The following is a 57,671-nucleotide window of genomic DNA, read 5'->3' as shown; positions in this document are numbered from 1 at the left end:
CACCTTTTTTAGTATAATAAATCGTTACATTTTCACTTGCTAACTGAGTTAAATCTCGGTCACCCGTAATAATAATTGTCTTAATATTTTTCTCATCCGCTTCACGAGATAATGTACCGATAATATCATCTGCTTCATAATTTTCTAATTCATAATGTTTAATATGATAACTTTCCACAAGTTGTCGGATATATGGTAATTGGCTTCTTAATTCATCCGGCGTCTTCTCACGACCACCTTTATATTCACTGTACATATTATTTCTGAAAGTTGTTTTTCCAGCATCAAAAGCAACCATAAAATGAGTTGGCTCTTCTTCTTTGATTATTTTATCTAAAATCATTGTAAAACCATATATAGCATTCGTATAAACGCCAGCTTTATTTGTTAATAAAGGCAAAGCAAAAAATGCCCTAAATGATAAACTATTACCATCAATCAGTACCAATTTTTCCACGATAAGATACCTCCATCTTTATATTGATTATATTTTATCATATCTCACTATATAATAAGATTGTTTCGCATAAATAAAACGTTATCATAGTGTAATGATATAAATAGTCAAACCGATATTTAATTTTTTACAAAAAAAAGCGAAATACACAATGTATTTCGCATAATCATCAAAATGAAGGGGTCTATGTTTATTCTATCTCGTCATGATTAATTCAATATGAATAAATTGTAAAGATTATATAAAGATTACTTATTAAAGAGTTTTACAATAAAGTTAGATCCTTTTCCAACTTCTGATTCTACTTTGATTTGTCCATTATGTGCTTCTACAATATGTTTAGTAATGGATAAACCAAGTCCTGTTCCTCCTGAATCTCTACTACGCGCTTTATCAACACGATAAAATCTTTCAAAAATTCGTTTTTGTTCATCTTTAGATATTCCTATACCATTATCTTTCACAGAAATAATTTGACCATCTTCTACTTCTTTAATCGTTATAATAACTTCACTAGATTTCGGTGAATAACTAATGGCGTTCGTTAATAAATTAATCAATACTTGTGTTAATTTATCTTTATCTCCGTATCCATATACTTCTTTATCGATATGATTTGTAATGTGAATGTCTTTTTTAGAAGCAACATTTGATACTGTGTTAATCGAATGTTCGCCAATTTCTGTTAATGATATTTGTTCTTTCGGTATCTCGCTATTTTGTTCGATTTTTGATAACTCGAGTAAATCTTGAACAAGTGATTGAATTCGATTAGATTCTTCTAACATGATTTTTAGGAACATATCTAACGATTCAGGATTATTTTTTGCACCATCTAATAATGTTTCTGCAAATCCTTTTATCGATGTGATTGGTGTTCTTAATTCATGAGATACATTTGCCACAAAATCTTTTCTCATATGTTCTAATTTCTTCAACTTCGTTATATCATGCATAACGACAACTAAACCTAATAGATTTCGTTTTTTTCGAGATAATACTGGAATTGCAGATACTTCAAAAAACTTATTATGAACATCATTGATATACATTTCAATTTGTTCAAACATAGGTTTTTCTAATTTTAAAGCTTCGTTCATCATCTGTATGATCTCAACATTAGGCATTACTTCTTTAAATAACTGCCCTTCAGCATGACTATTTCTGTCAAACAAGTCATGATAAGTCTTATTCGCTATTACAATAACACCTTCTCTATCTAACATTAATATTGCACTTGGAATATTTTCTAAAGTCGTTTCCAATCGATTACGTTGCAATTTCTGTTCATTATTTAAATTATCTAATGTTCTAGCAAGTTCATTCGTATTAACAAAAAGTTCTTTCGTTTCTTTCACATTACTTTCTGGCACTCTAACACGATATTTTCCAGAAGCCAATAATTTAGTAGCATATGTCACTTCTTTAATAGGATGTATATAAGAAGTGTTAATATATCGAACGACAAAATAGATTAAAGGTAATGTAAAACATAAGACTAATAATAAATATTTCCAAATATCTTTTTGAATAATCTCTATCGTATCTGTATGTTTAGCAATGACAACTGTATAATCACCATATGTTCTTGCATACATCACTTCAGATTCTGACTTATCTACTGCAAAATATTCATCAAAGGTCTTTGCATCAGATATAGCTTGCTTTTTATTTTGATTAAATATATTTGTATCTTTTTCACTTGATCGATATAACACACGTCCATCTTTTTGCAGTAAAATATCTTGATCAAACACACTCAAAATATCTTTAATATTTTCTGGATTATTTTTTGCAATATCGTATACTTTTTTGGATTCAGTCTTTAATAATTTTTGCTGTTGTTTAGAAATTAAATCGTAACTAGAATTATGAAGGAAAAACCCTAATATAAGAAAACTTACAACAGTAACAGTTGTAAGTATAATTAGTAATTTATTATAGAACTTAATCATTATTCTTTGGTCTTTCTAACTTATAGCCTAAACCTCTCACCGTTTTAATGAATTGAGGTTGCTTAGGGTTTTCTTCAAGTTTATCCCTCAAATGACTAATGTGTACGTCTACTATTCTAGAATCTCCAGCAAATTCATAATTCCAAACAGAATTCAACATATGTTCTCTAGTTATCACACGACCCTGTCTTTCAATAAGGTAAAGTAAAAGTTCGAATTCTTTTGGTGTCAATTCTAATAATTCATCATTTCTATACACTTCAAAGAAGTCAGGTCTAATTCTAATTGCACCTAAAATAATATCTTCATCTTCATCTAAGTTTTTATTTTCAACTTGCCCAACACGTCTTAATATAGCTTTAACACGTGCTACAACTTCACGAGGTGAAAATGGTTTAGTCATATAATCATCTGCACCTAATTCTAGACCTAACACTCTATCAAATTCATCGTCTTTAGCTGTAAGCATAAGAATTGGAACTTGGTTTTTATCTGATCGAATCGTTTTACAAACTTCAATTCCATCTTTCTCAGGTAACATTACATCTAATACTACTAAATCTGGTTTCTCTTCATTTACTTTCTCTAACGCTTGAACTCCATCATAAGCTACAATTACTTGGTAACCAGCTTGTTCTATATTATATTTAAGCAATGTAACGATAGATTGCTCATCGTCTACTACCAATACTTTTTGTGACATTCAAGGTCCTCCTTAAGCGATTTAATATAATTATAACTTAAATTATTAAAAAAATAATGGTTATTTAGAGAACTTTACAAAAAGTTAACACTATCTAAATAAAAGAGACGCATTCAAAGCAGAATGCGCCTTTCAACTGTTATTTTATTGTAAAATATTCTTTACTGTTTCAACAGACTGAGCAGATTCATCAAGTAATTGCTTTTCTTCATCAGTTAAGTCTAACTCGATGATTTTTTCAATACCATTAGATCCTAATACAGTTGGTACACCTAAATAAATGTCTTGATAACCATATTCACCTTCTAAATAAGCAATTGAAGGTAATACTCTCTTTTGATCTTTTAATATTGCTTCTGTCATTTCAATTAAAGCTGCTCCTGGTGCATAGTATGCCGAACCATTACCAAGTAAGTTAACGATCTCAGCTCCACCTTTTCTTGTTCTATCAACAATTTCAGCAATTTTTTCTTCAGATAATAACTTTTCTAAAGGTACGCCACCAGCTGCTGAGTATCTAATAAGTGGAACCATTGTATCTCCATGACCACCTAATACAAATCCTGTTACATCTTTAACAGAAAGATCTAATGCTTCAGCAACAAATGTTCTAAATCTAGCAGTATCTAATACGCCAGATTGACCAATCACGCGCTCTTTCGGAAATCCTGATTCTTTATACACTGTATAAGTCATTGCATCAACTGGATTTGTTAAGACTAAGATAACGCAATTAGGTGAATATTTAACAATTTCTTTTGTTACGGATTTCATAACATTTTGATTTGTTTGTACTAAATCATCACGTGACATTCCAGGCTTTCTTGCAATACCCGCTGTAATAATGACAACATCTGAATCTTTTGTATCTTCATAATTAGCAGTACCTGTTACTTTTGAATCAAAACCTAATACCGGTGCACTTTCTGCAATATCTAACGCTTTACCTTTTGTTGGGTTTTCAGATTGAGGCATATCAACAAGTACAATATCACCTAACTCTTTTTGAGCTGCAATAAATGCAGCTGTAGCGCCAGTAAATCCTGCTCCAATGATTGAAATTTTCTTTCTTGCCATATTGTTCATCTCCTTATAATAAAAGGAAGGTTAATAAATAACCTTCCTCAAATAACATCCTATTATGGTAAATTTTTAATTAATTCATCAGCGAATTCTGAAGATTTAACTTCAGTTGCGCCATCCATTAAACGAGCAAAGTCATATGTTACTACTTTAGAAGCAATTGTAGCTTCAACAGATTGTGTTACTTTGTCAGCAGCTTCTTGCCAACCCAAGTGTTCTAACATTAATACACCACTTAATAATACTGATGAAGGGTTAACTTTATCTAAACCAGCATATTTAGGAGCTGTACCGTGTGTCGCTTCGAAAATTGCATGTCCTGTTTCGTAGTTAATGTTTGCACCAGGTGCAATACCAATACCACCAACTTGAGCTGCTAATGCATCTGAAATATAGTCACCGTTTAAGTTCATTGTAGCTACTACATCAAATTCAGCAGGACGTGTTAAAATTTGTTGTAAGAAGATATCAGCGATAGAGTCTTTAATAATTAATTTACCTTCAGCCTCTGCATCTGATTGTGCTTTATTAGCAGCATCTTTACCTTCTTCTTCAACAATTTTATCATATTGTTGCCAAGTGAAAACGCGATCTCCGAATTCACGTTCAGCTAAATCGTAACCCCATTTTTTGAATGCACCTTCAGTGAATTTCATGATGTTACCTTTATGAACTAATGTAACATTTCTACGATTATTATCGAACGCATAGTTAATTGCTGCTCTTACTAATCTTTCAGTACCTTCTTTAGAAACTGGTTTAATACCGATACCTGAAGTTTCAGGGAATCTGATATTTTTAGCACCCATTTCATTTTGTAAGAAGTCTATAACTTTTTTAGCTTCATCTGAACCTTCTTGGAATTCAATACCAGCATAAATATCTTCAGTATTTTCACGGAAAATAACCATATCTGTATCTTCAGGACGTTTAACTGGTGAAGGAACACCTTTAAACCAACGTACTGGACGTAGACAAGTGAATAAATCTAACTCTTGACGTAAAGCAACGTTTAATGAACGAATACCGCCACCAATTGGTGTAGTTAATGGACCTTTAATTGCTATTAAATATTCTTTAATCGTTTCTAAAGTTTCATTTGGTAACCATTCACCAGTTTCATCGAATGCTTTTTGACCTGCTAATACTTCTTTCCATTCGATTTGTTTTTCGCCATTGTATGCTTTTTCTACAGCTGCATCTAATACTCTACTTGCTGCATTCCAGATATCTGGTCCGATTCCATCACCGATAATAAATGGGATGATTGGATTATTTGGAACATTTAAAACGCCTTGATTTGTTGTAATTTTTTCTGCTGTCATTATATGATTCCTCCATCTAAATTTGTTAGTTATATTATATTAATTAAATTAACGGTTTTCAATTGGTTCATATTTACGATCACGTTCACCAGTATATTCAGCTCTTGGTCTCATAATTCTATTTGTTCTGTATTGTTCAAGAATATGAGCTGTCCAACCTGACATACGGCTAATTGCGAAAATTGGTGTGAATAAATCGTGATCAATACCCATGCTGTGATATACAGTTGCACTGTAGAAGTCAACGTTAGGTAATAATCCTTTTTCTTCTTTCATAATTTCAGCAATTCTTAAAGAAATTTCAAACAGTTCTTTTTGACCTGTTTCGTCTGTAATACGACGACTCATTTCTTTTAAGTACTTCGCTCTCGGATCACCATTTTTATATACTCTGTGTCCGAAGCCCATAATTTTTTCTTTATTTGCGATTTTATCTTTAATGTAATCATCTGTTTTGTCGACAGTACCAATTTCAGTTAACATTTTCATAACTTGTTCGTTAGCACCACCATGTAATGGACCTTTCAATGCGCCAGCTGCTGCTGTCACACCTGAATACATATCAGATAAAGTCGAAACTGTTACACGTGCTGTAAATGTTGAAGCATTAAATTCATGGTCAGCGTGTAAAATTAACGCTTTGTTAAAACCTTCTACCTCAACATCAGTTGGAACTTCACCTCTTAACATATATAGGAAGTTTGCTGCATATGTTAAATCTTTTTTAGGTTTTACAACTTCTTTACCTTGTCTTACGCGAGAGAATGCTGCTACTAAAGATGCAACTTTCGCTTGAATTCTAATTGCACGTTCATAGTTCATTTCTTCATCAAATTTTTCAGCGTCTGGATCGAAATGTGCTAAATATGATAATGAAGTACGTAATCCAGTCATTGGATGAACTTTATCAGTCGCATAATCTTCGAAATGTGTATACATTCTAGGGTTTAAAGTCATATATCCTAGTAGTTTCTCATTTAGTTCTGCTAATTCCTCTTTGTTTGGTAATCTTAAATTCCATAGTAAAAACATGACTTCTTCAAATAAAGCATTTTCAGTTAGATCATCTATTTCATAACCTGCATAAGTTAATTGATTATCTATGATTGAACTAATTTGAGTTTCAGAAGCAATGATGCCCTCTAACCCTTTTGCTACTTGTGCCATAATAATATCCCCCTTACTAAATAATTGCCCATATATGTAATGGCTTTCATCTATCATTATATATAATTTCTTACGATTTGTGAATGCGAAGGACTTTTAAACTTTAAATTCTTTAGTAATTTTAGATGAATAAAAATAAACAGTTGTAATTTTATATTTTTTATAATATTGCTATAGTAAATAAAATATATCTCAAAAACGTGAACACATAAGGATTTACGAGTTAGTAATACCCTATCATTTTAATCAGAATAGGTCATTTCATCGTTCATCCATTCATTTTTATTATTATATATGATAAAAATAATAAATCATGATAACAGGTATCAAACAGTTGTTAAACATTCATTTTTTAATTGCTATTTTCTTACAGTAAGCGCATAATAATAACATAAAAGTTTGTATATGAAAGAGGGATAAAGTTTATATGGCTAACAATTTACAAAGGGAATTAAGCAATAGGCATGTACAACTTATTGCGATAGGTGGTGCTATAGGTACAGGCTTATTCTTAGGTGCTGGCGAAACAATTAGTTCAGCAGGCCCTTCAATACTGCTGACCTATATTATTATTGGTTTAATTTTATTTCTGTTTATGAGAGCTCTAGGGGAAATATTACTCTCAAACACAGATTTTCATTCTTTTGCAGATGTCACGCATACATATATCGGACCATTCGCAGGATATATAACAGGATGGACTTACTGGTTCTGTTGGATTGTCACTGGTATGGCTGAAGTAACTGCAGTAGCAAAATACATAAGTTTTTGGTTTCCTGACATACCAACATGGATTACAGCATTATTTACAATACTCATATTAATGACAATGAATTTAATGACTGCTAAACTATTTGGTGAATTAGAGTTCTGGTTCTCTATTATTAAAATTACAACGATCGTAGCATTAATCGTTGTCGGTATTATCATGATCGTAATGGCATATGAAACACCATACGGTACAGCTTCATTAACACATATTTGGGACCATGATGGTATTTTCCCAAATGGTATGAATGGTTTCTTCTTATCATTCCAAATGGCAGCTTTCTCATTTGTAGGTATTGAATTAATCGGTGTTACTGCTGGTGAAACGAAAGATCCACATAAGACAATACCAAGAGCGATTAACAGTGTACCAATTAGAATTATGCTTTTCTATGTAGGTTCACTTATTATCATCATGTCTATTACACCTTGGGACAAAATCGACCCTGCCGAAAGTCCATTCGTAAAATTATTTGGACTGATTGGTATTCCAATCGCAGCAGCAATTATCAACTTTGTTGTTTTAACAGCTGCAGCATCATCTTGTAATAGTGGTATTTTCTCAAATAGTAGAATGCTTTATGGTTTATCACAAAATGGACAAGCAAACAAAAGTTTCGGTCAAACAAACAAAACTGGTGTCCCTTATAAAGCAACACTATTTAGTTGTTTCTTATTAATGATTTCAGTACTTTTAAACTACGTGATTAAAGATGCTGGTGAAGTATTTAAATATGTAACATCTGTATCAACCGTACTTTTCTTAGTAGTATGGTCATTAATTGTTGTTGCTTATATTAGATATCGTAAAATATCACCAGAATTAAACAAAGCATCTAATTTCAAATTACCTGGTGGTGTCCCGGTAGCATGGATTACATTAATATTCTTTATTTTCGTATTCGTGTTATTAATGACAAATAAAGTCACATTAATCGCTATATTAATTACACCAATTTGGTTTATCATTTTGACAATCATGTACTTTAATCAAAAACGTAAAGTATTTAAATAAAGTAAATAAAAACATCTCATTTACTAAATAAATCAGTAAATGAGATGTTTTTTTTGCCCCTTTTTAGTTTACTTGTTTATATATTATAACGACCCCAGTATTTGCACCTTTGGACTAAACTGCTTATAACAGTATATGCGCATTCATAAATAAAAAAAGAGACTAGGAAATCATATCCCAGTCTCTTTTTTATTTATTATAATACGTTAGCATATCCTTCGAACACTTTGTGTTGTTTTGGATCTAATGTGATTAATGTACCATCTGCTATTTTTTCGCGAGCGCCTTCAACACCAACGATTGTTGCAACGCCTAAGTTAAGACCTACAACTGCTGCGTGTGAAGTTAATCCGCCTTCTTCTGTTACAATTCCTTTAGCATTTTCTAAATATGGAACCATATCAGCATCTGTTGATTGTGTAACAACGATTGATTCACTTAAATCTTTACCTTTTAAGTCGTCAGCAGTATTTGCCACTACAGCTTTACCTACTGTTGAATGATGACCGATTCCTTGACCTTTAGCCAATTCATCACCTACTAAATGAATCTTCATTAAGTTAGTTGTACCTGTTTCACCTGTTGGTACACCTGCAGTAATAATGATTAAATCACCATTATCAACTAAACCTGTGTTAACAGCTGTTGAAACAGCATTATTTAATAATTCATCAGTTGTTTGTTTACCTTTTTTCACAACTGGTAATACGCCCCATACTAATGTCATATGACGTGCAGTTGTTTCATTAGGTGTAACTGCAATAATGTGTGAATGTGGTCTATATTTAGAGATTGTTTGAGCTGTAGCACCACTTTCAGTTGCTGCAACGATTGATTCTACGTTTAAGTTTAAAGCTGTATGTGCAACTGATACACCGATTGCATTAACTAAATTCGTATCGATCATTTTTGAACGATCAGATAATAATTTTTTGTAATCTTGAGCATCTTCGGCAGCTACTGCGATATTTTGCATTGTACGTACTGCTTCTTCTGGATATAATCCTGCTGCAGTTTCACCAGATAACATCACTGCATCTGTACCATCGTAAATTGCGTTCGCTACGTCACTTGCTTCTGCTCTTGTACAACGTGGGTTTCTTTGCATTGAATCTAACATTTGTGTTGCTGTAATAACTGGTTTACCTAATTTATTACATTTTTGGATTAATTGTTTTTGTACCATTGGAACTGCTTCTGGTAAAATTTCAACACCCATATCACCACGTGCAACCATTAAACCATCTGAAACTTGAAGAATTTCATCGATATTTTCAATACCTTCTTCATTTTCAATTTTAGGAATAATTTTAATAACGTTATTTTCTTTTTCTTCTAAAATTGCACGGATATCTAATACATCTGATGGACGTCTTACGAAACTAGCTGCAATAAAGTCTACACCTTCTTCGATACCGAAGCGGATATCACTAGCGTCTTTATCAGTAATACCAGGAAGGTTTACTTTAACACCCGGTAAGTTAACACCTTTTTTATTTTTTAATTCGCCAGTGTTTTGGACGTCACAGTGAACTTCACCTTTAGCGATATCTACTGATTTAACTGTAAGTTCAATTAAACCATCATCAAGTAAAATTGTTGATCCGACTTCTACATCTTCAGCTAATTTTTCGTAAGTAACTGAGAACGCTTCTTTAGTACCTTCTACTTCAGTTGTTTTAACTGTTACTTCACTACCTTTAGTAAGCTCAATTAAACCATCTTTCATGTTATGTGTTCTAATTTCAGGACCTTTAGTATCTAATAAGATACCAATATTTTTATTTAATTTAGAACTTACTTTTCTAATTGTATCTATACGACCTTTATGTTCTTCATGACTTCCATGTGAAAAGTTTAATCTAGCAACGTTCATGCCTGCAAGCATTAATTTTTCTAACATTTCTTCTGATTCTGATGCTGGACCTATCGTACATACAATTTTTGTCTTTCTCATATTAAAATGACCTCCGTAGTTTTTCTTTTTTTATATAGATAATTGATGTGCTAAATTATACATTTTATTGTCGATGTTATGTTCTGCTTGGAATATTTCATCAAAATGAGTACATGTAAGTTCATTTTGTTGAATTCCAACTGCTTTAGCACTATCACCTTGCATAAGTAATTCAACTGCATAGCCGCCTAAACGAGAAGCAAGCACTCTATCCATTCCAGTAGGTGTACCACCTCTTTGAATGTGGCCTAAACATGAAACTCTTGTATCAATGTTAATAAATTTCTTCAATTCTTCCCCACATTGATTACCAGTCATGACACCTTCAGCACAAATAATAATAGAATGTTTTTTCCCTCTATCCATACCATGTTGAATTTTTTCAGCTATTTCTTCAATGTCCGATTTAACTTCTGGTATTAAAATTGTTTCTGCTCCAGCAGCTAAACCTGACCAAAGTGCTAAATCTCCAGCATCTCTCCCCATTACTTCAATAATAAAAGTACGTTCATGACTTGATGCTGTATCTCTTATTTTATCAACAGCATCAATGATTGTGTTAAGCGCTGTATCAAAACCAATTGTAAAGTCTGTACCATTAATATCGTTATCGATAGTACCGGGAACACCGATTGTTTTAAGATTTTTAGCTTCTTCACTTAATCTTTGTGCACCTCTATAACTTCCATCTCCACCGATAACAACTAATCCTTCTATGCCTCTTTTTTCAAGGTTTTCAATTGCTTTTGCACGCACTTCTTTTTCTTTAAATTCTGGACATCTAGCAGAATAAAGGAATGTACCACCTCTTTGAATCATGTCCCCAACTGAACCTAATTCAAGTTTTTTGATATTATCATTTATTAAGCCTAAGTAACCTTGGTAAACACCATAAACTTCAATATCATGATAAATAGCTTTACGAACAACTGCACGAATTGCTGCGTTCATCCCTGGTGAATCTCCACCGCTCGTTAAAACCGCAATTTTTTTCATAAATATACAGACCTCTCTTGTTATATGTTTGTTAATTTAAAAATAACACAAATATTGGCTTGATTCCATTAAAACTACTGTTATTTAAATATGTAAACGTCTTCTTAAAAAAAGATTCCAACTTTTGTAATTTTTCAAAAGTTGGAATCGCTTAATTTTAATTCAATTATGCACATATACATAAATTTATAAAAAGAAATGATATCCGTATAAATCATTTTCTTTTCAATTGTTATATCTTAATCGATATAACTTCCTATATTACGATACTTTTTAAAACGATCTTCAACTAAACTTTCTGCATTTAATGTTCTTAAGTCTGAAAGATGTTTTTCAATTGATGTCTTTATAAGTGAAGCTTGTGATTCTAGATGTTTATGAGCGCCACCAAATGGTTCTTTAACAACTTCATCTACAACATCTAAATCAAATAAGTCAGGTGCTGTAATTTTCATTGTTTCGGCTGCCATTTGAGCAAGCCCAGAATCTTTCCATAATAATGCTGCTGCACCTTCCGGAGATATAACAGAATAAGTACTATTTTCTAACATAAGTAGACGATTGGTTACACCTAACCCAAGCGCACCACCGCTTCCGCCTTCACCGATGACAATAGAAATAACAGGTACTGTTAAAGATGCCATTTCGACTAAGTTTTTAGCAATAGATTCACTCTGTCCACGTTCTTCTGCAGCTTTACCAGGATATGCACCTTTCGTATCAATGAACGTAATAATCGGTCTATTAAACTTCTCAGCCTGCTTCATTAAACGCAATGCTTTACGATATCCCTCTGGATGTGCCATCCCAAAGTTTCTAAAAATATTATCTTTAGTGTCTTTACCTCTTTGGTGCCCTATAACTGTCACTGGTAACCCATTAAAGTAAGCCAATCCACCTATTAAAGCTGGGTCATCACGGAAAGTTCGATCACCGTGAAGTTCGATAAAATCATCAAATATGTAAGGGATATAATCTAAAGTTGTAGGTCTTTCTTGTAATCTCGCAACTTGTACTCTATCCCAAGGCTTTAAATTATTATAAATGTGTTCAGTTTCTTTTGTTAAAGTGGCTTCCAACATTTCTATTTCATCTGTTAAGTCTACATCATGTTTTTCTTGATAAGATTGTAGAGATGCTATTTTTTCTTTAATTTCTACTAAAGGTTTTTCAAATTCAAGCATTGTCTTTCACCTCGTTATGATGCATCTTGAGCACAGTACTTAAAGTTTTATACATATCTTTTCGATGTACAACTTTATCTAATTGGCCATGTTCTAATAAAAATTCCGCCGTTTGGAAATCGTCAGGTAGTTTTTCACTAATCGTTTGTTCAATGATTCTTCTACCAGCAAATCCAATCAAAGCTTTCGGTTCTGCAAAGTTTAAATCACCTACAGAAGCAAAGCTCGCTGAAACGCCGCCAGTTGTAGGGTGTGTCATATATGAAATGAATAGTAAGCCTTTATCACTATGACGTTTAATGGATACACTTGTCTTTGCCATTTGCATTAGTGAGATGATTCCTTCTTGCATTCTTGCACCACCACTCGCTGTGAACAATACAAATGGTAAATTATGATCTGCACAATAATCTACAATTCTACAAATTTTCTCTCCAACTACTGCACCCATACTTCCCATTCTAAATCTTGAATCCATAACACAGATACCATAAGGAATACCGTCAATTGACGTTACACCTGTAACGACTGCATCATTTAAACCAGTGCTTTTTCTATCTTTTTCTAATTTTTCTTCATATCCAGGAAATTCTAATGGGTTTGAAGCAGTCATACCGACATCAAACTCTTTAAATGCATCTTCATCACTCACAGCTCTAATTCTATCGTGAGCAGTTAATGCAATATGATGATCACAGTTAAAACAGACATTTAAGTTTTGCACGAGCTCTTTCGTATACATGATTTTTTTACATTTAGGGCATTTTGTCATGATACCTTCAGGCACGTCATTATCTTTACTGTTTTGAACAGTTACATATTTTTTCTTTTTCTGGCTACGATTGAACAAGTCTTTAAACATGTCACTATCCCCCTGATTTTATTTACAATTGTCTCTTTCAAATCTATCACTATATTGAGAGAGTAGCTTCCAAATCATATACATAATTTGATTATTATTATTTGAAACAAGTTCTTCTTTTGAATTTGTTTCAATGTTATTGTGTTCTTCACAGAAATTTTCAATCATCCATTTTAATTCATTAATTTCATCTAATTGTGATTCGTTATGAATTAAGAACCTTCCGATTAAATCAAAAAGTTGGTGTTGGTACATATCACTTAAGAATGTACCTTCACCTCTTCTAGTATGTATCACTCCTAAAAGTTCTAATGCTCTTAGGGCTTCTCTGATACTTGAACGTCCAACATTTAACGTTTCACTTAAAAATCTTTCGGAAGGCAGTTTTTCACCCACTTGAATATTTTTTTCAACAATAATTGACTGAATTTGTTCGACAATCTTGATTAATCCTTTTTGCTTTTCTTTATCCAACGTGAGTCTCCTTCCAAAATTATGACAAGTCTGCTAATTCATATGTTCTACGTTCTATTTCATCAACATCAACTTCAATACGTGCTACACCTGATTCCATACCAGCTTTTGCTACAGCTTTCGCTACGTATGGTGCAACTCTTGGATCGAAAGGTCCAGGAATGACATAATCAGCATTTAATTCATCCTCTGAAACAAGATTAGCAATTGCTTCTACTGCTGCTTGTTTCATTTCTTCATTTATATGAGTTGCACGAATATCTAATGCACCTCTAAAAATACCAGGAAATGCTAATACATTATTAATTTGGTTAGGGAAATCAGAACGCCCTGTACCAATAACTTTAGCACCCGCTTCTTTTGCTACATCTGGCATAATTTCAGGAACTGGATTAGCCATAGCAAAGATAATTGGGTCTTCAGCCATTGTTTCAACTAATTCTTTTGTTAATGCGCCTTCAACAGATACACCTACGAATACATCCGCATCTTTAATAACATCTGATAATTGACCTTCTGTTTTATCTTTGTTTGTCCATTTCGCAACAAAGTCTTTAGTAGGATTCATACCATAAGGACGGTCTTCATAAATCGCACCTCTAGAATCACACATAATCATATTTCTTACACCATAACTGTATAATAATTTAATAATTGCAATACCAGCTGCACCTGCACCATTTAAAACAACTTTTATATCGGATAATTTTCTGTCAGTAATTTTCAATGCATTAATCAAACCAGCAACAGTTACGATAGCCGTACCATGCTGATCATCATGAAAGACAGGTATTTTAGTTTCTTTTTTTAGGCGTTCTTCAATTTCAAAGCATCGAGGCGCTGAAATATCTTCTAAGTTAACACCACCATAGTTAGGTTCTAATAGTTTAACAGTATTCACAATTTCATCAACGTCTGTCGTATTCAGTGCAATTGGCACACCATCTACACCAGCAAAACTTTTGAACAAAACCGCTTTCCCTTCCATAACAGGAATACTTGCTTCAGGACCTATATCACCTAAACCTAATACAGCTGTACCATCTGTAATAACAGCTACTGCATTTGATTTCATTGTATAGTCATATACTTTTCTGACGTCTTCATGTATATCTTTACACGGTTCTGCGACACCTGGAGAATAAGCAAGACTTAATTCCTCTTTATTAGTAACTTTAACTTTGGCATAAACGCCTAATTTACCTTGTTTTTCTTTATGCATATATAGTGCATCATCTCTTAATGACAAAATAATCATCCCTTCATTGTATGTATCTATCCCTTTATTATACATTAAATTTCTATAATTAAATTAAAAAATTCTTCATAGTGGTCAGACCACCATGAAGAATACTATATCATAAATTATTTAATTAATAAAGACTATAAAAGGCGTACATTCTCATAACCTATTTTATGAATAAATTCTTCAAAATTACCATGATTTAAGTTTAAATAGCCAAGCATTTTTGAACTATAATCTTCATCATTAAAATACGTTACTTTAATATAACGATCGTGGTCTTTTGTAATCCACTCTGCTAAATCTTCTACATTTCTTACGACGACTTCTTTTGTCGTATTAAATTTATGTTGTTTAAATGCTTCTAATGTATCTATTTGATTAATAATAATTTGTGTCTTACCGTTTCTTTTTTCGAATTTGCCATTGATAATTACTGGGACATTAATGATATCAGTTGTTTCAATTTGTTTATATGCATCAGGGAATATAACCCCTTCAACTTCATTTAGCCCATCTATTAAATTGACGAAAGCCATATTTTGACCTTTTTTAGTTCTAATTTTCCTTAGTGAGGCAATCATTACGAGCATCGGCACTTTATTATGGTCTATTCTTAATGGATAAATAGATAAATATTGATGTTGATTGAATAATGAAATGATTGGATGTTCAGTTGCATAGAACCCTAAGTATTCTTTTTCATATTCACTTTTCATAAGATTAGGCATTTCTTCAATTTCTTTAAATTCTTTCTTTACGTTTAAACCTAATTCTTTCAATAAATTATTAGAATCTCCAACAGACTCGCTACTTTCATAAACATCGTCAATAGACTGTAACAATGTCGCTCTAGTCTGACCAAAATCATCTAAAGCTCCAGCATATATAAGTGCTTGTATCATTTTCTTACTTTTCGCTTTACTAGGTAATCGATGTACAAGATCAAACATATCTTTATATGTTCCATTTGCTTTTCTTTCATCAACGATCACTTTTACGCTTTGATAACCAACACCTTTAATTGCACCAAGTGACGTATATATACCTTTTTTAGTTGCTTTATAGAACCATTCACTATGATTAATGGACGGTGGATATATTTTTACACCAATTCTTTTAAGTTCCGTTACCATTTGTTCTGTCTTAACTTCATTACCAACTACATTAGAAAGAATCGCAGCATAAAAATATGTCGGATAATGGACTTTCAAATAAGTCATGATATACGCGATTTTACTATATGCTACAGCATGTGCTTTTGGATAACCATAGTCTGCAAACTTCAGTATTAAATCAAATATTTTTACAGCTGTTGATTCCTCGTAACCTCTTTCTAAGCTTCCATTCACAAAATGTTTTCTTTCATTTTCTAACACTGCTCTATTTTTCTTACTCATCGCACGTCTCAAAATATCCGCTTCACCATATGAGAATCCTGCGAACTTACTCGCAATCTGCATAATCTGTTCTTGATAAATAATAACGCCATAAGTTGATTTCAATATCTCTTTTAAGTCTGGATGTAAATATTCTATCTCTGCATTTTGTCTACGTCTTTTAATATATGTTGGTATTTCTTCCATTGGTCCAGGTCTATATAGCGATGTAACTGCTACAATATCGAGAAAATGGTCAGGCTTTAACCTCTTTAATACACTTCTAACACCTTGAGATTCGAGCTGAAAAATACCTGTTGTTTCACCTTTAGACAATAGTTGAAAGACTTTAGAGTCATCAAAAGATATTTTTTCGATATCTACAATTTGATTTTCTTGATATTTCACTTGATTGACCACTTGTTGAATAATCGATAAATTTCTTAAACCAAGAAAGTCGATTTTTAATAGACCGATCTTTTCAGTTTCTGTCATTGTCCATTGCGTTAAAACACCCGTATCACCCATCATTGTTGGTACAAATTGGTGTAATGACTGATCATTAATAATGATACCTGCTGCATGGGTCGATGTATGCCTCGGTAAACCTTCTAATTGTTTACTTAGTTGAAACCATTTTTCATGCAAATGATTCTGGTTAACAAATTGTTTAAACGCATCATCTTCAAATGCTTCGTCTAATGTAATACCTAATTTATGCGGAATTAATTTTGAAATGTAATTGAGTGTAGCATCATCAAACTGCAATATTCTACCTACATCTCTTGCTACTGCTCTCGCTTGAAGATGTCCATAAGTTACAATCCCAGCAACACGATTATCACCATATTTTTCTTGAACATATTGAATCACTTTATCGCGCTTAGTATCTTGAAAGTCGATATCAATATCCGGCATCGTCACACGTTCTGGGTTTAAAAATCTTTCAAATAACAAATCAAATTCAATCGGATCAATAGTTGTAATATTTAAAATAAAACTAACAAGAGACCCGCCAGATGAACCACGTCCTGGTCCAACTAATACATTTTGCTCTTTCGCATAATTAATTAAGTCACTAACGATTAGGAAATAATCTGAATATCCCATTTTTACAATAATATCGTATTCGTATTTAAGTCTTTTTTCATATACTTCATTAAACTGTGGATACTTAGATTTATTCCTCATTAATAATTCCCAAAGATATTCATCACTTGATTGATTATCAGGCGTTTTATATTTTGGTAATAAATCTTGATGATACTCAATTTCAACATGACATTTTTGAGCTATTTCGTCTGTGTTTTGTATGTACGTTTCATCTATATTAATTTGCGATATATCTTCTTTAGTTAAAAAATGATGATTTAAGTTTTGTTGAAAATCACTCATCGTTAATTTTTCATTATTTTTAATTGCATGAAGTGCAATTAAACTATCACCATCATCTTCATTCAAATAAAGTGCAGACTTCATAAAAACTTTCTTATGATCCATTTCAATCATAGAATCATGTGAAATATATTTATCATCTTCCTCAATTGTTATAGCTTGGAATAAATAATAGTTAGCTTCATTGATTTGTTTACCAATGATTATAAGTCCTTCTGAATAAGCATTCACCCATTCAATGGGTGCTGAAAATCTTTCTTTTATGGAAATAGCAGAAGATAACTTAATTAAATTATGATAGCCTGTTATATTTTTAGCTAAGACCACACATTCAACTTGATTGAGTTGGTCATCTAAATAAATGGTTAATCCGAAGATTGGTTTTATATCTTCTTTTATACATGCATCATAAAATTGTAAAGCACCGTGCAGAACATTTAAATCTGTAAGAGCAAGCGCTTGATAATTTTCATTTTTAGCTTTTTGAACAACATCTGGTATTCTGACACTTGAATTGAGCAAATCATATGATGAATGAATATTTAAATGACTTACCATGCGCTCACCTCCTATATTTCAGATTTAATATCTGCTGCTAATGCATCAAACTCTTCCCAGCTATATACAGATGCACCCGAGGCATTTGGGTGTCCTCCACCGTTATATTGAGCTGCGATATGATTAATTTTTATACCTTTTGAACGAATTCTACATCTTATTTCTTTTCCTTCATCGACAGCAAATACCCACGCTTTTAATCCTTTAATATCAGAAACGGTATTCACGAATAATGAAGCTTCGTTAGGTTGTAAGTTGAATTGTTCAAGTATATCTTTCGTAATCTTAATTGAACAGAATCCTTCACCATCATATTTGAAATTCTGAAGTATATATCCTTGGAAGTGAAGTAAAGCTGGGTCTCTTTCACTCAGTTGGTTAAGTAATTTAGTACGTTCGAATTCTTTCGTCATTAACTCAGCTGCAACTTCCATTGTATGTGTTGACGTATTATCAAATAAGAATCTACCCGTGTCACCAACAATGCCTAGATATAAGACTCTACTTGCTTTCTCACTTACGTTAGAACCATTTAAATTCCATGATTTATTTAAATCAAAGATTATTTCACTTGTAGATGACGCCTCAGTATTCACAAAATTAATATCACCATATGAATCTACTGGTGGATGATGATCAATCTTAATTAATTCGGCACCTGTATTAAAGCGACTATCATCTATACGTGGCGCGTTTGCTGTATCACAAACAATCACGAGTGCACCATTATATGTTTCATCTGCAATTTTATCCAAATCTCCAATAAATGTTAGCGTCGGTTCTGGTTGCCCGACTGCATAAATATGCTTTTCAGGAAAAGCATCTTGTAGTATATATTTCAAACCTAATTGAGATCCGTATGCATCTGGGTCTGGTCTAACATGCCTATGTATAATAATTGTTTCATATTGCTTTATTTTATTTAATATTTCTTCCATTGTTATCCTTCTTTCTTTATATTTACTTATATTTTATTAATTGATATAATTCGACTTGGTAGGAGGAATCAAACATGTCATCTGAAATTATGTCTACACTTGTTGCTTTAGCAGTAACAGTTATGATTATTGCTTTAATATTCGCTATTTTAAATTTAGCACGTTCATTTAGAACGAAACGTGACGTTAGAAAAGCGTATCATAAAGCACGTTCAAGATTTTACTTTGGTATATTTATGATCGCATTTGCAGCAGACCAAGTATTGTTATTTCCAACATTAGTCACTTATATTATTGTTTTAGTATTATTATTCTTTGGTATTTTAAACGTGTCTTATGGCTATAGAGCAAGTAAATACTTTAAAGGTAACTTACCGATTGAGAACAAAGCTTGGGAAGAATTCGAACAAAAAAAACATCAATAATATTTTAAAAAGCGTTGTATAACATAACGCTTTTTATTTTTCGAGAATTTGACACATTAGTAATGCTTTCGCAACAGTCGCACTACCGCTCACCATCGTAACTTCGAATTTAGCAAATATTCTACCGATATCTAATGTTGTAATCTTCACTTCTACATCGTCATCGATTTGAACAGTTTTCAAATAATAAATGTCTATATGTTCAATCATGATTTCTGATTTTTTCATTTTTCTTATTTCATAACGTAACGCTTCTTCAATAACTGCAATATAAACAGATTTCGTTAACATACCGAATTGATTGGTTAATTGTGGAGATATATTCACCACAACATTACCGTTGTCCATTGTGATTTGTTTTGCAATTTGGTCATGAATCGTTTCACCTATTTGTGGTTGTCTACTCATTAATTGCATCGTCTTCAATACATCTTCACGAGAAATGATACCGATTAATACTTTAGAGGTAGATACAACAGGCAACAATTCAATCCCTTCCCAAATCATAAGATGGGCACAAGTTGCGATGGTCGTATTTAAATGTGCAATAATAGGTGATTTAGTCATCAACGTTCTAATACTTTTATCTTGTTCTTCGTTAACAATATCTTTACTCGTTAAAATTCCTACAACTTTCATTTCACTATCAACAACTGGAAAACGCGTATGAGATGTTTGTTGAGATAATTCGTTCCAATCTCGCACTTTTTGTTTATCATCTAAATAAGAAGTTGATTCAATGGGGATCATAATATCTTCAACCATTAAAATTTCTTTTTTAATCATTTGATCATATATAGCTCTGTTAATAATATTGGCAACTAAAAATGTATCATAATTTGATAAAATAATCGGAAGTTCGTGTTCATCAGCATAATTTATAATATCTTCATTCGCTTCAAAACCACCCGTAATTAACACGGCAGAACCTCTTTTTAAAGCTTCCATTTGTACATCTGATCTATTACCAACTATCAGCAATGTATTTTTAGTTAAATATTTAACGACATCATTTAATTCCATTGCGCCAATTGCAAATTTTGATAAAGTTTTATATAAGCCTTGTTTACCGCCCAATACTTGACCATCCACAATTTTAACAATTTCATTAAATGTTAAATTTTCAATTTGTTCTCTAGATTTTCTTTCAATTCTAACTGTCCCTACTCTATCAATAGATGCTACAAGCCCTTGATTATCCGCTTCTTTAATTGCACGGTAAGCTGTACCTTCAGAGACATTTAAATCTTTCGCTATCTGTCTGACAGAGATTTTATGTCCAACAGATAACGATTCAATATACTTAATAATTTGCTCATGTTTCGTCATGTTTATACCCTCTATCAAATTTTATGAATTACTTTCTATTATACATTTTTAATGTATTAAATGATATCTTAAAAATTAAATAAAAGATTGAAACAACGCTCATTAAATTAAATCTTTTATACAGATTTACTTCTTAAACTTAAAAGCTGAGACGATAAAATCATCTCAGCTTTCTTAACTTACTTTCATATACATTTATAATTCTACTGTTTCACCAGGTTTTAAAATGTGCACTTCTGATTCTGTTACAGCTTTTTCAAAATCTTTAGGGTCTTGTTTAATAAAGTCAAATGTATCGTAATGAATAGGTACTACCTTTTTCGGCTTGATAAATTCATTAACTGCATAACTAGCATCATCAATGCCCATTGTAAAGTTATCGCCTATCGGAATAAAGCATAAATCCACTGGGTGTCTATCTGCGATTAATTTCATATCGCTGAATAAGCCTGTGTCACCAGTATGATAAATTGTACCCGCTTCAGTTTCTAATACAATTCCTGCAGGCATACCTAAATAGACGATTTCTCCATTTTCTTCTGTAAAGCTATTACTATGAAAGGCTTGCACATATTTTACTTTTCCAAAATTAAATTCAATATTTCCACCAATATTCATTGGATGTAAGTTTTCTAATCCGTGTTTATTAGATAAATAATCAATCGCTTCAGGTAACGCTATAACTGTTGCACCTGTTCTTTTTGCAATGCTAACAGTATCACCTAAATGATCGCCATGACCATGAGTTAATATAATATAATCTGCTTCTACTTCATCTGTCGTCAAATCTGATAATGGATTCCCTGTTATAAACGGATCCACAATCACTTTATGTCCTTTACTTTCAAAATAGATTACTGATTGTCCATGAAATGATACTTTCATGAATCTCCCTCCTCACATTGTCTTTTCCGTATATTATATACCCTAAATTTGAATTTATGAATCAAGAAGTCTAAAATAATGATGTAAGAAAGAGATTTGGGAGGAAGAATAATGGAACATAATGAAATTGCAAAATTTTTAAAAGATAAAGATGCAGATGCAGCATGGATTACAACGCCTTTGAACATCTTTTATTTAACAGGTTATTTATCTGAACCACATGAACGTCTATTTAGCTTATTAGTCACTAAAGATGGTGAAGAAACACTATTTTGTCCAAAAATGGAAGTTGAAGAAGCTAAAAATGCAGGTTTCACTGGAAACATCGTTGGATACTTAGATACAGAATCACCATTCGATTTGATTGAACAACAATCTTATAAAACTTTTGCGATAGAATCAGAGCATTTATCAGTTAAAAGACTTCGTGAAATTGAAAAAGCATTTAATGTAGAAACAATTGTTGATATTGATCAAGTATTAAAAGATATTAGAAATGTAAAAACTAATGACGAGATTGAGTTGTTACAAGAAGCGGCTAAATATGCAGATTTAGCTATTCAAGCTGGCGTTGATAAGTTAGAAGTTGGCGTTTCTGAAATTGAAGTATTAAATCATATTGAAACAACTATGAAACAACATGGTATTTCTAAGATGAGCTTTGATACTATGGTATTATTCGGCGATCATGCAGCAGCTCCTCATGGTACACCAGGAGAAAGAACTTTAAAAGAAAATGAATATGTACTATTTGACCTAGGTGTCATTTATAAGGGTTATTGTTCAGATATTACAAGAACTGTTCCATTCGGCACACCTTCTGATAAGGCACAAGAAATATACAACGTCGTACTTGATGCTAACAAACAAGCAATTGAAATGATTAAACCAGGTGCTAAAATTGCTGACTGCGATAAAGTAGCTAGAGATATTATTAGCAATGCTGGTTATGGTGAATACTTCCCGCATAGACTTGGTCACGGACTTGGATTAAGCGTCCATGAATTCCCAGACATTTCTAGTGCAAATACGGATGAATTCAAACCAGGCATGGTATTAACAGTTGAACCTGGAATTTACGTTCCTGGTGTCGCTGGCGTTAGAATTGAAGACGATATCGTTGTAACTGAAGATGGACATCGCATACTAACAGGCTACCAAAAATGATTAAAGAAGCTTGTGTAGAAACAATTTCGCAAATTGAACAAGCGATTAAAAATGGTGCAAATCGAATTGAACTTTGCGATAACCTTTCAGTTGGCGGCACAACACCAAGTTATGGAATGGTAAAGATTGCAGTAGAACTATGTCATCAACATAACGTTGAAGTCGCTGTCATGATTAGACCTCGCGGTGGAGATTTTAACTATAATTATTTCGAATATGAAATCATGCGACAAGATATATTACAATTGAAAGATTTGAAAGTTGATGCATTTGTATTTGGTTGTTTAGATGAACACGGTCATCTTGACGAATGGAAGATGAAATCATTAAAAGAAACATGTGGTATCATACCTGCCGTTTGTCATATGGCATTTGATTCAATTAATCCATATCATCAATTAAAATCATTAGATTGGTTAATTAAGCACCAATTCAGTCGCATACTAACACATGGCGGACCAAGTGATAGTGTGATATTTGATAACATTAACCATTTAGGTAAATTATTGATTCACTCAAAAGGCAATATTACAATCATGCCAGGTGGCGGACTTAATAAAGATAACTTATCACAATTAATAGAAGACATACCATTCGATGAAGTACACGGTACAAAGATTGTATAATAAGAAAAACCTGAGACGAAATTCGTCTCAGGTTTTTTGGTGGAGTTGACTTGTTTTTTAGTTTGGCGGGCGCTTAGTTACACTTCGTCCGACTTTTGTTACTAACGGCGTCCTTAGTTACACTTCACTCGACTTTTGTTACTAACAATGCCTTATTAGAATTTGATACACCCTATGTACCGAAAACTAAATAAATCAAGTATGTTTTTTAAAAAATATCGTACTTGATATTTTAACTTTTTTCTAGATAAAATTTCTTATTTCGCATATTTGTATTTTTAAAGTATTTATTACATACTCTTCTGACTGTATGTATTGGTATAGGATAACACCATGCTTTAGCTTCTTTAAAATCAAAAGGTTTTCTCTTTATGATAAAAAGTTCTTTTATGTTGAAATATACTAACTCCTCATACCCTAAATCTTTTCTACAGTAACAACATCTATAGTTATGCTTGTTTTTCTTAAAGGCAATAGTAAATAATTTTCTACAATTTGGGCATCTCAAACCAGATGCAACTTTATCTTCTAGAATATTAATATCTTTTTGATAAAAGGTTGAATGAATAGATTCATATTGTTTGAAAATATTTAAGATTTCTTGATTAGCTTCTTGATTATTTGTATCAATGAGTTGAGGAACTCTAGAAAGTTCTTGAGGAAGTAGTATTGCTTGATTTTGTGGTCTTTTACCGTGAAGATTGAAATGACTATTTGTAAATATAATAATGGTTTCAACTTGTCTTGGTAAATTGTGAGTATTAACGATTGATTGTATTTTATTTTCAATTTTATTTGTTTGTATGTGCGGTGACGGGTATCTTAAACTATTCGTACATTTAATATAATCTTCTTCAAAATACCAATCGCCAGTATAGTGTTTAACTTCGAAAATATAGATTTTTGTTGATGAAACAACTAAAAAATCAATTTGTATATGATTTGAGGTTCCGATTTCTAAATTATATACATACTTAACATCAACGATAGTGTCTAGTATTGCTTTAAAATACATTTCACCTTCCAATCCAGTTTGGTTAATATACAATTCTTTTCTTTGATCTAAATTCAAATTTGTCCAGCCTTCGATAGCTTCAAGATAAGAAATATATTCGGTTTTGTTCATGTAATCACCTGCTGTTAATAATAATATGTAATCAAATTATAGGTATTCTGCTCATTTTCAGCTAGTTGCATAAATTAAAAAAATGTCCAACTCAGCAATCTGAGTTAGACAATTTTTTAAATTTTATCTCAAAACTTCTTGATAAGGTGTATATTCTTTATCAAAAGCTTTTGCAACTTCTTTATATGTTAGTTTACCGTGTATTGTGTTTAAACCTTTAGCAAGTGCTTCGTTATCTTGACATGCTTTAACGTACCCTTTGTTTGCTAATTGAATTGCATATGGAGTTGTTGCATTATTTAATGCAATTGTAGATGTTCTTGGAACTGCTCCTGGCATATTAGCAACTGCATAGTGAACGACATCATGTTTAACATATGTTGGGTTATCATGTGTTGTAATTCTATCTGATGTTTCGAATGAACCTCCTTGGTCAATCGCGATGTCTACTAATACTGAACCTGGTTTCATTTTCTTAACCATTTCTTCAGTTACAAGTTTCGGTGCTTTAGCGCCTGGTATAAGTACTGACCCAATTACTAAATCACTTTCAACAACTGCTTCTTCAATATTTAAAGGTGATGACATCATCGTTTGCACGCTTGCACCAAATAAATCATCTAATTGTTGTAAACGTGTAGGATTTAAGTCAATAATCGTAACGTCTGCTCCAAGACCGACTGCCATTTTAGCAGCATTTGTTCCTGCTTGACCTCCACCGATTATTGTTACTTTCCCTCTTTTAACACCTGGTACTCCAGATAATAATATTCCAATGCCACCATGTGTTTTTTGTAGGAATTGCGCACCAATTTGAGTTGACATTCTTCCTGCTACTTCACTCATTGGCGCTAGTAATGGTAATGAACGATCGCTTAGCTGAACAGTTTCATAAGCAATTGCAGTTACTTCATTCTCTAATAATGCATTTGTTAAAGATTCTTCAGCAGCTAGATGTAAATATGTAAATAGGATTAAGTCTTTCTTGAAGAATTGGTATTCTTCTTGTAATGGTTCTTTAACTTTCATAACCATTTCTACATTCCATGCTTCTTCTTGACTTACAATTTCTGCTCCAGCTTGTTGATAATCTTCGTTAGTAAATTGTGAACCTAACCCTGCCTCAGTTTCTACTTTAACAACATGATTTTGTGCAACTAAACTTGCCACGCCACTAGGTGTTAATGCCACCCTATTTTCATTATTTTTAATCTCTCTTGGTACTCCAATAATCATTTTTCATTCCTCCTTGCTTTTATCATAACGCCACTAATTTGAAAGCGCAATCATTATTATTCATTTTTTATATTATCCTTATTTTCTAAATTTTTTTAATTTTCTTACTATAACGCAATTTTAACATACTTTATATAAAAATCGTGTAAATTCCCTATTATTTAAAAGTTTATATTGTTATTTTTTCAGAAAATTATGATATAATTAAATAAAAGAACTAGGAGGCGGTTTCTATGTTAAGTTACAAAAATATTTTAATTGCAGTAGATGGATCAACTGAATCAGAATGGGCTTATAATAAAGCTGTAGCCGTTGCTAAACGTAATGATGCTAAATTAACAATTGTTAATGTTGTAGATTCAAGATCATATGCAAGTGTTGAAGCCTATGATACTCAAATAGTAAATAAAGCAACAAGTTTTGCTGAAAGTTTATTATCTGGATATAAAGAATTCGCTGAGAATAATGGTGTTCATAATGTAGCGACTAAACTTGAATTCGGATCTCCAAAAACAGTTATTCCTAAAAAATTAGCAGTAGAATTTGACGTAGATTTAATCATGTGTGGTACTTCAGGATTAAATGCAGTAGAACGATTTATCGTTGGCTCTGTATCAGAATCAATAGTGAGAAACTCACCATGTGACGTTCTAGTAGTAAGAACAGAAACAATGCCTGAAGATTTCGAACCAGTTGTAGCAACAAAAGAATTATTCGAAGAACACCACGAAGGTAAATAAATAGATATAAGAAAAGCGTTCAGTCGAAATGGCTGAACGCTTTTATATTAGTTTTGATTATTATTTTGATCTTTTAAGTTTTGGTTATTTTCTTGTTTCTGTTTTTTAGATTGTTCTTTACCGACTCTGCGTGTAACGATTCTAACTAATCGCAATAATGCTCTCTCTGGTCTCATTTATATATCCTCCTTAGAATATGCATTACTTACATATAACCGAAGAATCACTTTTTAAACATAAAAAACGAGACTGGCATCTTATTCACACATAAGTTACGCCTGTCTCGCTTTTAAATATACTTGATTATCCTAAGTTACCAAATTTCACAACGTCACGTGCGATCACAACTTCTTCGTCAGTTGGAATTACAATAACTTTTACTGGTGAATGTGGGTAGTTGATGAATGCTTCTTCTCCACGTAAACCTGTGTTTAAGCGTTGATCCCAATATACACCCATAAATTCTAATCCTTCTAATACTTTAGCACGAACTGTGTCAGAGTTTTCCCCTACACCAGCTGTAAATACAATTGCATCTAAGCCATGCATTCTTGTAGCATATGATCCCATATATTTATGGATTCTAGATGCGAATACATCTAATGCTAATTTAGCACGTTCGTTACCTTCGTTAGCGTCTTGCTCAATATCTCTTAAGTCACTTGATGAACCTGAGATACCAAGTAAACCTGATTCTTTATTAAGGATATTTAATACTTCTTCAGCATTTTTACCAGTTTTCTCCATGATATATGGAATTAAAGCTGGGTCAAGGTTACCTGAACGCGTACCCATTGTAACACCTGCTAATGGTGTGAAGCCCATTGAAGTATCAACTGATTTACCACCGTCAATTGCAGCAATAGAAGCACCATTACCGATATGACAAGAGATAATTCTTAATTGATCTAATGGACGATCTAATAATTCTGCTGCTCTTTCAGATACATATTTATGACTTGTACCATGGAAACCATATTTACGAATACCGAAATCTTTATAGAAGTTGTAAGGTAAGCTGTATAAATATGATTCTTCTGGCATTGTTTGGTGGAATGATGTATCGAATACTGCAACATGTGGGATACTTGGCAATAATTTTCTAAATGCTTTAATACCCATGATGTTTGCTGGGTTGTGTAAAGGCGCTAAATCAGTTAATGATTCGATTTTAGCTAATACATCTTCAGTAACAAGTGCTGATTCTGGGAATAATTCTCCGCCGTGAACAACACGATGTCCAGTACCTTGAATATCATTAATGTCTTCGATGATATTATGCTCTTTTAAAGCTTCAATCATGATGTTTACTGCAACTTCATGATTTTCAATATCTAATGTTCTTGTAATTTTTTCCCCGTTAACCGTAATTGTGAAAATTGAATTTTTCAACCCGATACGTTCGATTAATCCTTTTGTGATAACTTTTTCTTCAGGCATCTCAAATAATTGGAATTTTAAAGATGAGCTACCAGCATTAATTGCTATAATTTTTGTCATTTAGACTTCCTCCTGATAATACTATTCTATACTATTTAAACACTAATACAGTTATGAATCAAGCATTAATACAGTTTATAAAGAATGATTTTCTTTCATCCATTCATCTACTTCTGATAAAAACGTTTGCAATTGAGATTGTGCCTTGAAATCTGGTATATTTGCTAGCAATACTTCTACACTCTTAGTATTTCTAGGGTCTTTTTTCTGTAAAATCAATAGTGATTTACGTGATTGTTCTGTCTTGAATAATGAATTAGGAAAGTTTAAAAATGCTTGCATTTCTGTTTCTGTTGCAATATATTTTTGAAGCTGTTTCACTTCTTCGCCTTCAAAGATATTTGTTGGTACGATTAAGAATACATACCCACCCGGTCTAGTTGCTGTAACAGCTTGTTCTAATAATAAATAATGACTATAACTATGCCCTTCATCAAAGCCTAATATCATCTCTTTACTGCGTTCATCAACTGGATAATATCCTACTGGTAAATCGCCGACAATAACATCCGCTTCTTCTAAAGGTAGTGGCATAATGGCATCTTGTGGATACACATCAAATGGTATTTCTAAGAAGTTAGCTAAATGTATACTTACACGTTGTAATACAGGATCTACTTCAATCAAGTGGTGCATCAATGTCTTATCTTGATTTTGTTCGTTGATTGTTGCACTCAAATGTCCTGTACCACTTGCAATATCTACAATGTTTAATTCTGTTTTGTTTTTGTTAAATAAATTTACAAGATAGCTTAATATAAACCCAATAGAATCTGGCGTCATTTGATGATTGGGTTGAATCACTTCTTCTTTTAATAAACTTAAATAAGCAAATTGGAACGCTTTTCTTCGTTCTTGTAATGTTGATTGTTCTAAAAGATCTCTTTGGTTTGTATAAATGTCTTCCATAGCCAAACCAAGATTCTCTATATAACTTTGTCCATTCTCATCGTGGAGGTCTTTACTTTTTACATCAAGTTTTTCAAATAATACTTCCATCATATTCTTTTCTTCAGTCATAATTGCCCTCTTTCGTATAAAAAGCTGTCCACTAAATGGACAGCAGTTTATGGTTGTTAATTAGTCTAAATTTTTAAATGCTTCTAAAGCTTTGTCATAGTCAGGATGGTTTGTACCTTCACTCACTATTTCTGAATAAACAACTTTATTATCTTTGTCCAAAACAAATACTGAACGTGCTAATAAACGAAGTTCTTTCATGATAACACCATAGTTTTCACCAAAAGATAAATCACGGTGGTCACTTAATGTAATCACATTATCTAATCCTTCAGCTGCACACCATCTTTTTTGAGCAAATGGTAAGTCGTTAGAAATTGTTAAAACAACGCCATCTTGTTCATTTGCAGCTTCTTCATTAAATTTACGTGTTTGTTGACTGCACACGCCTGTATCTAAAGAAGGTACGGCACTAATAAGTTTCTTTTTACCTTCATAGTCTTTTAATGTCTTTTCAGATAGGTCATTTGCTAATACAGTAAAATCAGGTGCTACTGAACCTACTTTAACTTCCTCACCTAATATTGTAATTGGTTCATTCTTGAATGTAACTTGCGCCATAAAAAAAGCCTCCTTATTCTTGATAAATATATTTTATCATGATTAAAGAGACTTTAAAATTCTTTTGATTATAACTTAGTTATCCAATCACATTTTGTAAGTCTTTTCTCATTTGAACATATTTGTTTTTGAGAACGACTGTTTCACCAAAATAGTCATGAATACCTTTATGCTTTTTAGTAAATGCTACTACAATATATGGAATGCCTAATAGTGCACCAGAGATAATTCGCCCGATCCATTCTCTAAATAGAACATCCTTCAATTTAAGCGGTTGAGCATCTTCTCGATAGACACTTAAACCTAAGATCATCTTGCCTAGTGTTGCTTTAAAATAATACGTCATCAACACGAAATATAAATAAAATATTAAGGCACTTGCCATATTTTCAACACTGAAGTATGGCACCCATAGATAAGAATCATTGATATCTGTAAGTGCAAATATCGGACTTAACACAATACCTTTAAATCCTGCTAAAGCTAAGATATCGATGATATAAGCTAAAAATCGGACCCAGAATCCAGCAAATACGATGGATTTAATATCAGACATATATTTATTGACAGTACGCTCAATTTCACTTTGTTCACGTGTAGTAGCGACTTGTTCATAACTTGTTTCTGTCATTACAATCCCTCCTTATTCACCCTATAAATACATAGGTTGTGGTGATTTATTCGCTTTAATTAAGGCTTCATATTTAGTCATATCATCTAAACCTATCATAGAAGAAAGTTTACTTTTAGCAGCCATTGGGAAGTTTAAGAATCCACCTGATGTATCATATGTTACAACTTGTGCATTTTTCGATTTAATGTCACTTCTTAATGCTTTAATTGCATCATCTTCATAACCAATTTCATCAATTAAGCCATTTGATTTAGCTTGTTGTGCAGAATATATTCTACCATCAGCTAATTTCTTAACTTCTGATTCTGACATATGTCTACCATCTTTAATGACATTTACAAATTGTTTATAACTATCATCAATGATGGATTGCATGATGTCGCGTTCTTCTTTTGACATTTCTTTCATTGGATTCAAGATTTGTTTATGTTTACCAGAAGTAACAGATTCATCTTTCACACCTAAATCATTTGCAAGTTCTGAATAATTAATGCTTGAGATAATAACGCCAAGTGAACCTGTTAATGTTTGTGAACCTGCATAAATTTTGTCAGCTGGTGTTGAAATATAATATCCACCTGATGCTGCCATATTTTTCATTTGTACATAAACTTTTTTATCTTTAGCTTTAATTTCTTCTAATTTTTTATGTATTTCATCACTTTCATATGTTCCACCACCTGGTGAATTCACAACTAGAAGTACACCTTTAACTTGATCGTCTTTTTTAATTTTATCAAGTTGTTTTAAGAAGGATTCATGATTATACCCTCCTCCACTAAATAACGACTCTTGGACACCCGTATCTTGAATGGTACCATCTACTGATAATTTAACAATTTTACTACTACTATCACTACCAGATACGACAGACTCACTAATACCATCTGAATCTGTTACTGATTTTTTCCACGAATCGTCTAAAAATATGCCAACTGTGCTGACAACCATTCCACCTACAACTAAAACAGCTGCGATGATTATCGCTATAATTCGTTTAGACATAGTATCATCCTTTCTATTTTAAATATTTACATTTATAATAATAACAGACTTTAATAATAACTGTAACTTTTGGGAGGAATAAATTATGACTTCGTATAAACGTATTTATTTATTTAGTTCAAAAGACCGTGACGTATTGGCAACACGCGAAAAGATTCAGAATGAAATGGAACCACACGGATTTGAATTTGTTTCAAATTACGATGATGCAGATATTATTGCTTCAGTCGGAGGAGATGGGAGTTTCTTACAAGCTTGTAGAAAAACTAACTTTAATAAAGACAAAGTATATATTGGTATCAAAACACGACTAGACCAAAATTATTTATATGTTGATTTTAGTATTGATGACATTCCACATTTAGTAGAATCTATTGATTCTCATGAAGTAAGTGTCAGAAAATATCCTGTCCTAGAAGTAAACTTGAATAATCAAATGTCTTATATGTGTTTAAATGATTTTTACATTAAATCAAGTGTTATCAAACCGATGAAGATGGAAATATACATTGATGACGAATACTTCGAGGCATTCAACGGAGATGGTTTGTTAATATCAACACCAACAGGATCAACAGGATATAATAAATCATTAGACGGCGCAATTATTGACCCTAAAATTAGAAGCATGCAACTAACTGAAATCGCATCACTGAATAACAACAATTTTAGAACAGTGAGTAGTTCAGTAGTATTAGGTGATACAAGAACCCTTAAAATCATACTCGATAAAGAAGGAAACTACTATCCAATTATGGGACTAGATAATGAAGCATTAAGCATTCAAGAAACAGACTTTATATCACTTAGAATACAAGATAAATATATTCGAACACTGAAATTACCTCAAAATTCATTCTGGAGTAAAGTTCAAAGAAAATTCTTATAAAAATAAGTAACAATCCCATAAATTAAAACACCTTAGCGCCTATGCGCTGAGGTGTTTTTTACATAAAGTGACTACTAATATAGTCATATAGATTTTTGAGTATTAACGTGATTGTTACAACAATAAATAATACTTTGACGTATGATACGCCTTTTTTAATAGCAAACGTAACACCTAAATACGAACCGATTACCATAGATACTGCCATACTTAATCCATAGATATAATTGACATGTCCTAAAACCATAAATAACAGCAATGCACCTATGTTAGAAGCAAAATTTAAAAATTTAGCATTCCCTGCTGCGTGTAAATAATCAAGGCCGATTATTAATAAAGCAAATAGGAAAAATGATCCTGTTCCGCCTCCGAGAAATCCATCATAATATCCAATTACCGTTACACCAATAATAAACAAGATTGCTTTTTTAAGTGACAATTTCTTGTATCGATTAATGTCTCCCCAATCTTTTTTTACAATTGAGTATATGGTTACAAGTGCCAATATAATAATTGCTAATGGCTTTAAATATTCTGGTGGTAAATATGTAGCAGTAATCGCACCGAATATCGAACCTACAAAGGATAATGGAAATAACTTACCTACAATATCGAAATCTACTTTCTTTGCTCTTATAAATTTCATCGTACTCGTAAATGAACCGAATGAACTTGCTAATTTATTCGTACCTAGAGCTGTGGCTGGATCCATTCCTACTGCTAGTAATGCAGGTAAAGAAATCAATCCTCCTCCACCTACAACTGAATCGATAAACGCTGCAATTAAACCAAACAATATAATGATTAATAATATATTTAAATCAAACTCCATATGGATATCTCCTCTACTTTAATGATAACGACATCCCAACGTTCGTATTAAAGTAGTTCATCCATCCATTCTTCTTTTTGTTGATTCAAATCATCGTGCTTAGAAATTGTAAGTGTTTCTATATTTTTAACCGCTTCATCAATTAGTGGACCAAAATCAAATTTTGATTCAAAATATTCCACTTTTTCTAGTTTAGGATTTGTCTTTGGATTTTTTGGTGTAAATATCGTACAACAATCCTCAAATGGTTGAATTGATAAATCAAATGTATTAATTGCTTTCGCCTTTTTAACGATATCTTCTTTATCAAATGTAAGTAATGGACGTAATATCGGCATTGATGTTACGCTGTTAATGGCATACATACTGCCTAAAGTTTGGCTCGCTACTTGCCCTAAATTCTCACCATTTACAATAGCGTGTGCACCGATTTCATGTGCTACTTTCTCAGTAACTCTTAACATCATTCTTCTTGTACTTGTCATTGTAAAGCTTTCTTCAACGACTTTATGAATTTGCTTTTGGAGTTCTGTAAAAGGTACAATGTGCAATTTGATGTCGCCTGTTAAATGTGCAAGTTGTTTTGTTAAATCAATTACTTTTTGTTTAGCTTGTTCACTTGTATATGGCGGACTATGAAAATGAATAGCTTCAATTGTCACGCCTCGTTTCATCACTTCCATACCTGCTACTGGTGAATCTATTCCACCTGAAAGCATAAGTAACGTTTTACCACCTGTTCCTACAGGTAATCCACCAGCGCCTTCAAGTACGCGATTGTACATATAAATAGCGTCTTTACGAACTTCTACTTTTATTTTATGATCTGGTTGTTTTACATTTACTGTTATGTGATCAGTATTTTGAAGTACATGACCACCTAATTCTTGTTGCAATTGAAAAGTATCAAGTTCAAAAGTTTTATCTGCACGTTTGACGTCAATTTTGAAAGTGTCACCATCATTAAAATCATGCGCAAACTTTAAGGCAACTTCTTTCATTAAATCTAAATCTTTTTCAATTCGAACTACTGGACTTACAGAGTGTACGCCAAACACAGTTTGAATTCTGCTCATCATTTCTTCAATGTCAGAACCTTCGTGTACATCTATATACATACGGTCACGATTTGCACGTACTTTGTAACCTTGAAGTGGCATTAATCGGCTCTTGATGTTTGCTTTTAATTTATTCACAAACATATTTCTATTACCTGTTTTTAAAGTCAGTTCTCCGTATCTCACTAAAATGTGATCATAATACATATTTTATTAACTCCTTTACCTCTTTATATACTTTATCAAAGGCATCTTTAAAACGTTCTATTTCTTCATTCGTTAAATCTGGTGCAATACTTATTCTTATACTTCCTTCAATAACAAGGTTGCTTAATCCCATTGCTTTTAACGTTTCATTATGAGAACTTTTCTTTGACGAACATGCACTCGTTGTAGACAAATAAATTTCATATTTAGAAAATGCATTGACTAATACTTCACCTTTAACACCTGGAAAAGAAATATTTAATATATATGGTGCTGCATCGATTGGTGAATTAATCAAGACACCTTTATATTGTGCTACAAACGCTCTAATTTCTCTACCTCTTTGACTTAATGCTTGAGCATTATCTTCCATACGATCGTTCATTATTCTCATCGCTTTTGCTAATGCAATATTGACAGGTGCATTAACTGTACCGCTTCTTAAACCTTGCTCTTGTCCGCCACCAAATATAATTTGTTTAATCGATTTAATTTGTTTAATCGCCAAAATACCTGAACCTTTTAATCCATGGAATTTATGTGCGCTTAAACTATAACTATCTGCTAAATTAATATCTAATGGTACTTTCCCAAAACCTTGTACACCATCTACATGAAAATGCACTTTTGGATATTCTTCTAAAATTCGACTAATTTCTTCAATCGGTTGAATTTGCCCCATTACATTATTGACATGCATACATGTTACAAGTACAACATCATCGTTAAGCAATTCTTGTAAAGATGATATATCTAATTTCCCATCCTTAGTCGTTTTAATATATTTCAAATTAAAACCTTCGTCCTCTAAGCCTCTCATCGTTTCAAGAACTGACGGATGTTCCATTTTAGTTGTTAGGATTGTATTACCAAATCTCTTTTTCGCTTTTGCCATCCCTTGAAGTGCTATATTATTCGATTCAGTAGCACCACTTGTAAATATAATATTGAATGGATCATTTAAATTTAAATATTGTTTAACATTTTCTCTTGCTTTATCAAGTAAATGAGCAATCTTTATGCCAGCAGAGTGAGGACTATTTGGATTGAAAAAATATTGTTGATTCATTTGTGTATATGTTTGAATAACATCCTCATCAGGCTTTGTCGTTGCAGCATTATCAAGATATATCATACTGTCACCTCTTTTTTTCATTATATAATAATACCACAAGTCATTTCGTATAGATATACTAATTGACTTAGAAAAAACATCCACTAACTCAGAAAAAATAAAGGCAAAGACATTTGCCATGTCTTTGCCTTTATAACGTTCTTATCGTTTATTTACATCTTCTTCTATTTTTTCACTGATACCAGGCTCAACTTTTTCAAGCGCTGCTTCTGCTATTTCAATAGCACGTTTGTATCTATTGTTAGCAAATAGTCTTTCTGCTTCATTGAGACTCTTATTCAGTTCATTATTTTCTTTTCTATATCTATTACCATATTGAATTAATGTTTCAGCATGAACAGCATTAATAAGTACATCTGTTGTTTCATCTTCAAATTTATTCATTTGAAGTACAATGTTACTCACTTTATCTTTTACATATTGTACATTAATAGGTCTTTGACTAAAGATTTTATTCACTTCACGAATTTCGTGATCAATTTCATTTTTCATAATGATAAATCTTTCAGGTACACTTGGTAAATTTGATGCTAATAAATTTCTATATATTTCTTCTTTCTTAGATTGAACACGTAATGTATTTTGTTGAGCTGTAGCTTCGTCTTCTCTAAGAGAAACTAAATGATTTTGTATTTTTTGTTGATTATCATTAATAACTTTAACATGTTCTTCTATATATAGAAGATTATCTTCAACTTCACTATAGCGTACGTTTGTTTTAGCCATTTCACCTAAAATTTCATCGTATACGCTGATTAAGTTTTGAATTTCATTCTCGTACTGTCTTACTTTATGTACATCTTCTTCAGAAATATAATAGTTCTCTTTAACATATTCAATTTCTGTTTGAAGTGTGTAGTTCATATCTTTAGCATGGAATAATTCATCTGTAATAATTTCTTTAGATTGTTCGACAGTATTTTTAGATTTTACTTCATGTTCGATTAAATCATACATATCATCTAAAGAATCATTAATTTCATTAATAATGCTTTCAGCTTTCGTTAATTCTAATCTTCCAATCAATGGTTCAACTAAATTTAATTTACCACGTAAAGTTTGTAGCGTGCCTTCCACTTTAACATGTTCTAGGTTGTAACCTTCAACTTTTAAATCTCTACATCCAAATTTCAAGTCTTGGAATTGACCTGGTAATTCTTTTTGTACATCTTTGATCAATAATGGAATTTCATTCATATCTTCTTGCATACGTTTCATATCCGTATTAAGTTGATCAATATGACCACTTGCTTTAATGTAGTGTCCATCTTCAACAAGTTCTTCATATTGTTCAATTCTAGGTAGAAAAGCTTCGATGTTTTTTTCGATTAGTTCAGCAGCATCCCCAAACTGGTGTCTATTCGCTAATACTTCTCTCTTCGTTTCTCTATAAATCTGTTTAGATTCATCGTATAGTTTGTCGCTTGTTTCCACTGTTGTCATTAATTCTGTAACACTCTGAGTTAAGCGCGTATATTTCTTTTCTATACCATCCATTATTTTGTTAGCATCTGCAATACTTTCTTCAGATTGTGAGAACTTAAATTTATCAAGTTCTGCATCAGCATCGTGAATTTTAGCATCTACAACTTTTAAATCTTCTTGTAAAACAGTTTGCCATTCTCTCTTAAATTGGTCATACTTGTCTTTAGCTTCACCATGGATATTTAATTTTTTAAGCTTAGCTAATTCATCTTGAAAAGGTAATTGCTTAATTTTTTGCTTACGCTGCTCAGTCTCAGTAATCAAATTTCGCTTTGATGTACGCAACCATAACATTATACCAATACCAATTAATATAATGATTATAACTGCAAGTGTTATATAAATTGCCATTATGTATTCTCCTCCTAAATCGTTCTCTTTATTATAACGTAAAATATATATCCAACAAACCTTTTTCTATGCAAAACATATTCAAAATCATAAAATAGTAATATAATTCAAATAAATATTGAAATGAGGAATAAAAATGTCAGAACAACAACTAGATTATTCATTACTCAACCGCCAATTAGATGGTTTATTATCAGGAGAACAAGATTTAATTGCTAATTTAAGTAATGCATCTGCGTTCATCAACCAATTCTTACCAAACATCAACTGGGTTGGGTTTTATCTTATTAAAAATAATGCCTTAAAACTTGGTCCATTTCAAGGATTACCTGCTTGTGTAGACATTGAAATTGGTAAAGGCGTTTGTGGAACAGCTGTTGCCGAAAAGCAATCACAACTTATTGAAGATGTTAATCAATTCCCTGGACATATTGCATGTGATGCTAATAGCCAATCAGAAATCGTTATACCTATATACTATAACAAAGAAATCATCGGTGTGTTAGATATAGATGCACCTGTTAAATCAAGATTTAATCAAACTGATCTTGAAGGGTTAGAATTACTTGTCAAAACACTTGAAAAGCATATCCATCTTTAAAAATATAAATTGACATGAACTAAACAAAAATGTATAATAGCTTTTGTGTGAATTAACGAAAGTAGCAGTTAAATATTGTAAGGCTCTATGTTATTCCCAAAGAAGGCGTGTTGTGTAACCGCGGCTGCAAGGTGAAGGCACACAAATATAACATATCCCTATGAGCATTTAGCATTCTTTCTTGTTTCTTCATAACAATCAAACAAGAAAAAGGAGGAACTTCAAAATGGCAAGATTTAGAGGTTCAAACTGGAAAAAATCACGTCGTTTAGGTATTTCATTAAGCGGCACAGGTAAAGAATTAGAAAAACGTCCTTACGTACCAGGACAACATGGTCCAACTCAACGTAAAAAATTATCTGAGTATGGTCTTCAATTACAAGAGAAACAAAAATTACGTTACATGTACGGAATCAACGAACGTCAATTCCGCACTATTTTCGATAAAGCTGGTAACATGAAAGGTATCCACGGTGATAACTTCATGGCGCTATTAGCTTCACGTTTAGACGCAGTTGTTTACCAATTAGGTTTAGCTCGTACTCGTCGTCAAGCACGTCAATTAGTTAACCACGGTCATATTACTGTAGATGGCGCTCGTGTTGATATCCCATCTTACACTTTAAAACCTGGTCAAACTATCAGTGTTCGTGAAAAATCACAAAAATTAAACATCGTATTAGAATCAGTTGAATTAAGTCATCACGTTCCTGATTACTTATCATTCGATGCTGACAAATTAGAAGGTACTTTCGTACGCGTTCCAGAACGTAGCGAATTATCTGCTGAAATCAATGAACAATTAATCGTTGAGTACTACTCTCGTTAATCTTTGTTCAAACAAAACCACTTTCATTTCGAAAGTGGTTTTTTATTTTTAATTTATGACTTCATCCATTCATCTAGTATATGTGCATAATCCGATATTAAACCATCAACACCCATGGCTAACATTTTTTGAGCCGTATGTTTATCATTAATCGTATATGGCAGTATCTTAAGATGCGATGCATGTGCAGCTTTTACAAATCTTCTCGTGACAATTTTATAATTCGGATTAATATAGTTTGCATACTCCCCTATTTTCTTAATTGCCCTTCTACTTATAAAACGATCTTTCTTCTTAATTAAGACACCTAATTCTATTTCAGGCCATAAAATATTTATTTTTTGAATTGCATTTCTATTAAATGATTGAATCATAATTTGATTGTTCGAAATACCATGTTGTTTGATCATAGTAATGATACCCTCTTCGATGTTCGGATAATTTTCAGGTTGTTTAATTTCTATTAGAAGCTTTATATATGTGTCTTTTATTAATTTAAGTACATCTTGAAATAACGGAATTTGCTCTCCAGAATATGCTTCCCCTTTCCATTTACCGACATCATATTTTGTTAATGCTTCGTACGTTAATTTTCTGATGATCCCTTTTTCTTGTGAAGTACGGTTCGTCGTCGGATCATGAATAACAACAAGCTTACCATCTATTGTTCTATGTATATCTATTTCAAGAACGTCTATATTGAATTCTATTGCACGTTTAAAAGAAACCATTGTATTTTCTGGTGCTAAAGATGGAACACCTCTATGTGCAACTTTTAATTTACATTTTTGATTATACACATTCATTGTCTACTCCTTTAAAATCAGTCATACTATAGATTATACCCAAATATTTTTATTTATAGAAAGGAACATGATTATGACAACACATATTTTTAATTTAAAAGGAACATGGACAAAAGGTAGAAATGCTTCTGGCCATATAACTACTGATAACTTATCTACACGCGTATCAATTCCAGAAGTAATGGATGGTCCGGAAATCGGCACAAATCCCGATGAAATGCTACTTGGTGCAGCTTCAACTTGCTATATGATTACATTGGCAGCAATGATTGAACGCTCTGAAATTGATATCGAGAGAATTGAAGTGGCTTCTAAAGGTCATGTTGATGTAGAAAATGGTGTAATCACTTATAAAAAAATAGAACATTTCCCAATTATTTATTTATCTGAAGAACCGGATGAAAATTTACAAAAAAGATTAAATAGACTTGTTCAAAAAGCAGAGGAATCTTGTATGGTAACACGTGCTTTGGCTGGCAATGTTCAAGTTGTAGCAACTGGGGAAATAAGATTTTAATAATGAAAACGTTTTAATCAGAATTTTCTATAAATTCTCTATTATTTTACTATTTTCTTTGCTACAATATAGAACATAAATTCAGTAAGGAGTGTATATATATGTATCAGCATGATTCTTTATTACTCGCACCAGGTCCTACAACTGTTCCAAGGGAGATTTTAGAAAGTATGAATCAACCTATGACAGGACATAGAACAAAGGAATTTAGTCAAATTATTCATCAAGCATCAAGAGATTTACAAACAATTTTTGGGGCTAAACACCCTGTTGCTATTCTAACTTCATCAGGAACAAGTGCTCTTGAAGCAGCTATGGTTAATGTAGCGAATCCTGAAGATGATATTGTCATTATTGTTTCAGGCGCTTTTGGGGATAGGTTTAGAAAAATCGCGTCCTCTTATCCTTTTAAGGCACATATTTTTGAAGTTGAATGGGGAAAAGGTGTCGATATAAAAGAATTTGAAACATATTTAAACTCACTTAATGTTGATGTTAAAGCTGTATTTACTCAATTCTGTGAAACGTCTACTTCTGTTAAACATCCTATTAATGCTTTAGGTAAGTTAGTTAAACAATTTAATCCTGACATCTATTTTGTAGTGGATGGCGTTAGTATTATTGGAGCAGTAGAAGTAGATATGGAACAAGACAACATCGATGTTCTCGTTTCAGGTAGTCAAAAAGCAATCATGTTACCACCTGGGGCAGCATTTGTAGCATATAATGATAGAGCTATTGAAAGGTTTAAAGAAGTGAAAACTTCAAGATTTTATTTAGATTTAAATAAATACATAACTTCTTTAAACGATGATTCAACACCTTTCACACCTGCTGTATCACTTATTAGAGGTGTACAAACTTATTGTGATTTAATACAAAAAGAAAAATTTGAAAATACAATCAAAAGACATGAAGTATGTAAATCAGCTGTTCGAGAAAGTTTAAAAGCATTAGATATTGAACTATTAGTTGAAGATGAATTTGCATCACCTACTGTAACAGCTTTTGTACCAAATAAAAATGAAGTTAAGACGATTAAAGATGAATTACTTAATAGATTCAACATTACAATTGCTGGTGGTCAACAACACCTTAAAGGCACAATATTAAGGGTTGGTCACATGGGTAAAATCTCACCAAATGACATGTTGCAATTTATTAGTGCATTAGAAATTATACTTTCAGAAATACGTGAACAATCAGTACTTGGTAAAGGTGTTTCAAAATTCCAGGAGGTAGTTAATCAATATGTTTAAAGTAATTGTAGTCGATCCAATATCAGAAGAAGGTTTAAAAAGTTTAACAGATCATGAAAAATTCGAAATAGACATTAAAACTGGCTTGAGTGAATCAGAAATCGTTAACATTATCGGTGACTATGATGCTTTAATCGTAAGAAGCCAAACTCAAATCACACCCCCAATCCTAGACGCAGCGAAAAATCTTCGCGTTGTAGCTAGAGCTGGTGTTGGTGTTGATAATATTGATATCGATCACGCAACAAAACAAGGTATTCTTGTTATTAATGCGCCTGATGGAAACACTATTTCTGCAACAGAACATTCTATGGCAATGATTCTTTCTATGGCTCGAAATATTCCAGAAGCACATCGCTCCTTACAAGAAGGTAATTGGGATAGAAAAAAATATCGTGGTACTGAATTATACAAGAAGACACTCGGCGTAATTGGTGCAGGTAGAATAGGATTAGGTGTTGCGAAACGTGCTCAAAGTTTCGGCATGAATATTCTTGCATTTGATCCTTATTTATCTAGCGATGACGCGAAACGTTTAGAAATTACAAGAGCGACCGTAGACGAAATTGCTGAACAAGCAGATTTCATTACAGTACATACCCCTCTTACACCAAAGACTAAGGGACTTGTAAATGAAGACTTTTTCAATAAAGCGAAACCTAACTTACAAATTATCAATGTTGCCAGAGGTGGTATTATCGATGAAGATGCCTTAATTAAAGCACTTGATGAAGGTAAAATCGAAAAAGCTGCACTAGATGTATTTACTGAAGAACCGGCAAATAACACACCACTTACGCAACATGAAAAAATCATCGTAACACCACATCTTGGCGCTTCAACTATCGAAGCTCAAGAAAAAGTTGCAGTATCTGTTGCAAATGAAATCATTGATATTTTTGAAAATAATAACGTCTTACACGCTGTAAACGCACCACAAATGTCTGGTGAAGTTGAAGCAGAACTAAGACCTTTTGTAGAATTAAGTAGAACAACTGGTGAAGTTGGTATCCAACTATTTGAAAAAGGTCCAAGAGAATTAAAAATTAAATATCATGGTGAAATTGCATTAGATGATACAAGTTTAATTACAAGACAACTTGTTATGGGTGTCTTACAACAAGACTTAGGTGATCATGTTAATTTAATCAATGCACTCGTATTGTTAAATGAACAAGGCGTAACGTATCAAATCGAAAAAAATAGTAAAAAATATGGTTTCAGCAACTATATTGAATTAGAATTAGTGAACAAAGACCATTCTATTAAAATCGGTTCGACTGTATTAAATGGTTATGGACCTCGTATCGTAAGAATCAATGACTATCCTGTAGATTTCAAACCAGAAAAGCATATGTTACTTATCCATCATAATGATAGACCAGGTATCGTAGGTAAAATGGGACAAATCTTAGGAGAACATGGTATCAATATTGCTTCAATGCACTTAGGTAGACATTCTATCGGTGGAGAAGCATTAATGATATTATCAATTGACGACGAAGCATCAGATGAAACAATAAATGACTTATTTGCTATTGATGGCTTCCAAAGTATTAAAAAAGTCGAACTAAATAAACAACTATAAACAATCAACCACGTGTTAGCATTCATCTAACACGTGGTTTTTATTATACATAATTAACTTACAAATGCTTTAAGTACAAGTCTTGCTCGATTATTGTTCATTTCATGAATATCATAGTATGTTAAGATATGTAACCATATATCATTAATCAATTTTTCTTCAGATGATTTACCAATACTTCTCACTTTACCTACAATCCATAAAATAAATGATGTTAAAACAGTTTGGGATACGTCTTTCATATATTGCTGATCATGAGATATATCAGATTGCTTTATATCATTAATCAGACTATAAACTTCTTTACCAACTAAAAATTCTTTAGGACTCGTATCAATCACAATCTTTAGTTCGTCGACAGTGTGTGCTTTATAAAGTGTCCCCTTTTCGTTAATTTGTCGTAATTCATTTCTAGTATTGTCATAGCTTAAATTAAGGAATTGAGCAATCTCTTTAATTAATTCTTCACTATACGAATTAGGATCTTGCTTATTGAGTTTAGAAATTTTCTTATGTGAGAATCCAGTTTGCCTCATAAAATGGTTTCTATCAGCATCATGATTTTTAAGTAAAATATCAATATACATTATTCCAACTCCCATTTGTTTTTCAAAATTTTATTCACACTTCTATTATACAATATTTGTAAGTAAATATTGTAATAAAATCTTATAAATTATTTATTTATCAAAAAAACCCACAAATCATCAAAGATTTGTGGGATGTTAAATTTATAATAATACGTTTCTAATATCTAATATATTATCTACAATATAATCAGCATGGTAATCTTCTAGCTCTGTTCTTGCTGACTGACCTTTTAATCCAGTAAGTGTGCCTATAAATGTTGCACCTGTTTTTTGTGCACTTAATAAATCAGCTAATGAATCACCTACTATATATATATCTTGCTCACTAAACACCTGTTCTTGTTCTTTAATATAAGTTAAATAGTTCTCTGGGTCATTTCCACCATTCGCTATTAAATAACTAAACGGATTTGGTTTACCGAGTGGTTTGAATTCAGGATATGTTGTTTCTGCTTTAAGAACTTCTGATGCTGTTCCTATATGGAATTCATCAAATTGCTTTAACCAACCGATTGTTTCAAATGGAACGATTGTTTCTGTTCTTGGTCTACCTGTAGCAATACCGATTTGATATCCTACTTCTTTCAAATCTTCTAGCAATTGAGTCACTTCATCCACATTTGCTAACACTACTTCTTCTTTTATATAACCATTTTTAAAAGTTGTACGTGGTGTCTTATGTTCAACTTCTTGATATAACTCAGTACCTAAGTACCATTCTTGATAAACTTCTTGCGCAACATCCCAGAACTTACTTTTCAGTTCAAAAATTGAAGCATCTTCTACATTGAGTTCTTCTTGCGCAAAAGCGATAAGATCATGATAAATATTTTCTTTACCGGAAGTCGCTTTAGATAAAAATCGGCGAGGTGTTTCTATATTGATCTCTTGGCCTACTATTTGTTGAGCATAATTTTTCAAAGTATTGTCGTCAAAGTTAACGTTACTCAAGTCTAGATTTTTAGCTTTTGCTTGCTTTAACAATTCAATTAAATGTGTACTAATCACAATAAAAAGCATATCCCAGTTAGAATTTAAACCTAAAGACTTAAGTTCATTCAGAATTTGATCATCAATAAATATGTCTTTTCTAATTTGTTTAATATCTTGTTCGTCTAATGTTTCTATGTCTACTGTTCCTTTTAAGTTTAAAAAAGCTTCACTATATAAAATTTCATAAACTGTTAAAGCAGAAACATCAAAACATCTTTCTTCACTTAAAAAAACACCGTCTACATCAAATAATACTTGTTTCATATTATGCCTCCATTTTTTGAACATTCTGATTATAATTTTAGCATAGATTATTACCGAATACAGTAGTATTACAACATAAGATAAATGAAAACGTTTTACTTTAAAATGCAAAAAATCTTACAAGCAAATGGTCGCTTGTAAGATTTTTTAATATTATTTTTGTCTAGATTTATGAGCAATATATGTTACTTCTTTTTGTAAAGTATTCGTTCTTTCTTCTAATAAAGTCATAATTTTAGCTATTTTTTCACTTTTCTTTAAATCACTTGGTAAGTCTTTTGGATCAATCGGCTCTCCAAATTTAATAAAGGACTTTTGTCTAAAACCAAAAATTGATTTAACTTGTTTAGGGCCTTCAAAAGCAGCTGGTACAATTGGTTTATTACTTAATACAGCAATCGTAGCTGCCCCTCTTTTCAATGGTGCCTCTCCTGTTTCTGCTCTATGACCAGATGGGAATATACCAACACTTTTACCTTCTTTTAATAATTTAACCGGTATTTTTAATGTACTTGGACCTGGGTTTTCTCTATCAACTGGAAATGCATTCAATGAATGAAAGAACTTATCTGACCAGTCTTTCGAAAATAATTCCTTTTTTGCCATATAATTAATTTCTGTAGGATATAAACTTAAAGCTAACATGATAACTTCTACATATCCTGTATGTGTACATGTAACGATATAAGGTTCATCAGGAACTTTTTCTTTATTGATTGCTACAATTTGTTTCCCGAATTTTTGAAAAATAGTATATAAAACAGTACTCGCAAATTTATACATTTAATGACCACTCTCTTCTTAATGATATACATATTCTATCATTGTCGTACTTGTGGAACAAGTTTTCATACAAAATATTGTAACAATTTAAAACAACCATATCATTAGCTTTTTAAAGGAATTTCTATAATAATTATTTTATGGACAGTGTTTAAGGAGGCAATACAATGGATCAAAATCAAAATGAGGATCAACAAAATATTAATAAGACAACTTCAAATGGTTACTATTACAAACAAAAGAATAAAATCCCTTGGTATCAAAGTTGTCTTATCCCATTTATTTCTGGTATTTTAGGTGCGGTGTTAATACTCGTATTATATATCGGCGGGACTAAAATAGTAGATGTATTTAGCAATTATAATGATGAAGCAAACATTACTAAAGCACCTGCTAATGAAAAAGGTGGCAATATTAAAGATAATAAATCTAGCAACAAATCAGTTTCTAAAATGATTGAAGATGTTTCACCTTCAATTGTAGGTGTTATTAACAAACAAAAAGCAAGCGGACTCGAATCATTTTTCGGTGGTAACAACTCTGAGGATTCAAACGGGTCTGGTGATTCAGAAGAAACAGGTACAGGTACAGGCGTGATTTATCAATCTAATGGTAATAGTACATACATTGTAACGAACAACCATGTTATAGAAGGTGCAAATGAAATAGAGGTTCGCCTTCATAATGATAAATCAGTGAAAGCAAAACTTGTTGGTACAGATGTTATGACAGACTTAGCAGTATTAAAAATAGAAGGCAATTATAATATTAAACCAATTAAATTCGCAGATTCATCTAAAGTTAAAGCTGGAGAAACAGTATTTGCTCTAGGTAATCCATTAGGTGTCGAATTTGCAAACAGTGTGACACAAGGTATTATTTCGTCACAAGAACGTACGATGAATGTACAAACTTCTCAAGGTGTGACAGAAGCAACAGTAATTCAAACAGATGCTGCCATAAACCCAGGTAACTCAGGTGGTGCATTAATCGACTTAAACGGTAACCTTATCGGTATTAACTCAATGAAAATTTCAAGATCTGATGTAGAAGGTATCGGTTTTGCAATACCAAGTAATGAAGTAAACAATATCATTAAAGATATTATGGATGACGGTAAAGTTACACGACCTTATATCGGTATAAGCATGATCTCAATAGATGATATACCAAACCAATACAAAAAAGAATTAAATCTCACAACAGATAAAGGTGTTTACATTTCTGAAGTAGATAAAAAAGCAGACAACGGACTTAAAAAAGATGATGTCATCACTAAAGTAGACGATAAAGATGTATCAGACGTTTCTGATATTAAAAATTATATCTATAATGAGAAAAAACCTGGTGACAAAATCACAATCAAATACATTAGAGATGGTAAAACACATACAACAAAAATCACATTAAAAGAACAAAACTAAATTATATACCGCATGGGACAATGATAGAGTCCCATGCGGTTTTTAGATAGTTGCCAAAGTATTATGCTTTAGGTGTATTTTTTATGTGCTTCCATAGTTACAATTCGACCTACTTTTGTTACTATGGGCATCCTTAGTTACAATTCGACCTACTTTTGTTACTATGGCATGCGTTGTTTACATTTCCCACGACTTTTGTTACTAACGGCATTCTTATTAACATTTCAGCCGACTTTTGTAATCATATCTACTATTACATATACATAAACTCCATATAATAAAAAAAGCATGCAACATATCGAGTTGCATGCTTTTTCCATATACATATTACAAACTAAAATCCTCTTCCTGCGCCTCCGCCAGAGAAGCCGCCTCCTCCACCGAAGCCACCTCCGGAGAACCCGCCACCAGAACTACCTGATGAACCCCCAAAGATAAATGGTCCAGTCATACCGCGTCTTGTACCTCTTCTATTTCCACCTCTTGGAGGTCTACCGCCTCCATTTTTGAAGTAAATGATGAAGAATACAATAATAAATATGATAAAGATGATAAATGGTATTTTTCCTAACCCACTACTTTGTGGCTCGTCTTCAGTAAACTTCTTACCATCGTATCCGTAACTTTTAGCTACTTCATCCCACACTGCATCATATAAATTTGTTAAACCTTGACTGTAATAGGCATTTGCTTTTTTAGTATCTTTAGTTTGAGAAGCTTTCTTTTGATAAGGCATGAATTTAGAATCAATCAATTCCCCAACTTTAGAGTCGTTGAGCACACCTTCAAGTCCATCTCCAACTGCTATATCTATACCTCTATTATTGTTCTGATTACCGTTATCCATATTTAAAAGAATAACGATACCGCGATTATGCTTTTGGTCTCCAACTTTATAGTGTCGACCCGCTTCTAATGCATAATCTTGGCGAGGTGTTTGACCTATTGATTTCATCGTCATTAACAAGATATCTGCATCTGTTCCATCTTGTAATTTTTGACCCTTTTGATTAATTTTGTCTTTATCTTGATCAGTCATTAATTTAGCATGATCTTGTACAAATACAGGCTGTTCTAACTTAGGAAATTTATCATCAGCTGCATGAACGACATAACTTAGTGAAAAAAAGCTAACAATAAGCAAGACACAAAATCGTTTAAACATTAATTTCATTAAGATTCGTCTCCGCCAAAATCAACTTTTGGTGCGTCTTTAGCTTCACCTTTGGCTTGGAAGTATTCTTTTTTATCAAAATTAAACAATCCTGCTACGATACTAGAAGGGAATCTACGAGTAGCTTGATTATATTCATTAATAGATTCGTTATAATCTTTTCTAGCTACTGCGATTCTATTCTCAGTACCAGCTAATTCGTCTCTTAATCCTGTAAATTGCTTATCTGCTTTTAAATCTGGATAATTTTCACTGATAGCAAGTAAACGACTTAACGCACTATTAACTTCACCATTTGCTTCTGCTTTTTCTTCTGGCGTATTCGCACCTGCTAATTTGCTACGTGCATCTGATACATCTTTGAATACTTTTTCTTCGTGTTTCGTGTAACCTTTAACTGTATCAACTAAGTTAGGAATTAAGTCAACACGTCTTTGAAGTTGATTATCAATATTAGATAATGACTTATCCGCTTCTTCTTCAAGTCCAACTAATCTATTGTATGGACCGATCATAAATAAGCCAATAATAACAATTACTGCTACAACAACAATAATTGGTCCTAAATATTTTTTCATTAAATGTCTCCCTTTCTATTAATAAATAAATTGTCTTCTTTATTATACAATAAATACCATATGTATGCTAAAAAAGACTGAGACAAACATGGTTGCCTCAGTCTTAATAACTTATAAATATTAAACGTATTTAACCATTGTGTATTTCTTCTTACCTCTTCTTACAATTGTAAATTCGTCATCTATTTTATCTTCGCTTGAAATCTCATGGTTAACTTCTTGAATACGTTCACCGTTTAAGTATATTGCACCATTCGTAATATCTTCACGTGCTTGTCGTTTTGAAGGAGAAACGCCAGCTTCAATAATAAAGTCAACAAGTTGTACAGTTTCAGAACTTACTTCAGCTGTTGGAACATCTTTAAAACCTTCTACGATTTCTGATTTTGTTAAAGATTTAATATCTCCTTTAAATAATGCGTCTGTAATTCGTTTAGCTTCTTCAACTGCTTCTTCACCATGTATAAAGCCAACCATTTCTTCAGCTAATACTTTTTGAGCTTCTCTTAAATGAGGTGCTTCTTCAACTGTTTTTTCAAGTCTTTCAATTTCTTCTCTATCAAGGAAAGTAAAGTATTTCAAGTATTTTACAACATCAGCATCTTGTGAGTTAATCCAGAATTGGTATAACTCGTAAGCTGAGGTTTTACTTCTATCTAACCATACAGTACCTGATTCAGATTTACCGAATTTTTTACCATCTGCTTTCGTAACAAGTGGAATTGTGAAACCGTAAGCTTCAGTGTCACCGTACATTCTTCTCATTAAATCTAATCCTGTCGTGATGTTACCCCATTGGTCAGAACCACCGATTTGCATTTTACAATCGTAATTGCGGTTTAAGTATCCAAAATCAATGGCTTGTAAAATCATGTACGTAAACTCAGTGTATGAAATACCTGTTTCTAATCTCGTCTTAACAGAATCTTTCGCTAGCATGTAGTTTACACCTACGTGTTTAGCGTAATCTCTTAAGAATGAAATTAAGTCTATTTCTTTTAACCAATCTTTATTGTTAACAAGAATCGCTGAGTCTTCACCTTCAAAATCAAATATTTTATGCATTTGATTCATGATCCCTTTTACGTTAGCTTCAACTTGTTCATCAGTTTGTAATTTTCTTTCTTCTGAACGACCTGATGGGTCACCAATCATACCTGTACCACCACCGACTAAGACGATTGGTGTATGACCATGATTTTGGAAACGACGTAGTGTTAAATATGGTAATAAATGTCCAATGTGTAAACTATCAGCTGTAGGATCTGCACCACAATATATTTTAACTGACTCTCTATTTAATAAATCTTCAATTTCTTGTTCATCAGTTTGTTGATAAATTAAACCTCTCCATTTTAAATCTTCTAAAAGTTCATTTGTCATTATATTTTCCTCCTCTAAAATAGAATATAAAAAAGCACCCTCACAAAAATGTAAGGGTGCTTGAATACACGGTACCACCATACTTATGACGTACATTCATACATCATCACTCTTTAATGTTACGTACATTAATAACGTTGAACTTATTGTTATAAAGGTGTATTCATCATTATCACTTTATCAGTTCGCAGCACCACTGACTCTCTTAAAAAGAAAATAATCACTACTTCTCCTTTAGTTCATTACCATATGCAATTAATTACAAAGTATAATGCTAACTTTTTTAAAAGTCAACACTAAACATATATGTTATAATATTTATGATTAGATTGGAGGTAAAAATTTGAGTTCAAATCAGTCTAAAAACAAACTTAAAGAACAATTTAATCGTTCAAGTAAGAAATATAAAGATACTTTTAAAGAAACAAAATGGTCTCCAAAACTCATATTCCATACTACATACAATGTAATAAGCAATTTATTTTTCGTTATTGTATTTATTAGTTGTTTATTATTAGCTTTAGGATTGGGTATTGGCGGAGGATACTTCGCAGGACTTGTCAAAGATGAAAAAGTAATGTCTAAAAAAGAAATGAAGCAACAACTTTATTCAATGACAGAAAGTACATCTGTTTATTTTGGTTCTGGAGAGTCACTTGGTCGATTAAAAAGTGATGTCCAAAGGGATGTTATTAAAGGGAAAGACATAAGTAAGAATGTTAAAAATGCACTTATATCAACAGAAGATGAAGACTTCTATAACCATAATGGTATTGTACCAAAGGCTTTTATAAGAGCTTCTGTACAAGAAGTGCTTGGCAGTGCTAATTCTTCTGGCGGGAGTACATTAACGCAACAACTTGTTAAGAACCAACTTTTAACAAATGAAACATCATTTGAACGTAAAGCAAAAGAAATGCTACTTTCAATGAATGTTGAAAAGAACTTATCAAAAGAAGAAATTATTGATAGTTACTTGAACGTTGTTTCATTCGGTAGAAATTCAAATGGTTCTAATATAGCGGGTATTGAAGCTGCTGCTCAAGGTGTATTTGGTAAATCAGCTAAGAATTTAAACGTTGCACAATCAGCATATCTTGCTGGATTACCACAGAATCCTTACACATACACACCTTTCTTGCCTAATGGTGATTTGAAAGATGATGAATCCTTGAAATACGGCATCAATCGTCAACACTATGTTCTGAAAAGAATGTATCAAGAAGAAAAAATTACGAAAAAAGAATACGATGAAGCATTAAAATTCGACATCAAGAAATCATTTGTTGATAATGTTGAAGAACCTAATCAGAAATATCCATTCTTAACAGAAGAAGTAGAAAAACGTACTGTTGATATTCTTAAATATCATTTAGCTAAAGAAGATAATATTTCTAAGAAAGAACTTGATCAAACACCTGTTCTTATGACGAAATACACTGAAAAAGCTAATCAAGCTATGCGAACTGAAGGTTACCGTGTAGATACAACGATTGATAAAGATATGTATGACAAACTTCAAGAAGTTAAAGATAATTCTGGTAGCTACTCATGGGATAGAGAAGCAAGTTATACAAACAGTGAAGGTAAAAAAGCTTCTAAAGATTTCCAACATGAAGTCGGCGCATTATTAAAAGAAAACCAATCTGGTAAAATTCTAGCGTTCGTTGGTGGTAGAGATTACGAAAAATCACAAATCAATCACGCAACAAGTGCTAAACGTTCACCAGGTTCAACAATGAAACCATTACTCACATATGCGCCTGCATTTGAAAATGGATTAATCACACCAAACACTGCCCTACTAGATAAAAAATTCGACTTCCAAGGTTATTCTCCTGATAACTATGATAGAAGAGAATTTGGGCCGGTAACAGCAGATTATGCATTAAGAAACTCTTTAAACTTAAGTACTTTAAGATTGTATAGCAATGTTCAAGACTACAAACCATGGGAAAACTTAAATAAAATGGGTATGACCGTACCTAAAGATATCCAAGATGGTTTAGCTTTAACACTTGGTACAGCAGACTTCACGTTAGAACAAGATGTGAATGGTTACAGTACTTTAGCTAATAAAGGTGAATATAATGAAAGTTACATGATTGAATCTATTAAATCACGAGATGGCGAAGTGATTTATCAACACAAAAAAGATCCTAAGCGTATCTTTAGTGAATCAACAACATATTTAACAACAAGTATATTAGAAGGTGTTCTTGATGACGGTTCTGGTTACCAAATTAAGAATTCATTTGACGGTAACTGGGCTGGTAAAACAGGTACATCACAAGATGCTAAAGATAGCCTGTTTGTAGGATATACACCAAAAGTTACACTTGGTATATGGATGGGTTACGACCAACCAATAACATTTGATGAAGACAGTCATTATCAATTATTTATGTGGAGAGATATGGTTAATGCATTATCTTCTACAGATAGAGAAAAATTAGGATACGATAGTGAATTCTCTAGACCTAGCACAGTTAAAGAAGACACAATTTGCCAATACACAAATTCTACAGGAAGCTGTAGTAGTGGTGAATCTAAATCTTCTACATTAATATCTGATAAAGTCGATACTTCGAATAAAGATATTAATTCTGACTATGTATTAAAACGACTAGGACAAGCAATTGATACAAACACATCTTCAAAAGTTAAGCCAAAAGAACGCGTATCTAAAAATTCTAAAGAAGCTTGGTCATATAAATCAAGCAGTAATAAAGATAGTAATTCAAACAGCAATAGCAAGCCATCCAGTGGTACAAGCACCGCACCACCAAGTGGCAATAATTAGATAATTCGTTTATAACACCTCATTTTCAGTGAAAATGAGGTGTTATTTTTTGTTGGGTATGATTTAATGAAAGATTTGCCTTAGTTACATTTCGACCGAGTTTTGTTACTATGGACACCTTTATTTACACTTCGACCGACTTTTGTAATTAAAAACTCATTCTCTACATATCCCTAAATATTTTATAAACAAAGAAACTGTTGAGACAGCCATTATTGTCTCAACAGTTTTCTATAAAGTCATATTTTTTTTAGAATAATCCTACTGCAGAACCGTCTTCGTTAACATCCATATTTAATGCTGCTGGTTTCTTTGGTAAACCTGGCATTGTCATGATGTCCCCTGTTAATGCTACGATAAATCCTGCGCCAGTTCTTGGTGATAATTCTCTTATTGTTATATCGAAGTCTACTGGTGCACCAAGTTCTTTTGGATCGTCTGTAAATGAATATTGTGTTTTCGCCATACAAACTGGGTATTCATCCCAACCGTTTTCTTTAATTGTCTTCAATTGTTTTAAGGCTTTATCACTAAATTTAACAGATCTACCGCCATATACTTTCTGAACAATTGTTTCTATTTTTTCTTCTATAGATAAGTCTAAGTCATAAAGTGGCTTAAATGATTGTGGCGTTTCTAATACTTTTAATACTTCTTTAGCGAGTTCGACGCCACCTTCTCCACCATTTTTCCAAACTTCTGTTAGAGCAACTTTTACGTTATTTTCTTTACACCAATCTAAGACAACTTGTACTTCGTCATCTGTATCGTGAATAAACGCATTAATTGCTACAACAGGCTCAACGCCAAACTGTTTAATATTATTGACATGTCGTTCTAAGTTTACGATACCTTGTTGAACAGCTTGAACATTTTCTTCTTTAAGATCAGTTTTTGCTACGCCACCATGCATTTTTAACGCACGAATAGTTGCGACTATTACAACTGCACTTGGATCAAATCCAGCTTTACGTGTTTTGATATTTAAAAACTTCTCTGCACCTAAATCTGAACCAAATCCACTTTCTGTTACGACGATATCCGCTAACTTTCTAGCAGTATTCGTTGCAATAATTGAATTACATCCATGTGCAATATTCGCAAAAGGTCCACCATGTACTAATGCAGGCGTGCCTTCTATCGTTTGTACGATGTTAGGTTTTAGCGCGTCTTTTAAAATAAGTGTTAAAGCACCTTCTACCTTTAAATCACGAACCGTTACTGGTTGCTTATCGACATTATAGCCAATTGTAATGTTAGCTAGATTTTCTTTTAAATCTTTAATGCCGTTTGATAAACAGAATATAGCCATTATTTCAGATGCAACTGTGATATCAAAACCATCTTCTCTTGGTACACCTCTTGTCGGGCCACCTAAACCAACTACGACTTGACGTAACTCTCTATCATTCATATCAAGTACACGTTTCCACTCAACTCGTCTAGAATCAATATTGAGTTCGTTACCTTGATAGATATGATTATCGATAAAAGCTGACAACGCATTATTAGCAGTCGTTATCGCGTGTAAGTCACCATTAAAATGTAAATTGATTTCTTCCATTGGTAAAACTTGTGCATAACCACCACCTGTTGCGCCACCTTTCATACCAAATACAGGTCCAAGTGAAGGTTCTCTTAATGCAACCATTACATTTTGATTAAGTTGATTAAAGGCATCTGCTAATCCAACTGTTACCGTTGATTTCCCTTCACCTGCTGGCGTTGGACTTAAAGCTGTTACAAGAACAACTTTACCTTTTTCCTCTAGATTATTTAGCTTTGTAATATCAACTTTTCCTTTGTAGTGACCATATGGTTCCAAAGCTTCATGAGAAATTCCCACCTTCTCAGCTATTTCACTAATTGGTCTTAAAGTACTTTGTTTTGCAATTTCTAAATCTGATAAATGACTCAACATCGTTCACTCCTTAAATTTATATTACAAATTAAATATTAAATGACATATCCTAACACTATTAGGATATACAATTCACTTATAAAAGTCGATATGTAAGTTACTTTTATTCAAATTTCCCGTAAAAAAGATCACGCCAATTATATGACGTGAACTTTATTTAAATTAATCTTCAAGCGTAGATAAGTCACCTGCTGGTAAATCTAATTCCCAAGCTTTAAGTACACGTCTCATAATTTTACCTGAACGTGTCTTAGGTAATTTATCTTTAAATTCAATTTCACGAGGTGCTGCATGACCAGCTAATCCTTCTTTAACAAACTTTCTAATTTCTTCTTTAAGTTCGTCTGATTCTTCATAGCCATCTCTTAAAGCAATAAATGCTTTAATAATTTCACCTCTTACTGGGTCAGGTTTACCGATAACACCCGCTTCAGCAACAGCTGGATGTTCAACGAGTTTAGATTCAACCTCAAATGGACCTACACGTTCACCAGCAGTCATAATTACATCATCAACTCTACCTTGGAACCAGTAATAACCATCTTCATCTTTATATGCAGAATCTCCTGAAACATACCACTCATCATTGATAAAGTAAGAATCGTATTTAGGTTGATTATTCCAAATTGTTCTCATCATTGATGGCCAACCTTTTTTAAGGGCTAAGTTACCCATTCTATTCGGTGGTAATTCATTACCTTGATCATCTACAATTGCTGCTTCAATACCTGGTAATGGTTTACCCATCGAACCAGCACGTATATCCATAGAAGGATAGTTTACAATCATATGTCCACCTGTTTCAGTCATCCACCATGTATCATGTACTCTATGATTAAATACGTTATGTGCCCATTTAATAACTTCAGGGTTTAATGGTTCACCAACTGAAAGCACATGTCTTAATGATGAAAGATCATACTTACTAACAACATCATCACCAGCACCCATTAACATACGAAGTGCTGTTGGCGCTGTATACCAAATTGTTACGCCATATGTTTGAATAAAGTCATACCAACCTTCAGGCGAAAATCTTCCACCGACAATGCAATTTGTAACACCATTTAACCAAGGACTAAAGATACCGTATGATGTGCCTGTTACCCAACCTGGGTCAGCTGTACACCAATAAACATCATCTTCTTTAAAGTCTAATACATATTTACCAGATATATAATGTACGATCATAGCCTCTTGAACATGTAATACACCTTTAGGTTGTCCTGTAGAACCTGATGTATAATGTAAGATTAAACCATCTTCTCTATCTAACCATTCAATATCAAATTCATCACTTGCTTGTTCAAATGATTGATTGAAATCAATGTATTCATCACTTACTTCGTCATCTACAACGACAATATGTTCAAGGTTTGGTAATTCATCTTTCGGAATTCTACCAACTAAATCATTCGTCGTAATGATCACTTTAGCTTCACTATTTTCTAATCTGTCTTTAACTGCTTTTTCCATAAAAGCTTCGAATAATGGTCCTACGATAGCCCCAATCTTCAAAGTACCTAATAAAGAGAAATATAATTCAGGTGTTCTAGGCATAAATATAAATACTCTATCACCTTTTTGTACATTCGCTTCATTTTTCAAGACATTTGCAGCTTTATTACTCGCGATTTGTAATTCTTTAAATGTATAACTATCTTGTCTATTGCTATCTTTATAATGAAGTGCAATTTTGTCCCCTTTACCATTGTCTACATGACGATCGATACATTCGTAAGCCATATTTATTTTTCCAGTTTCACTCCAACTGAAATTCTTTTCGATATCTTTCCAATTATGATTTTTTACTGTTTCATCATAATCAGCAAGGTTATAAGAATCATTTAATGCTTCGTAAACTTCGACTTTCATTTAAATCTCCCCTTTTATGAATGTAATCGTTTTCAATAAAGCCTATTTACATTATAATATAAATAGATGATACTTTTCAAAAAAATTTGATTATTCAAAATACATATTGCAAATATAGAATATCATACTTAATGAAAGGAGGTACAACATTGGAATTCAAGAAGACTTTTATATCTGAAACTGTCCCCTATGATAAAGACACAGATATTATCGTTGAAGGACCTGTACATCCAGATCAATTACGAAACATGACTTTTGATGAAGGACTCAATAGTTTTAGAGTATCTAAAGAACAATTTGAAGCCATTATTGAAATTGCTGAATTACCTGAAGGAAGAATAATTATCGCACGTATTGATCAACATATTATCGGTTATACGACATACTTATACCCTGACCCATTAGAAAGATGGTCAGATGGTAATTTACCGTATATTCTAGAGTTAGGTGCTGTTGAATTGTCTTTAGATTATCGTAACTATGGTCTAGGTAAAAAAATGCTTCAACTTGCTATGAAAGCGCCTGAAATGGAAGATTTCATCGTCATTACAACTGAATATTATTGGCATTGGGATTTAAAAAACAGTGGTTTAGATGTTTATCAATATCAAAA

51 protein-coding genes and 1 other annotated feature (2 of these 52 running past the window's edge) are annotated in these 57,671 nt (G+C 32.4%); of the genes, 14 read left to right on the top strand and 37 right to left on the bottom strand.

What is annotated here, in order from left to right:
• The 6 genes from polA to MHH94_RS06050 form a co-directional block, all read right to left on the bottom strand.
• A protein-coding gene (gene polA / locus MHH94_RS06075; RefSeq protein ID WP_058592057.1) for a DNA polymerase I crosses the window boundary here: on the bottom strand, positions 1 to 457 show its 5' portion. Its footprint begins 2,165 nt before the window's first position; 457 of the gene's 2,622 nt are visible here — the first part of the coding sequence; its start codon is at positions 455 to 457; its stop codon lies off the left edge, out of view.
• A 248-nt stretch (positions 458 to 705) separates the two neighbouring features.
• Positions 706 to 2,412 (bottom strand): two-component system histidine kinase PnpS, encoded by a 1,707-nt coding sequence (gene pnpS / locus MHH94_RS06070; protein WP_232157104.1) that lies wholly within the window; start codon positions 2,410 to 2,412, stop codon positions 706 to 708.
• Positions 2,405 to 3,115, bottom strand: a complete 711-nt coding sequence (locus tag MHH94_RS06065) for a response regulator transcription factor (protein ID WP_078355898.1) — start codon at positions 3,113 to 3,115, stop codon at positions 2,405 to 2,407. Before MHH94_RS06065 ends, pnpS begins: the two co-directional genes overlap by 8 nt.
• A gap of 144 nt (positions 3,116 to 3,259) precedes the next feature.
• On the bottom strand, positions 3,260 to 4,192 hold the full coding sequence (gene mdh, locus MHH94_RS06060) for a malate dehydrogenase (protein WP_048539610.1): 933 nt from the start codon (positions 4,190 to 4,192) through the stop codon (positions 3,260 to 3,262).
• A gap of 62 nt (positions 4,193 to 4,254) precedes the next feature.
• Entirely contained in the window at positions 4,255 to 5,523 is a 1,269-nt protein-coding gene (gene icd, locus MHH94_RS06055) for an NADP-dependent isocitrate dehydrogenase (RefSeq protein ID WP_048539609.1), read from the bottom strand.
• 48 nt (positions 5,524 to 5,571) lie between these two features.
• Positions 5,572 to 6,690 carry a citrate synthase gene (locus MHH94_RS06050; protein ID WP_048539608.1) on the bottom strand — a complete coding sequence of 373 codons (1,119 nt, stop codon included), beginning with the start codon at positions 6,688 to 6,690 and terminating at the stop codon, positions 5,572 to 5,574.
• A gap of 427 nt (positions 6,691 to 7,117) precedes the next feature.
• On the opposite strand from MHH94_RS06050, the gene MHH94_RS06045 reads away from it, so the two are divergent.
• Entirely contained in the window at positions 7,118 to 8,473 is a 1,356-nt protein-coding gene (locus MHH94_RS06045) for an amino acid permease (RefSeq protein ID WP_048539607.1), read from the top strand.
• A gap of 196 nt (positions 8,474 to 8,669) precedes the next feature.
• Here MHH94_RS06045 and pyk read toward each other — a convergent pair whose 3' ends face one another.
• From pyk to MHH94_RS06005, 8 genes are all read right to left on the bottom strand, one after another.
• Positions 8,670 to 10,430: a pyruvate kinase gene (gene pyk, locus MHH94_RS06040; RefSeq protein ID WP_048539606.1), complete on the bottom strand. Its 1,761-nt coding sequence runs from the start codon at positions 10,428 to 10,430 to the stop codon at positions 8,670 to 8,672.
• 30 nt (positions 10,431 to 10,460) lie between these two features.
• On the bottom strand, positions 10,461 to 11,426 hold the full coding sequence (gene pfkA / locus MHH94_RS06035) for a 6-phosphofructokinase (protein WP_048539605.1): 966 nt from the start codon (positions 11,424 to 11,426) through the stop codon (positions 10,461 to 10,463).
• 239 nt (positions 11,427 to 11,665) lie between these two features.
• Positions 11,666 to 12,610, bottom strand: a complete 945-nt coding sequence (locus MHH94_RS06030; protein ID WP_058592052.1) for an acetyl-CoA carboxylase carboxyltransferase subunit alpha — start codon at positions 12,608 to 12,610, stop codon at positions 11,666 to 11,668.
• A complete protein-coding gene (gene accD, locus MHH94_RS06025) occupies positions 12,603 to 13,472 on the bottom strand; it encodes an acetyl-CoA carboxylase, carboxyltransferase subunit beta (protein WP_025904314.1) in 870 nt (289 codons plus the stop codon). Before accD ends, MHH94_RS06030 begins: the two co-directional genes overlap by 8 nt.
• Before the next feature lie 18 nt (positions 13,473 to 13,490).
• On the bottom strand, positions 13,491 to 13,946 hold the full coding sequence (locus MHH94_RS06020) for a FadR/GntR family transcriptional regulator (RefSeq protein WP_025904315.1): 456 nt from the start codon (positions 13,944 to 13,946) through the stop codon (positions 13,491 to 13,493).
• 19 nt (positions 13,947 to 13,965) lie between these two features.
• Entirely contained in the window at positions 13,966 to 15,195 is a 1,230-nt protein-coding gene (locus tag MHH94_RS06015) for an NAD(P)-dependent malic enzyme (protein WP_048539603.1), read from the bottom strand.
• Positions 15,196 to 15,329: 134 nt separating this feature from the next.
• Positions 15,330 to 18,521: a DNA polymerase III subunit alpha gene (locus MHH94_RS06010; protein ID WP_119650439.1), complete on the bottom strand. Its 3,192-nt coding sequence runs from the start codon at positions 18,519 to 18,521 to the stop codon at positions 15,330 to 15,332.
• Positions 18,522 to 18,532: 11 nt separating this feature from the next.
• Positions 18,533 to 19,459: a DHH family phosphoesterase gene (locus MHH94_RS06005; RefSeq protein WP_058592050.1), complete on the bottom strand. Its 927-nt coding sequence runs from the start codon at positions 19,457 to 19,459 to the stop codon at positions 18,533 to 18,535.
• A gap of 74 nt (positions 19,460 to 19,533) precedes the next feature.
• Between MHH94_RS06005 and MHH94_RS06000 the strand changes: the two genes are divergently transcribed.
• Positions 19,534 to 19,884 carry a YtpI family protein gene (locus MHH94_RS06000; RefSeq protein WP_025904319.1) on the top strand — a complete coding sequence of 117 codons (351 nt, stop codon included), beginning with the start codon at positions 19,534 to 19,536 and terminating at the stop codon, positions 19,882 to 19,884.
• A 33-nt stretch (positions 19,885 to 19,917) separates the two neighbouring features.
• On the opposite strand, the gene MHH94_RS05995 is transcribed toward MHH94_RS06000, so the two are convergent.
• Both MHH94_RS05995 and MHH94_RS05990 read right to left on the bottom strand, forming a co-directional pair.
• A complete protein-coding gene (locus MHH94_RS05995; protein WP_037588511.1) occupies positions 19,918 to 21,213 on the bottom strand; it encodes a DRTGG domain-containing protein in 1,296 nt (431 codons plus the stop codon).
• Between the two features lie 195 nt (positions 21,214 to 21,408).
• Positions 21,409 to 22,098 (bottom strand): metal-dependent hydrolase, encoded by a 690-nt coding sequence (locus MHH94_RS05990; protein ID WP_078355901.1) that lies wholly within the window; start codon positions 22,096 to 22,098, stop codon positions 21,409 to 21,411.
• Between the two features lie 108 nt (positions 22,099 to 22,206).
• Here MHH94_RS05990 and MHH94_RS05985 point away from each other — a divergent pair, with 108 nt between their 5' ends.
• Positions 22,207 to 23,265: a M24 family metallopeptidase gene (locus MHH94_RS05985; RefSeq protein WP_078355984.1), complete on the top strand. Its 1,059-nt coding sequence runs from the start codon at positions 22,207 to 22,209 to the stop codon at positions 23,263 to 23,265.
• Positions 23,262 to 23,891 carry a copper homeostasis protein CutC gene (locus MHH94_RS05980; RefSeq protein ID WP_058592047.1) on the top strand — a complete coding sequence of 210 codons (630 nt, stop codon included), beginning with the start codon at positions 23,262 to 23,264 and terminating at the stop codon, positions 23,889 to 23,891. The genes MHH94_RS05985 and MHH94_RS05980 overlap by 4 nt, the downstream gene beginning before the upstream one ends.
• Before the next feature lie 232 nt (positions 23,892 to 24,123).
• On the opposite strand, the gene MHH94_RS05975 is transcribed toward MHH94_RS05980, so the two are convergent.
• Together MHH94_RS05975 and ald are read right to left on the bottom strand one after the other, a co-directional pair.
• Entirely contained in the window at positions 24,124 to 25,017 is an 894-nt protein-coding gene (locus MHH94_RS05975; RefSeq protein ID WP_058592046.1) for a nuclease-related domain-containing protein, read from the bottom strand.
• Positions 25,018 to 25,140: 123 nt separating this feature from the next.
• Positions 25,141 to 26,253 (bottom strand): alanine dehydrogenase, encoded by a 1,113-nt coding sequence (gene ald, locus MHH94_RS05970; RefSeq protein ID WP_048539595.1) that lies wholly within the window; start codon positions 26,251 to 26,253, stop codon positions 25,141 to 25,143.
• 233 nt (positions 26,254 to 26,486) lie between these two features.
• On the opposite strand from ald, the gene MHH94_RS05965 reads away from it, so the two are divergent.
• A complete protein-coding gene (locus tag MHH94_RS05965; RefSeq protein ID WP_025904325.1) occupies positions 26,487 to 26,993 on the top strand; it encodes a universal stress protein in 507 nt (168 codons plus the stop codon).
• Between the two features lie 47 nt (positions 26,994 to 27,040).
• Here MHH94_RS05965 and MHH94_RS05960 read toward each other — a convergent pair whose 3' ends face one another.
• The 6 genes from MHH94_RS05960 to sppA all read right to left on the bottom strand — a co-directional run bounded on the left by MHH94_RS05960 (position 27,041) and on the right by sppA (position 31,713).
• Positions 27,041 to 27,169 (bottom strand): hypothetical protein, encoded by a 129-nt coding sequence (locus tag MHH94_RS05960; protein ID WP_255201004.1) that lies wholly within the window; start codon positions 27,167 to 27,169, stop codon positions 27,041 to 27,043.
• A 127-nt stretch (positions 27,170 to 27,296) separates the two neighbouring features.
• Positions 27,297 to 28,493 (bottom strand): acetate kinase, encoded by a 1,197-nt coding sequence (locus tag MHH94_RS05955; protein WP_058592045.1) that lies wholly within the window; start codon positions 28,491 to 28,493, stop codon positions 27,297 to 27,299.
• 75 nt (positions 28,494 to 28,568) lie between these two features.
• Positions 28,569 to 29,513 carry a class I SAM-dependent methyltransferase gene (locus MHH94_RS05950; protein ID WP_058592044.1) on the bottom strand — a complete coding sequence of 315 codons (945 nt, stop codon included), beginning with the start codon at positions 29,511 to 29,513 and terminating at the stop codon, positions 28,569 to 28,571.
• A gap of 60 nt (positions 29,514 to 29,573) precedes the next feature.
• Positions 29,574 to 30,074, bottom strand: coding sequence for a thiol peroxidase (gene tpx / locus MHH94_RS05945; protein WP_058592043.1), 501 nt, complete (start codon positions 30,072 to 30,074; stop codon positions 29,574 to 29,576).
• Positions 30,075 to 30,153: 79 nt separating this feature from the next.
• Complete coding sequence (locus MHH94_RS05940; protein WP_119469559.1) at positions 30,154 to 30,705, bottom strand: RDD family protein; 552 nt, start codon at positions 30,703 to 30,705, stop codon at positions 30,154 to 30,156.
• 21 nt (positions 30,706 to 30,726) lie between these two features.
• Entirely contained in the window at positions 30,727 to 31,713 is a 987-nt protein-coding gene (gene sppA, locus MHH94_RS05935) for a signal peptide peptidase SppA (protein ID WP_340840115.1), read from the bottom strand.
• 85 nt (positions 31,714 to 31,798) lie between these two features.
• On the opposite strand from sppA, the gene MHH94_RS05930 reads away from it, so the two are divergent.
• On the top strand, positions 31,799 to 32,602 hold the full coding sequence (locus tag MHH94_RS05930; protein ID WP_058592040.1) for an NAD kinase: 804 nt from the start codon (positions 31,799 to 31,801) through the stop codon (positions 32,600 to 32,602).
• A 58-nt stretch (positions 32,603 to 32,660) separates the two neighbouring features.
• Here MHH94_RS05930 and MHH94_RS05925 read toward each other — a convergent pair whose 3' ends face one another.
• From MHH94_RS05925 to ezrA, 4 genes are all read right to left on the bottom strand, one after another.
• Positions 32,661 to 33,434, bottom strand: coding sequence for a sulfite exporter TauE/SafE family protein (locus MHH94_RS05925; RefSeq protein WP_058592039.1), 774 nt, complete (start codon positions 33,432 to 33,434; stop codon positions 32,661 to 32,663).
• A gap of 47 nt (positions 33,435 to 33,481) precedes the next feature.
• Positions 33,482 to 34,699 carry a tRNA uracil 4-sulfurtransferase ThiI gene (gene thiI, locus MHH94_RS05920; RefSeq protein ID WP_058592038.1) on the bottom strand — a complete coding sequence of 406 codons (1,218 nt, stop codon included), beginning with the start codon at positions 34,697 to 34,699 and terminating at the stop codon, positions 33,482 to 33,484.
• Positions 34,689 to 35,834 (bottom strand): cysteine desulfurase family protein, encoded by a 1,146-nt coding sequence (locus MHH94_RS05915; RefSeq protein ID WP_106417906.1) that lies wholly within the window; start codon positions 35,832 to 35,834, stop codon positions 34,689 to 34,691. The genes thiI and MHH94_RS05915 overlap by 11 nt, the downstream gene beginning before the upstream one ends.
• Positions 35,835 to 35,975: 141 nt before the next feature.
• Positions 35,976 to 37,670 carry a septation ring formation regulator EzrA gene (ezrA, locus tag MHH94_RS05910; protein ID WP_058592036.1) on the bottom strand — a complete coding sequence of 565 codons (1,695 nt, stop codon included), beginning with the start codon at positions 37,668 to 37,670 and terminating at the stop codon, positions 35,976 to 35,978.
• 136 nt (positions 37,671 to 37,806) lie between these two features.
• Between ezrA and MHH94_RS05905 the strand changes: the two genes are divergently transcribed.
• Together MHH94_RS05905 and rpsD are read left to right on the top strand one after the other, a co-directional pair.
• On the top strand, positions 37,807 to 38,271 hold the full coding sequence (locus MHH94_RS05905; RefSeq protein ID WP_078355905.1) for a GAF domain-containing protein: 465 nt from the start codon (positions 37,807 to 37,809) through the stop codon (positions 38,269 to 38,271).
• A 226-nt stretch (positions 38,272 to 38,497) separates the two neighbouring features.
• Positions 38,498 to 39,100, top strand: coding sequence for a 30S ribosomal protein S4 (gene rpsD / locus MHH94_RS05900; RefSeq protein WP_025905513.1), 603 nt, complete (start codon positions 38,498 to 38,500; stop codon positions 39,098 to 39,100).
• A 53-nt stretch (positions 39,101 to 39,153) separates the two neighbouring features.
• Here the strand turns inward: rpsD and MHH94_RS05895 are convergent, their stop codons facing one another.
• Positions 39,154 to 39,906, bottom strand: a complete 753-nt coding sequence (locus tag MHH94_RS05895; RefSeq protein WP_058592035.1) for a glycerophosphodiester phosphodiesterase — start codon at positions 39,904 to 39,906, stop codon at positions 39,154 to 39,156.
• A gap of 73 nt (positions 39,907 to 39,979) precedes the next feature.
• Between MHH94_RS05895 and MHH94_RS05890 the strand changes: the two genes are divergently transcribed.
• From MHH94_RS05890 to serA, 3 genes are all read left to right on the top strand, one after another.
• Entirely contained in the window at positions 39,980 to 40,423 is a 444-nt protein-coding gene (locus MHH94_RS05890; protein ID WP_048539581.1) for an SACOL1771 family peroxiredoxin, read from the top strand.
• Between the two features lie 101 nt (positions 40,424 to 40,524).
• Positions 40,525 to 41,682: a pyridoxal-phosphate-dependent aminotransferase family protein gene (locus MHH94_RS05885; protein WP_340840103.1), complete on the top strand. Its 1,158-nt coding sequence runs from the start codon at positions 40,525 to 40,527 to the stop codon at positions 41,680 to 41,682.
• The gene (gene serA / locus MHH94_RS05880; protein ID WP_048539579.1) at positions 41,675 to 43,270 is read left to right on the top strand and encodes a phosphoglycerate dehydrogenase; all 1,596 of its coding nucleotides are present in this window, start codon (positions 41,675 to 41,677) and stop codon (positions 43,268 to 43,270) included. The genes MHH94_RS05885 and serA overlap by 8 nt, the downstream gene beginning before the upstream one ends.
• A gap of 53 nt (positions 43,271 to 43,323) precedes the next feature.
• Here the strand turns inward: serA and MHH94_RS05875 are convergent, their stop codons facing one another.
• From MHH94_RS05875 to MHH94_RS05865, 3 genes are all read right to left on the bottom strand, one after another.
• Positions 43,324 to 43,857 carry a helix-turn-helix domain-containing protein gene (locus tag MHH94_RS05875; protein WP_232202285.1) on the bottom strand — a complete coding sequence of 178 codons (534 nt, stop codon included), beginning with the start codon at positions 43,855 to 43,857 and terminating at the stop codon, positions 43,324 to 43,326.
• A 144-nt stretch (positions 43,858 to 44,001) separates the two neighbouring features.
• Entirely contained in the window at positions 44,002 to 45,117 is a 1,116-nt protein-coding gene (locus MHH94_RS05870; RefSeq protein ID WP_243554575.1) for an HAD family hydrolase, read from the bottom strand.
• A gap of 153 nt (positions 45,118 to 45,270) precedes the next feature.
• Entirely contained in the window at positions 45,271 to 45,900 is a 630-nt protein-coding gene (locus MHH94_RS05865; RefSeq protein WP_058592031.1) for a lysophospholipid acyltransferase family protein, read from the bottom strand.
• Positions 45,901 to 46,067: 167 nt separating this feature from the next.
• On the opposite strand from MHH94_RS05865, the gene MHH94_RS05860 reads away from it, so the two are divergent.
• On the top strand, positions 46,068 to 47,324 hold the full coding sequence (locus MHH94_RS05860; protein WP_107603550.1) for a S1C family serine protease: 1,257 nt from the start codon (positions 46,068 to 46,070) through the stop codon (positions 47,322 to 47,324).
• Between the two features lie 334 nt (positions 47,325 to 47,658).
• Here MHH94_RS05860 and MHH94_RS05855 read toward each other — a convergent pair whose 3' ends face one another.
• From MHH94_RS05855 to tyrS, 3 genes are all read right to left on the bottom strand, one after another.
• Positions 47,659 to 48,498 carry a TPM domain-containing protein gene (locus tag MHH94_RS05855; RefSeq protein ID WP_058592030.1) on the bottom strand — a complete coding sequence of 280 codons (840 nt, stop codon included), beginning with the start codon at positions 48,496 to 48,498 and terminating at the stop codon, positions 47,659 to 47,661.
• Positions 48,498 to 49,076 carry a LemA family protein gene (locus MHH94_RS05850; RefSeq protein ID WP_049318639.1) on the bottom strand — a complete coding sequence of 193 codons (579 nt, stop codon included), beginning with the start codon at positions 49,074 to 49,076 and terminating at the stop codon, positions 48,498 to 48,500. The genes MHH94_RS05855 and MHH94_RS05850 overlap by 1 nt, the downstream gene beginning before the upstream one ends.
• Positions 49,077 to 49,196: 120 nt before the next feature.
• Positions 49,197 to 50,459: a tyrosine--tRNA ligase gene (gene tyrS / locus MHH94_RS05845; RefSeq protein WP_232157100.1), complete on the bottom strand. Its 1,263-nt coding sequence runs from the start codon at positions 50,457 to 50,459 to the stop codon at positions 49,197 to 49,199.
• 49 nt (positions 50,460 to 50,508) lie between these two features.
• Positions 50,509 to 50,702: a binding site (T-box leader), on the bottom strand.
• A gap of 100 nt (positions 50,703 to 50,802) precedes the next feature.
• Here tyrS and MHH94_RS05840 point away from each other — a divergent pair.
• On the top strand, positions 50,803 to 53,262 hold the full coding sequence (locus MHH94_RS05840) for a transglycosylase domain-containing protein (protein WP_243554573.1): 2,460 nt from the start codon (positions 50,803 to 50,805) through the stop codon (positions 53,260 to 53,262).
• Positions 53,263 to 53,512: 250 nt separating this feature from the next.
• Here the strand turns inward: MHH94_RS05840 and MHH94_RS05835 are convergent, their stop codons facing one another.
• Positions 53,513 to 55,180: a formate--tetrahydrofolate ligase gene (locus tag MHH94_RS05835; RefSeq protein ID WP_058592094.1), complete on the bottom strand. Its 1,668-nt coding sequence runs from the start codon at positions 55,178 to 55,180 to the stop codon at positions 53,513 to 53,515.
• Between the two features lie 165 nt (positions 55,181 to 55,345).
• Positions 55,346 to 57,058, bottom strand: coding sequence for an acetate--CoA ligase (gene acsA / locus MHH94_RS05830; RefSeq protein WP_048539571.1), 1,713 nt, complete (start codon positions 57,056 to 57,058; stop codon positions 55,346 to 55,348).
• A gap of 149 nt (positions 57,059 to 57,207) precedes the next feature.
• Between acsA and MHH94_RS05825 the strand changes: the two genes are divergently transcribed.
• Positions 57,208 to 57,671, top strand: partial view of a GNAT family N-acetyltransferase gene (locus tag MHH94_RS05825; RefSeq protein ID WP_078355911.1) — the 5' portion only. The gene runs 172 nt beyond the window's last position; the window shows 464 of its 636 coding nt (coding positions 1-464); it begins with the start codon at positions 57,208 to 57,210; its stop codon lies beyond the right edge, outside the window.

The sequence above is a fragment of the Mammaliicoccus sp. FSL K6-3158 genome (genome assembly GCF_038005105.1).
Taxonomy (GTDB): domain Bacteria; phylum Bacillota; class Bacilli; order Staphylococcales; family Staphylococcaceae; genus Mammaliicoccus; species Mammaliicoccus sciuri.
The sequence above is the reverse complement of the archived record's forward strand: the minus strand, read 5'-3'. Positions and strand labels throughout refer to the sequence as shown.

Excerpts from the sequence above, each read along its gene's own strand:
- pnpS (WP_232157104.1), bottom strand. The coding sequence starts at position 2,412 with ATGATTAAGTTCTATAATAAATTACTAATTATACTTACAACTGTTACT.
- MHH94_RS06065 (WP_078355898.1), bottom strand. The coding sequence starts at position 3,115 with ATGTCACAAAAAGTATTGGTAGTAGACGATGAGCAATCTATCGTTACA.
- mdh (WP_048539610.1), bottom strand. The coding sequence starts at position 4,192 with ATGGCAAGAAAGAAAATTTCAATCATTGGAGCAGGATTTACTGGCGCT.
- icd (WP_048539609.1), bottom strand. The coding sequence starts at position 5,523 with ATGACAGCAGAAAAAATTACAACAAATCAAGGCGTTTTAAATGTTCCA.
- MHH94_RS06050 (WP_048539608.1), bottom strand. The coding sequence starts at position 6,690 with ATGGCACAAGTAGCAAAAGGGTTAGAGGGCATCATTGCTTCTGAAACT.
- MHH94_RS06045 (WP_048539607.1), top strand. The coding sequence starts at position 7,118 with ATGGCTAACAATTTACAAAGGGAATTAAGCAATAGGCATGTACAACTT.
- pyk (WP_048539606.1), bottom strand. The coding sequence starts at position 10,430 with ATGAGAAAGACAAAAATTGTATGTACGATAGGTCCAGCATCAGAATCA.
- pfkA (WP_048539605.1), bottom strand. The coding sequence starts at position 11,426 with ATGAAAAAAATTGCGGTTTTAACGAGCGGTGGAGATTCACCAGGGATG.
- MHH94_RS06030 (WP_058592052.1), bottom strand. The coding sequence starts at position 12,610 with ATGCTTGAATTTGAAAAACCTTTAGTAGAAATTAAAGAAAAAATAGCA.
- accD (WP_025904314.1), bottom strand. The coding sequence starts at position 13,472 with ATGTTTAAAGACTTGTTCAATCGTAGCCAGAAAAAGAAAAAATATGTA.
- MHH94_RS06010 (WP_119650439.1), bottom strand. The coding sequence starts at position 18,521 with ATGGTAAGTCATTTAAATATTCATTCATCATATGATTTGCTCAATTCA.
- MHH94_RS06005 (WP_058592050.1), bottom strand. The coding sequence starts at position 19,459 with ATGGAAGAAATATTAAATAAAATAAAGCAATATGAAACAATTATTATA.
- MHH94_RS06000 (WP_025904319.1), top strand. The coding sequence starts at position 19,534 with ATGTCATCTGAAATTATGTCTACACTTGTTGCTTTAGCAGTAACAGTT.
- MHH94_RS05995 (WP_037588511.1), bottom strand. The coding sequence starts at position 21,213 with ATGACGAAACATGAGCAAATTATTAAGTATATTGAATCGTTATCTGTT.
- MHH94_RS05990 (WP_078355901.1), bottom strand. The coding sequence starts at position 22,098 with ATGAAAGTATCATTTCATGGACAATCAGTAATCTATTTTGAAAGTAAA.
- MHH94_RS05980 (WP_058592047.1), top strand. The coding sequence starts at position 23,262 with ATGATTAAAGAAGCTTGTGTAGAAACAATTTCGCAAATTGAACAAGCG.
- MHH94_RS05975 (WP_058592046.1), bottom strand. The coding sequence starts at position 25,017 with ATGAACAAAACCGAATATATTTCTTATCTTGAAGCTATCGAAGGCTGG.
- ald (WP_048539595.1), bottom strand. The coding sequence starts at position 26,253 with ATGATTATTGGAGTACCAAGAGAGATTAAAAATAATGAAAATAGGGTG.
- MHH94_RS05965 (WP_025904325.1), top strand. The coding sequence starts at position 26,487 with ATGTTAAGTTACAAAAATATTTTAATTGCAGTAGATGGATCAACTGAA.
- MHH94_RS05960 (WP_255201004.1), bottom strand. The coding sequence starts at position 27,169 with ATGAGACCAGAGAGAGCATTATTGCGATTAGTTAGAATCGTTACACGC.
- MHH94_RS05955 (WP_058592045.1), bottom strand. The coding sequence starts at position 28,493 with ATGACAAAAATTATAGCAATTAATGCTGGTAGCTCATCTTTAAAATTC.
- MHH94_RS05950 (WP_058592044.1), bottom strand. The coding sequence starts at position 29,513 with ATGACTGAAGAAAAGAATATGATGGAAGTATTATTTGAAAAACTTGAT.
- tpx (WP_058592043.1), bottom strand. The coding sequence starts at position 30,074 with ATGGCGCAAGTTACATTCAAGAATGAACCAATTACAATATTAGGTGAG.
- MHH94_RS05940 (WP_119469559.1), bottom strand. The coding sequence starts at position 30,705 with ATGACAGAAACAAGTTATGAACAAGTCGCTACTACACGTGAACAAAGT.
- sppA (WP_340840115.1), bottom strand. The coding sequence starts at position 31,713 with ATGTCTAAACGAATTATAGCGATAATCATCGCAGCTGTTTTAGTTGTA.
- MHH94_RS05930 (WP_058592040.1), top strand. The coding sequence starts at position 31,799 with ATGACTTCGTATAAACGTATTTATTTATTTAGTTCAAAAGACCGTGAC.
- MHH94_RS05925 (WP_058592039.1), bottom strand. The coding sequence starts at position 33,434 with ATGGAGTTTGATTTAAATATATTATTAATCATTATATTGTTTGGTTTA.
- thiI (WP_058592038.1), bottom strand. The coding sequence starts at position 34,699 with ATGTATTATGATCACATTTTAGTGAGATACGGAGAACTGACTTTAAAA.
- MHH94_RS05915 (WP_106417906.1), bottom strand. The coding sequence starts at position 35,834 with ATGATATATCTTGATAATGCTGCAACGACAAAGCCTGATGAGGATGTT.
- ezrA (WP_058592036.1), bottom strand. The coding sequence starts at position 37,670 with ATGGCAATTTATATAACACTTGCAGTTATAATCATTATATTAATTGGT.
- MHH94_RS05905 (WP_078355905.1), top strand. The coding sequence starts at position 37,807 with ATGTCAGAACAACAACTAGATTATTCATTACTCAACCGCCAATTAGAT.
- rpsD (WP_025905513.1), top strand. The coding sequence starts at position 38,498 with ATGGCAAGATTTAGAGGTTCAAACTGGAAAAAATCACGTCGTTTAGGT.
- MHH94_RS05895 (WP_058592035.1), bottom strand. The coding sequence starts at position 39,906 with ATGAATGTGTATAATCAAAAATGTAAATTAAAAGTTGCACATAGAGGT.
- MHH94_RS05890 (WP_048539581.1), top strand. The coding sequence starts at position 39,980 with ATGACAACACATATTTTTAATTTAAAAGGAACATGGACAAAAGGTAGA.
- MHH94_RS05885 (WP_340840103.1), top strand. The coding sequence starts at position 40,525 with ATGTATCAGCATGATTCTTTATTACTCGCACCAGGTCCTACAACTGTT.
- serA (WP_048539579.1), top strand. The coding sequence starts at position 41,675 with ATGTTTAAAGTAATTGTAGTCGATCCAATATCAGAAGAAGGTTTAAAA.
- MHH94_RS05875 (WP_232202285.1), bottom strand. The coding sequence starts at position 43,857 with ATGTATATTGATATTTTACTTAAAAATCATGATGCTGATAGAAACCAT.
- MHH94_RS05870 (WP_243554575.1), bottom strand. The coding sequence starts at position 45,117 with ATGAAACAAGTATTATTTGATGTAGACGGTGTTTTTTTAAGTGAAGAA.
- MHH94_RS05865 (WP_058592031.1), bottom strand. The coding sequence starts at position 45,900 with ATGTATAAATTTGCGAGTACTGTTTTATATACTATTTTTCAAAAATTC.
- MHH94_RS05860 (WP_107603550.1), top strand. The coding sequence starts at position 46,068 with ATGGATCAAAATCAAAATGAGGATCAACAAAATATTAATAAGACAACT.
- MHH94_RS05855 (WP_058592030.1), bottom strand. The coding sequence starts at position 48,498 with ATGAAATTAATGTTTAAACGATTTTGTGTCTTGCTTATTGTTAGCTTT.
- MHH94_RS05850 (WP_049318639.1), bottom strand. The coding sequence starts at position 49,076 with ATGAAAAAATATTTAGGACCAATTATTGTTGTTGTAGCAGTAATTGTT.
- tyrS (WP_232157100.1), bottom strand. The coding sequence starts at position 50,459 with ATGACAAATGAACTTTTAGAAGATTTAAAATGGAGAGGTTTAATTTAT.
- acsA (WP_048539571.1), bottom strand. The coding sequence starts at position 57,058 with ATGAAAGTCGAAGTTTACGAAGCATTAAATGATTCTTATAACCTTGCT.